We start from the raw sequence: 57,434 nt of genomic DNA on the forward strand, positions 1-57,434 counted from the left end.
CGCATGGCATTGCCGGCGACGCTGTTTTCCACCGCCGCGATCAGCACCCGCAGGCGCACGGGCAGGCCAGCCGCCATGACCATCCGGGCGAGACCGAGAACGATGGCCGCACCGCCCATGTCTTTTTTCATCAGCTTCATGGCGCCGGACGGTTTCAGATCGAGGCCGCCGGTATCGAAACAGACGCCCTTGCCGACCAGGGTGACCTTCGGGTGGTCGGCCTCTCCCCAGGTCAGGTCGATGAGCCGTGGCTGCCGGTTGCTGGCACGGCCGACGGCATGGATGGCGGGATAGTTTTCTCGCAGCAGGTCATTGCCGACGGTGATGCGGTGGTGCGCGCCGAAACCGCGGGCAAGCGACCGGGCTGCCTCGGCCAGTTCCTCCGGGCCCATGTCGGAGGCGGGGGTGTTGATCAGATCGCGGACAAAGGCGACCGCCTCGATTGTCCGTTCCAACTGGGCGCGCGGCGCCGCCGACGGCCAGAGCAGGCGAACCGAACGGCTGGCACGATCACGGTAGCGATGGAAGCCATAGCTGCCGAGTGCCCAGCCAAGCACGGCATCGGCGGCGTCTTGGCCATGGATGTCGTCGGTTAGGCGATAAACACCTTCGGGCAGCTGGCGTGGAAGGCTCGCCCATTGCCAACGCGGCTCGTCACCAAGACCGAGGAGAATGCCGGCCAGTCCGCCGTCGACTGCGGGGAGCAGGCAGACATCGCCCGGGGTGGCGGTAAAACCGCACGCCTGCAGCCATGTGCGATCATCCGCATGGCGGGCGAGCCAAGCATCCAGATCACCCTTGCGAACGCCTTCGATGACACAGGCGTTGTTCGCGTCGTCAGTCAGACAGTCTGTGGCCGCCATTCATCGCTCACCGGAGGGCTTCATGCCGCTCTGCCAATAGTACCGGAAGGCACCGACATGCAGCGGGATGATGAGACCTTCGAGCGCGCGCGCCAAGCGGATTTCCCGACCAAGCGCTGATCCACCGTCGAGCACCGGCCGATTGCGTGGGTCCCATAATGCGGTGGTAATGGCGAACGCGAGATCATCATCCATCGCCGATGTCGTCAGCAGTTGGGCGCGTGGGCCCAGCGTTGCGATAGCGCCGATCCCGGGGTAGGTCCCCTCGGGGATGGTGAGCGGGCGCAGCGTCGATGAGGAGGCGGTGATGCTGGCAGCCCGTTCGCCGGCGATCGGAACGAGGGCGAGCGGCAGCGTATCGGTTAGATGGGTGACCGCGTCCAGCGGATAGCCGCCGACCATGAAGAACGCATCGATACTGCCGTTGGCGAGGGCGCCGGCGGCGCGCACCAGAGAATCATAGGAGGCAATCAGCGCCGATTCCTTCAGGTTATAGGCGTGTAGCACCACCCGGACGGTAGCCAGCGTCCCTGAGTTCCGTTCGCCCAGCGATACACGCCGACGCGCCAGATCGGCTACCGAGGCAATGCCGTTGTCACGGCGGGTGACCAGATGCAATGCCTCGCCAAACAGGCTGGCGATGGCGCGCAGTTGCACCAGAGGCGGCTTGCTGGCGAATGGCCCGGCGGCGGTATAGGCGTCGCGAGCGACGTCGGCCTGTGAAATCGCCAGATCGACGGTTCGGCTGGCAAGATCGAGTAAATTCGCCACCGAGCCAGGCGAGGCGACCGCGGCGGCAATCACCCCCGGCACCCCACAGCCGCCGCGAGGACCGCAGGTCATGGAGCCGGGTGGGCTGCTGATCACATTGGCAATGAGACCACCAATGGGAAAATAGCTGCCACCGATGGGACCTGTGCCGATGCGAAGAAATCGTTCGCCTGCCGCTTGCGCCAACGGCAGTCGCGACAGCGCGGCAAGCGCCGGTGCAAGAGCGAGGATGGACAGAAGACGACGGCGGCGAAGCGACATCGGCGGATGTTTCCCAGGCTCACTTGCCAGGCTCACTTGATAGCGAGTTAGGTACGCAAGTCCTCGGCCAGCGCCAAGCCAAACATTCGACTAGGCGGCGGTTTGTGACGGATTGTCGACCAGTTGTGACCCATCTGAGGGGGTAGAGGCCGCCTCGGCCCGCAGTCGTCGCTGATAAAGCCGGGCGCTGATGGGGATCGACGCCAAATAGGCAATTTCCGTCAGCAGCAACACCAGCCAAGGGTTGCTCAACAGGCCGGCGAGATAGAGGCCAATCAGCACCATGGCCGGAAGAACCCAGCGCTGATTGATACGAACGCGCTTGAAGGTAAAGGTGCGAATGCGGCTGACGAGGAGGTAGGAGGTGGCGACAACGAACACGGCGACAAACGCCGGATGGCGCAGCAGCGGCAAGTCCAGTTGGAACCACATCACCATCGGCAGCAGGGTCAGTCCGGCGCCGGCGGNGGAGGGAACGCCGATAAAGAAGGCGCGGTTCCACGCCGGCTGCGTCTCGTCGTCGACCGTGGTGTTGAACCGGGCAAGACGGAGTGCACAACACATGCACAGGAGAAGCACCAGCCACCAACCGATTCGTCCACTCTCCTGCAGCGACCAGAGATAGAGGATGAGCGCTGGCGCGACACCGAAGCAGAGGAAGTCCGATAGCGAATCCAATTCGGCGCCAAACTTGCTCGCCCCCTTGAGAATGCGGGCGATGCGGCCGTCGAGGCCATCGAGGATACCAGCGACGACGATCGCCATCACCGCCGGCTCCCAGCGCTCCTGCAGGGCGAAGCGGAGCGCGGTAAGCCCCGCGGCCAACGCCATCAGCGTCAGCACGTTCGGGATCATCCGGTTGATATGCAGGCCGCGCAGCCGATCGCGCCGAGAGTTCATCACTGCTGTCCTACCGCTGTTCTGCTTCGCGGGCCGGCTCCGGCGTCGAGCGGTCGGCAAGCACCGTCTCCCCTCCCACCGATCGCTGCCCGACCGCCACCAATGGTGCCGTTCCCTCCGGCAGGTAGACGTCGGTGCGGCTGCCGAAGCGGATAAGCCCAAAGCGTTGGCCGGTTTGCAGGGTAGCACCTTCGGTAACAAAGCCGACGATGCGACGCGCCACCAACCCCGCGATCTGCACCACCACAACGTTGGTGCCGTCAGGTGTTTCGATCAGCCAGGAGCGTCGCTCATTGATCGCGCCGGCAGTGGGGTCGCCGGCATGACGAAAGGCGCCTCGCGTATGGATCGACCGGATCACGCGACCGCCGATCGGCATACGGTTGATATGCACATCGAAAATGCTGAGGAAGACGACGATCCGTGTGCACGGGACCGCCGGCAGCGCCAGTTCTGGTGGCGGAATGGCCTCGTCAATGGCGACAATCCGCCCGTCGGCGGCGGCGACGATCAGGCCGTCGCAGATCGGCGTCATCCGCTCGGGGTCGCGGAAGAACAGGGCGCAGGCAACAGCGAGCACCGCAAAAAGGATGCCGACATAGACCGACAGGAAGAGGGCGAGCAGCGCCAGGACGGCGAAGGCGAGGATAAAGGGCCGGCCTTCAGGGTGAATGCGCAGTGGCGCACTGCCCTGGAACGGGTTTAGGGACAACAAGGTGCGTGCCACCGTTAATCAGAGTTCGGCAATTTGAAGGTTTGCCCTGGGAAAATAACGTTCGGATCGTTGATGCGACTGCGATTGGCCTGGAAGATGATCGTATAGGCAACCCCCTGACCGTACGCGTTACGGGCGATCCGCCAGAGATTATCGCCCCGCTGGACGACGATCGTTCCTTTCGGCTGTTCTCCGGCGGCCTTGGCTGGGATCAGCCGCAGACGACTGACGAACGAGCCGATGATCCGGTCGCTGCGATCGAGTTCTTCCACACGCAGAGTGTGGTCGTTGGCAGCGGAGAGCGGGCGCGGCGTCAGTGTCCAGCGGCCGTTGCCATCGGCGTTGGTCTGACCGAGGAGCCGATCATCGACGATAACCCGGACCGTAGAACCCGGAACGCTGGCATGGCCGCTGGCCGCCAGTCGTCCGCTGGCGTCAATATCGACGACGTCGACCGTCAGCTTGCCGCTGCTGATCGCCTCGCCGGGCGCTTGCAGCACCGTCGGTGCGGCGTCGCCGGACCGCGGCATCAGGATAGCGATCGGTCGCGAACCGCCGGTTGCCGACGTGCCGGCGATATCCTTGTTCGGCTCGGGAATAATGATCAGCACCTCACCCTCGCTGGCGACGGCGCTCCCGTCCGCGGTCGGGACTTCGAGGGTCAATCGGTGCGCTCCCGCAGGCAGTGGCGCATCTGGGACAAACACCCACTCGCCGCGGCGATCGGTGGTCGCCTCGCCGATCGGCTGCCCGTCGCTCTTGATGATGACCGTTACGTCCGAAGACGCCCGGCCGGCCAGAACGGCATCCCCGGTCGTACCGATCCGGGCGATGTCGAATGTGGGCTTGATCGGATTAGCAGTGGCGGCGTCGACCGGTACCGGCGCGACGGCCGTCACGGCCTGGCCGGGGACAGTTGCCGGCGACGCTAAATCGTCGACGCCGCGATGATAGTTGAGCGCGATCGCCACGGCAACGGCGAGGACACCAGCGCCGGCGATCAGCAATGGGCGGTAGGATGAGTGCGGAGTGTCGCTGTCTAGGGTGCGCATGATGGTACTCAGTAGAAGCTAGTACGCGAGTGCCTTCGGTGCAAACGCAACGCCAAGGTCATGAATACATTTCCTGAGGATAATCATTGTCCGCCCGTTCATGTTCGCAGGCAATCGAGATAGCTGTCCATCATCTCGGCGCGGGCGGCGATGCGGCCAGCCCGCCGGGCAACCAGGGCGCTTGGTCGCGCCGGCGATCGCTCGCGCGGGTTGGGGAGTACCGCCGCAATCAGCGCTGCTTCACGTGGCGTGACTTGTGCCGCAGACTTGCCGAAGAAGCGTTGCGCTGCCGCTTCGACGCCATAAATGCCTGGGCCGATTTCGATCACGTTAAGGTACACTTCCAAGATCCGTCGCTTGTTCCAGACCAGTTCGATTTGCGGCGTCAGCCAAGCTTCAATGGCCTTGCGGACCAGATCACGCCCCGGCCAAAGCACGATGTTCTTCGCCGTCTGCTGGGTGACGGTTGATGCGCCGCGCGGTCGTTCGCCTTGCATCCAGTCGTCGAGTTCATCCGAGATCGCGTCGACGTCGAAGCCGTGATGCGAACAGAACCGACTGTCCTCGGCGGCGAGCACGGCGCGCTCGAGATGCGGCGATACCTGCTTCAGTGGCGTCCAGCGGTAGTCCCAACCTTCTCCCTGGACCAATCGGATCACCATTAACGGGGTGATCGGCGGGGCGATGAACCTGTAGACGACGATGACGAGCAGCGGCAAGACCAACACCGCAATCACAATCTTCAGCATCGATCGGCGCAATCCTGATTTCATCATTGCTGCTGGCTATCCATCCTCCGCCGCTTGAACCACAGGGACGGCAACCTTGGGATCGATTGATGTTCGCACATGCGCAAGCTAATGCCACCGTTTTATATGCTTTATAACGCACATGCACAAAATGGTCGCAAAAGCTCACAAAGTTCGCGATTGAAGTCTGGTAACTGCCTCATTTCTGCTACATAATCGGAACATAATCAGACTGAGAGATGGTGGAAGGACCTAAGCACCTTGTTTCGCCAAATCTCTGAGTCAAAGACCGTCGCGAATCGCAATCGGGATAGCCGCCGGTTGCCAACGTTAGCGGAGAGATAAAGGAACAATGGGAGTATGACGTTGGTTCATGTTCGCGGTCTGATGGCTAAGCTCGAAGAACAGGTAAACAAATCAACAGCGACACAATAACGCAGATAACGATAATGAGTGCCATTCAGCAAAAAAATGTGCCGGAATCCAAGGCTTCGATTGGCGTTACGGAGGCGTACCTGAACAACACCTTCAACTGCAACCCTCTTGCCTGCAATTATCGTCCGCCCCGGCGTGACCGTTCATCACGCAACGGCCGGGGCAGGGATCTGCGTCGGATCGGTTTGGCCTTATGCGTTGCCTCTTCGGCGATGACGCTGGCTTCAGCAGTGACGTTGGCAGTCTATCTTCTATGAACGGCAGAAGCTAAAGGCGAGAGCGCCCGGCGTCAGAGCAGCCAACGTCCGCGCGTGGCCGGCTGCTCATTGGCCGAGGAAGCGAGCCGGGCGCTTCTCCTTGAACGCGGTGAGGCCTTCTTCGTAGTCGTGACTGTCGTAGACAACACGGCGAAGACCCTGCAGCCGTTCGAACATGCCGGGTGTCATGGCGTGCGCACTGGCGAGGAGGCGCATTTCCTCCTTCATTGCAGCGATGCTCAACGGCGCATTACGGCTGATCTGTGTCGCCAGCGTCTGGACGAAGGCTTCGATTTCTTCCGCCGGCTTCACGTGGTTGACAATACCCAGGCTTTGCGCCCGCTCGGCGGTTATGGGTTGTGCCGTGAACAGCATTTCCTTCGCCGTCGACAGCGGGATGGTGTTCATCAGCGTCAGCAGGCCGCTGAGATTGTAGGGAATGCCAAGTTTTGCCGGCGTGACCGCGAAGGTCGTATTCGGGGTGGCGACGACAATATCGCAGGCCATGGCGACCTCACAGGCTCNCCNCCAAACCCCGCCTTCGATCAGCGCCAGCACCGGAGCCGGGAATTCCTGGATGGCGCGGACGATAACCCGCAGCGCGTCTCCCCAGCCAAGAGGATCGCGTCCGGAGTTCGGTAGTTCTGAAATGTCGTGCCCAGCCGACCAGACGCGCGCGCCAGCCGGTGCGCGCAGAATGACAGCACGAATACTGTCGGCGCGAAAGCGATCAAGCGCCGCACGCACCCCGCTGATCAAGGCCTCGGACAGCGCGTTTCGCCGCTCCTGATTGTTCAAGACGATGGTGCCGATGCCATCGCGCTGATCGTCGAGGACGATCCCCATCTTGCGGTCTCCTCTGCTGCTGTCACCTTGGGCGGGCATCTTGCCGCGTGCGAGGCGTAAGAACCCTGCGCCGACGGTAGAAGCGGTGCCACGACGTCGGCGGGCGGTTAACCATCCGCAGGGTCGCGTATTCGTCGCACCTGCGGCAGGCAAACGCAACTGCCGACCATTGCCGCCCGCGTTTCGTGTTCCGTGCAGGCGCTCGGCTTAACCGAGCCAAGCCACTCTCCTCCTGGCGATCTCCCGCTTTACCAAAGCTTAAGGGCAGTTGATCACACTGCGCAGGCAGAGATCACGTTTGGCCTGGCGAGGCGCCCGATGATCGAGTCGACCCGCACGTCGCTATTCGCGCAGATGCAAGCACGCTTGGACTGGCTCGATCGCCGCCAGGGCGTTCTCGCGCAGAACATTGCTAACGCGGACACGCCCGGCTATCGGCCGCAGGACCTCAAGGCTTTCGATAGCAACGCGTTAAACAGCGGCGGCCATGCGTGTTCAGGGGACACGACTGCATATTACGGCGGAGAATCTCGCCAACGCCGAGATCGACAGCGCTTCCGCCAGACGGCCAGCCTTACCGGCGCAAGACGCTGACCCTCAAGAACACCCGCGACCGGACCCTCGATGCCGCACCAACCTTGCCTTGGGTCTGCTCGGGCGACTGATGCCACAGCTGAACGTATTCTTTTTCGGCATGCCGCGGCAAATTTCTTTACAGCTGTTCCTGGTAATGATTACCCTTTCGGGTGTAATGATCCTGTTCCTCAACGACTTTGCCAACGTGCTTAGCATTTTTGGGCGCGGCTGATAGAGCGGATCGCCGATGGCTGACCAAGACGACGCGTCGCGCACGGAAGAGCTGACCAGTAAAAGGCTGGCCTATACCAAAGAGTCAGGACAGGTTGCGGTCTCGCAGGATGTCAAACTGTGGGCGGCTCTCACAGCAAGTGCCATTCTCTCCAGCTATTGTCTCTCTGGTGCGGCTCGCCATCTCTATCATATTGTTTTACCGTTTCTGGTGCTACCGGAGAGATTTGCTTTATGGAGCACTGAAGTACAAGCCGGATTTGTCCAAGCAATGATCGGGATTGGCGCAATCGTGGCACCGGTGATGCTGGCCTTGGCCGCCGTCGCCGTCGGCAGCAGCTTAACCCAATCAGGGCTTATCTGGGCACCCGGGCGGATCAAACCCGACGTCAGCAAGATTTCCCCGCTGAAGGGATTGCAGCGACTGTGCTCGCCGCAGTCCCTGGTCGATTTCATCAAGGGACTGGTCAAGGTCGCGATCGTCGCCGCTGTCGCCGGCGCGCTCGGCCTGCCGCTTCTCCATCATGCCGAAGCGTCGCTCGCCCGTTCGCTTATGCCGCCGTCGACCTCGACGAAGAGGTTCCGGCCGAACATTACCAGGCGGTGGCACTGATCATTGGTCATGTGATGCGGCTCGATCAGCGGCGTCAGTCGGGCGAGCACGGCCAACAGCGCTCAAACGCACCGCGCAGGAGAGTGCAGTGATCAGATTCAGGTGTTGCAATCGACCGCCGCTGCCGCTGCGGCGAAGCGGACGTCAATGAGACGCCGACGCAGCACGGCGACGGTCGCCGCAACCGCTTCAGCCGCCGCAACGGCAATGGCGCCGCTCAAATCGCTCAGATCACTCAAGTCGCCCAAATCGGTGGAAGCCGAGAGCCTCTGGGCGTTACCGCTGGTCGAAGCCTTGCCCGTCGGTATCGCCAGCGTCGATCTGAGCGGGTTCATTCTCCACTGCAACGAGGCATTTGCCCGCATCGCCGGCAGCGATGACACCGACGCGTTGCGCGGCCGGCCCCTGGCCGGGCTGTTCGTCCGCGCTGACCGCGATGACCTGACCCGGCAGCTGTCGAAGCTGGTGATGGGAGCGGCAAAATGCGTGCGGCTCGATGGCCTAGGGGCGGACCGGAGCGGCTTGCCTTCGATCGTCAGTGGGACTGGGCCACTTGCGCTCGTGGCCTTTCCGCTTATCGAACGCGGGGACGTCAACAGCATCGGTGTCTGCGTCGTCGCTGAGATCGAACGGGTGGTGGATGGCGCCGCTTTGGCGCAGCGGCAGAAGATGCAGGCCGTTGGCCAACTGGCCGGCGGCATTGCCCACGACTTCAATAACCTGCTGACAGCCATGCTTGGCTTCTGCGACCTGCTGCTCACCCGCCATCAGGCGGGTGATCCGTCGCACGATGAGATTCAGCAAGTGCGCGATAACGCCATTCGTGCCGCCGGACTGGTTCGGCAGTTGCTGGCCTTTTCGCGCAAACAGACGCTGAGCCCGGTCCACCTCAGCGTCGAGACGGCTCTGGCCAACTTATCGGCCATGCTGCCGCGACTGCTTGGGCCGGCGATCGAGTTCCGCCTCAATGTGGCCGCCGATGTGGGCGATATCGAGGTTGATCCGAACCAGTTCGACCAGATCATTATCAACCTTGCGGTCAATGCCAAGGATGCGATGCCGGGCGGCGGCACGCTGACGATCCGCACCCGCCAGTCGCGTCGGTCGGATCACACGGACTGTGCCGGTGAGGTCATTCCTGCTGCCGATTACGTGTGCATCGATGTTTCGGATACCGGCGTTGGCATCCCGAAGGAGATCATCGGCCACATCTTCGAGCCGTTTTTACCACCAAGGACGTCGGCGCGGGGACCGGCCTCGGCCTCGCCACCGTCTTCGGCATCGTCCGCCAGATGGGCGGCTTCATTCTCGTCGACAGTGCACTCGGCGAAGGCACGACATTTACGGTAATGCTGCCGGTGTGTGCGGTGGGGAGGGCGGAGGGCCCCTCCGATCCGGCTGCTATTGCCAAAACCGACGAGGCTTCGGCAGCGCGGCCGCTGGCCATGGGCGAGACACCGACGGTGTTGATCGTCGATGACGAAGACCCAATCCGGGTGTTCGCCGCCCGCGCGCTACGCAAGGCCGGCCTGCGGGTGCTGGAAGCGGTCAGTGGCGAACAGGCGCTGGAAGTGATCGCGACCCGTAGCGAGCCGATCGATGTTCTTTTGACCGACGTGATCATGCCGGGGATGGACGGTTACACCCTGGCGCAGATCGTTCGTCGCGATCATGCGAACCTGCGGGTGATCGCCATGTCAGGCTTTCAAGAGGATGCAATCCTCGCTGGTCGCAACAACGAAGTGGAGGTGAGCTTTCTCGCCAAACCGTTCACCCTGGCCGAGCTGAACGGCAAGGTTCGAGCACTGCTGCAGCCGGCTGGCCGGCGCTGAGGCCGGCCGATGCGTCCGGTGGATGCGGCAAAACGAGCGGATATCCGCCACGTTTTGCCGGCAGCGGGGTTGCAATCAGAAGCGCAGTCCGGACGGGCCCAGGGCCAGCGTGCGCACCAGTTCGGCCTGGCGATCGGTAAGCGTCTTGCCGAAGATTTGCTTCAGATGTTTGCGCACCGTCTCATAGGTCAGACCAAGTGACTCCGCCACCTGCTCCAGCCGCAGCCCCTTGGCGAGCTGGACCGCGACACGCGCCTCCGCCCGACTGAGGCCATAGAGACGGATCAACCGTTTCGGGTCAATTTCGCTCGGGCGCTCGGGATCGCCGATGAAGACGATCGCCGCGGGGTCGTCGTAGTCGCGGGAAATCGGATCGCTATCGGTGGCGAGGGCGAGCAGGGTCATCGGCCGGCGGTCACCGTCGCGCGGAACGCTGATCGCCTGGATTTCGCCGGTCATGTCCGCGGTGGGGCGGAGAGTTGTGGAGGAGAGCACGTCGCGGAACAGGACGCGTCCCGCCGCCAGCTTGAGCCCCAGGCCGCTGTTGCCGGNTGTAAAGGCAGGTTCGGTGGCCAGCACGTCGCGCGCCAGACGATTGGCAAACAACGCNNGGCGGCCGATGGCCGAGACGACGATGACGCCGATGGGCAGGACGTCGAGGGCATGGGCGTGAACCCGCCCCATTTCCTGCGCCCGACGAAGGACGACGCCGGCGCGCAAGCCCTGACGAAGGTGAGGCAGCAGGCGTCCCATCAGAACGGCGTCGTCGTCCCAGAAAGCGCCCTTGTCCTTGGAGCGGGCCATCATCAGCAGCGTGACCACGTTGCCATCGATGTCGACGATGCCGAACAGATGGTGGAAAAGGTCCTGCGGCTGCGCCCACTCGGTATAGAAGGGGCTGCCGACCACCTCCGCATCATCGGCGAGCATTTGCCCGGTGCGGACGCCACCCCGNNGACCTGGCAGCCGCTCGGGGATCAGCAGCCAAGGATTGAACCGTCCATAGTTTTCGCCGTAGCTGTCGACGAAGGACTGCTCAATGCCGGTCGACTCTTCAATCCGACCACTGCCGCTGGCGAGATCGTGCACGGCAATTGCGCAGGCGTCGGCATGGGCCGCATCACACATCTTGCGCAGAATGTCCGGCCAGGCCTTGCGGTCGAGGCAGGCGGTGTAAAATCCGGCGACCAGGTCGGCGAGGAGGATTCCCCAGCGGCCGAAATTATCCATCGCCACCAGGGGCTGCGCTGGCAGGGTGGTATCCGCAGCGAGCCGCGGCAAGCCGCCGTCGGACTGTCGCCGGTCATAAGCCGCGACGCCGCTGCGCCGGTCGGTGCCGCCGCGACGCTCGTTACCCTGGCGACGATCCACGAAGCACCGCCGGTCGTTGCCCGACCGACGATCGGTATTCGATCCGCTCGACATCACCAATGTCAACCCTTCCCGATCCTTGTCACAACAACAGTTATTCGCCCCACATGGGCCGATCTGCGCGCCAGATTCTGACCTGCGTTGTGACCTTTCGACGCATAGTAAAGATATTGCCGCGGCGGTTGCAAATGTCAGTCCTGCATAGCGGCTCGGCGTAAAATTTCTAACCCAACTGGGACTTCGGTCAAAGCCCAACACGGTTACCCCTTATGGGTTCATTAAGCTTGCAGCGAATTCAACGTCTTAGAAAAAGTGCGTTTATGTATACCCTTTTTAGGGTAAATATCTTGCGTTGTAACCGTCATCGCACCTGTGGAATAAGGAAGCCGTTTGGATGTTCAATGGCAGATTTCGCCTCGTGGACGGGGATACAGTGGACAAGACGCGCGCCATCGATGCTGCCGTGGGTCAGATCGAACGAGCCTTCGGCAAGGGCGCCATCATGCGCCTGGGTCAACGCGAGACGGTGGAAACCGAAGTCGTCCCCACCGGGTCGATCGGACTCGATATCGCACTCGGGATCGGCGGCCTGCCGCGAGGGCGANNGATCGTCGAGATCTACGGACCGGAGAGCTCGGGAAAGACGACGCTCGCGCTGCACGTCATCGCCGAAGCACAGAAGCGCAGCGGCATCTGTGCCTTTATCGATGCCGAACATGCGCTTGATCCCGTCTACGCCCGCAAGCTCGGCGTCGATGTGGATAACCTGCTGATTTCGCAGCCGGATGCCGGCGAACAGGCGCTTGAGATCGCCGACACGCTGGTGCGTTCCGGCGCCATCGACGTCCTCGTCGTCGATTCGGTGGCGGCACTGGTCCCGCGCAGCGAACTCGAAGGCGAGATGGGTGACCAGCAGCCCGGTCTGCAGGCGCGGCTGATGAGCCAGGCGATGCGCAAGCTCACCGGCAGCGTGTCGAAGTCGCGGACGATGATCATCTTCATCAACCAGCTGCGGATGAAGATCGGCGTCATGTTCGGCAATCCGGAGACCACCACCGGCGGCAACGCGCTGAAGTTCTACGCCTCCATTCGCCTGGAAATCCGCCGCATCGGCGCGATCAAGGACCGCGACGAAGTGGTCGGCAACCAGACTCGGGTCAAGGTGGTCAAGAACAAGATGGCGCCGCCGTTCAAGATGGTCGAATTCGACATCATGTACGGCGAGGGCGTATCCAAGGTCGGCGAGCTGCTCGATCTCGGCGTCAAGGCCGGCGTGGTGGAGAAGTCTGGGTCCTGGTTTTCCTCCGGCTCCGAGCAGATCGGCCAGGGGCGCGAGAACGCCAAACAGTACCTGCGCGAGCATACCGCGCTCGCCGCCGAAATCGAGGGCAAGATCCGTCAGAACGCCGGCCTCGTCGCCGAGGCCTTGCTGACCGGTGGCGAAAGCAGCGAGGAAGAGGGGACGGCGGGCGAATAGCCGCGGCCACGGCGCCCGGCGCCGCATGCTCCGGCCTGCCGGGCTTGCCATGGATCTGGCGTTTCCAGCTTGCCTGTGAAAAAATAGCGGCTTGAAACCCAGAGGGGGCGGAGCATTCGGGGGTGGACAGCGCGGCGACGACGGATCGGCCACTCAGCCTGTTCTATTCATACTCGCATAAGGACGAGGACTTTCGGAGCGAACTCGGCAGCCATCTGTCGTTCCTGCGGCGGATGAACCTGGCCGCCGAGTGGCATGACCGGATGATCGGCGCCGGCGACGACTGGAAGCGCGCGATCGACCTCAATCTTGCTTCGGCCGACATCATTCTGCTTCTGGTGAGTGCCGACTTCATCGCCTCCGATTACTGCTGGGGCGAGGAGATGGCGAAAGCGCTTGCTAAGCACAGGGCTGGAAAAGCGCGCGTCATCCCAGTCATTCTACGCCCCTGCCACTGGACCAGCACACCGATCGGCCGGTTGCAGGCGGTGCCGAAGGACGGCAGTCCGGTCAGCGAGTGGACGAACCGCGACGCGGCCTTCTACGATATCGCCGTGGCGGTGGAGGGGACGATCCAGGAACTGCACGAACAGCGTCGTCGGGCGGCGGAAGAGGCGCAGCGCGAGGCGGCGGAAGCGCGCCAGCAGGCGGAGGCGACTGCTGCGCCGGCGGATGCACCCAAACCTAAACCTCCAAGTCAACCAAGACGCCGAGGCGACGTCTACATAGGCGTGAATCCGCGGGATCTTCCCGACGTCGCTGTGTTCAAGGACTTCGATGAACCCTGGTGTCCGGAAATGGTGCTCATCCCGAAGGGTTCATTCGTTATGGGTTCGGCCGACGATGAGGAAGGGCGGGAGAAGAATGAAGGGCCGCAGCATCGCGTGACTTTCGATTGCCGCTTTGCCCTCGGCCGCTACTCCGTCACCTTTGAGCAGTACGATCATTTCTGCGTCGATACGGGCCGTGAGAAACCTAGTGACGACGGTGCAGGCCGCGGCCGCCACCCGGTTATTAACGTGAGCTGGCAGGACGCCGCGGCGTATTGCGTTTGGTTTGCCAAGGCGAGCGGGAAGTCCTACCGCCTGCCGAGCGAGGCGGAATGGGAGTACGCGTGCCGCGCGGGAACAACGACACGCTATTCGTTCGGCGACAAGATTTCCCGAGATCAGGCAAACTTCGTATATGGCGTTTGGAGGAACTTCGGGACACTACTGGGCAGCGCGAAGACGGCAGACGTTGGCAGCTACCTGTCAAACCCTTGGGGCCTCTATGAGATGCATGGCAACGTCTGGGAGTGGGTAGAGGATTGCTGGCACCACAACTACCAGGATGCGCCGCAAGACGGTTCGGCCCGGGGTCCGATAACCCCGCCGTTNCGGGTGGCCCGCGGCGGGTCTTGGGACGACTTTGCGAGGTTGCTCCGCTCGGCCGCTCGGAACAGGTGCTTTCCCGTCAGCCGGAACATCAGGGTCGGGTTTCGTCTGGCCATGACGCTTACCCCTTGACACTTTATTTCTCTACCGAAGAGCGTATCGGGTATCCATGAAGAGGCGGGCCATCTAGCAGCCTGTCGGACTTGCGTCTCGGGCGTCGCCGGACCTGCGTAGGGATCGGTGCGTCGGCGCCTCTGTCAGCGCCATTTTGGGCGGTGCGGTCGCGCTGGCGCGCCTGCGGAACTGGCCGCGCAGGCTAGACGGCGCGGCTGAGGGCGAACATCCGCTTCAGGTTCCATGCCATGGTTACAAGCCTCCACTCGCCACGGGCGGCATTGAGCCCGCGCAGCAGGAACTGCCGGAACCCCAGCACGGACTTGATGATGCCAAACACTGGCTCGGGCGTCTGCTTGCGCAGGGCGTAGAGCGCGCGGCCCTGCGGCGTGCGCAGCCGATACGCCATCGCCTGAACCGGGGTGGGGTCTTCGGGCGCCGGTGGCGCCGCAGCGAAGCGCTCTTGCAGGCTGAGATGATGCGCCTCGCGACCAAGTGCGATCAGCGGTTCGATCCCGCCGGCCACACAGGCCTGCACATTCGCCTCGCTGAAGTAGCCATTGTCCGCCAACAGCATGTCCGGCCTGCCGAGCACGTCCGGCAGAGTGCCGATCTTGTCCAGCATGGGTGTAAGCTGCTGCTTGTCGTTGGGCGCCTGCACCACGTCGGCGACCACCACCAGCAGACTGCCCGCCGCCACCGCCGCCTGCGCATTGTAGCACTGCTCAAAACCGCCGCCCGCCACCGCCATGATGCGGCTTTCCTCGTCGGTCAGATTGATCTGATCCGTGGGCAGCGGCGTCGCCACCGGCGGCTTCGGCTCACGGCCCGTGGGCTTCTTGCCGGTGGCCGCTGCCTTGGCGTCCCGTGCTGCGAGTTTCGCCTGATGGTCTGCCTGCTCCCGTTCGAAGCGTTCCTTCGCGCGGGCCTCGATCTTCGCCCGGGCCTCGGCGAGCCTGGACAACCGTTCCTCACGTCGCGCCAGTTCGTCGGGGATCGACATGCCGTCAGCGATGTCCACCTGGTCCGCCGCTTCTGCCTTGGCCATGAGATCGGCCACTTCGGCCTGCAGTTGGGCCTCCAGCTTGCCCGCATGGTCATAGGACAGCGCGCTGTGCCGGCTGGCATTGGCGTGGACCTTGGTCCCGTCGAGCCCGACCGTTCCCAGCTTCAGCACGCCCATCTCGCGCGCGAGCACCAGCACCTGGACGAACAGCTTCTCGATCTGCGGCAGAAAGCGTCGGCGGAACGCGGCGATGGTGTCATGGTCCGGATGATCGTTCGCCGCGATGAAGCGGAACGCCACGCTGTCATAGGTCGCCCGCTCCAGCTTGCGGCTGGAGAACACCCCGGTGGCGTAGCCGTAGATCAGAATGCCCAGCAGAAGGCTGGGGTGGTAGGACGCTTCCCCAGAGCCACGGTAGCTGCCGGTCATCGGCCGCAGATCCAGCCCCGCGATCACCTCCACCACGAACCGCGCCAAGTGCCGCTGCGGAAGCCACTCGTCCACCGACGGCGGCATCAGAAATCCGCTGTCGCGGTCGATCGGGCGGAAGTTGCTCATGCCGAAGAGGTCCGGGCCGGGGGCGTGAATCCATGCCCGGATTCTATAACCCACAGCTCCGCCTCGCGTTAAGTCCGACAGGCTGCTAGGTCGATTTTTGTTCAAATCGAGTGGTTGAAGGCGCCGAACGATCCTTCTGCGGTGGGTCCTGGGTGCTTAGCCAGCCACACAGTGTGTAGCCGTGCCGGCGGTAACGGGACGTGGAGTGCTCGGACACGCCGCGCCACGTGACGCACGTCCAAGCCGCCGCCCGACGCTGGCATCGATCTTGCTCCTTCAGCGCCAAAACCGAAGAGGCGCTGATGACTGACGACACCGGCAATCCGGAAGGCCCGGCTCCCGACCGCTACGTTTCATTCGCGGGAATCGACTGCGACGCGCTGAGCCATCGCCTGGTTCAGGCGATCCTCCGCCATATCGACAAGCCGGAGAACAGCAACAAGCTGTGGGACGCCTTCAAGGCGCAGCTCACCGACGCCGACAAGGGCATCGCCGGCAAGCCGGACTCGCTCTACCTCGTCTGTTCACGCGTCTACATGATCGAGGATCTGTTCGAGCGCTGCGGCGACGAAGAGGGCATGGCCCTGCTGCGCCACGTCGAAGAAACCTGCTGCTGAGCGACCGCGCCGCATCGGCCTCCGCTGGCGCTGACGATGGACAGTCTCGCAACACGGCGTTACAAGCCGGTGCCGCGTTGCCTTTTTCTTTGCCGCGCCCGAAGCCCATATAGGTTGGCATGCAAACCGTTAACGATATCCGCAAGGCATTTCTCGACTTCTTCGCCAGGCATGGCCATCGGGTGGTGCCGTCGAGCCCCTTAGTGCCGCGCAACGACCCGACGCTGATGTTTACGAACGCCGGGATGGTGCAGTTCAAGAACGTCTTCACCGGCATCGAGACGCGCGATTACGTCCGCGCCGCCACATCGCAGAAGTGCGTCCGCGCCGGTGGTAAGCATAACGACTTGGAAAACGTCGGCTATACAGCGCGGCATCATACCTTTTTCGAGATGCTGGGCAATTTTTCTTTCGGTGACTATTTCAAGGACGTGGCGATTGAACTTGCCTGGCAACTTGTAACCAGGGAATTTGCCCTGCCACGTGAGCGGCTGTTGGTCACCGTCTACGCCGAGGACGACGTCGCCTTCGACCTCTGGAAGAAGATCGCCGGCCTGCCGGAGGAACGGATCATTCGCATCCCGACCTCGGACAACTTCTGGGCAATGGGCGAGACCGGACCCTGCGGCCCCTGCTCGGAGATTTTTTACGATCACGGCGAGCATATCCCTGGCGGCCCTCCCGGTAGTGCTGACGCCGACGGCGACCGCTTCATCGAGATCTGGAACTTGGTCTTCATGCAGTTCGAGCAGGTCACGGCGGACCAGCGGATCAACCTGCCGAAGCCCTCGATCGACACCGGGATGGGCCTCGAGCGCGTCGCTGCGGTGATGCAGGGTACGCACGACAACTACGACATCGACCTGATGCAGGCGCTGATTCACGCCTCCGCCGATGCCAGCGGCACCCCGCCGGCCGGCCAGCACGGCGTTTCACACCGGATCATCGCCGATCACCTGCGCGCCTCCGGCTTCCTCATTGCCGACGGCGTGCTGCCGGCGAATGAGGGGCGCGGCTATGTGTTGCGGCGGATCATGCGCCGGGCGATGCGGCACGCGCAAATCCTCGGCTGTGGTGCGCCGCTGATGCACCGNTTGGTGGTGCCGGCACTCATCGCCAAGATGGGGCAGGCGTATCCGGAACTGGTGCGGGCGGAGGCGTTGATTGCCGAGACGCTGAAACTGGAAGAGACCCGCTTCCGTCGCACCCTCGATCGTGGTTTGCGCCTGCTCGAAGACGAGACCGATAAGCTGCCGGCGGGTGGCGTCCTTCCCGGCGAAACGGCATTCAAGCTCTACGATACCTATGGGTTTCCGCTCGACCTGACGCAGGATGCGCTGAAGGGCAAGGGACTGACCGTGGACGTGGGCGGCTTCAACGCCGCAATGGCCCGCCAGCGCGACGAGGCACGCCGTGCCTGGGCCGGGTCGGGCGAAGCGGCAACGGAGACGATCTGGTTCCAGTTGCGCGAAGAGCTGGGGGCCACCGAATTTCTCGGCTACGACACCGAGAAGGCGGAGGCGAAGGTGCTGGCGATCGTCGTCGACGGTGCGCGTGCGGAGGTGGCGAAGCCGGGACAGCAGGCGGCCATTCTCTGCAACCAGACGCCGTTTTACGGCGAATCCGGTGGTCAGGTGGGTGATACCGGCAGCATCGTCGCTGCCGACGGGACCCGTGTCGCCGTGCTCGATAGTCAGAAGCGGGTGGGCGATTTGCAGGTTCACCTGGGCGTCGTCGAGACCGGCGCGCTCCGCGTTGGTGCCGACGTCATGCTGGAGGTCGACCACCGGCGGCGGTCGGCAATCCGCGCCAATCACTCGGCGACCCACCTGCTGCACGCCGCACTCCGCCGTAGCCTGGGCGCGCACGTAACGCAGAAAGGTTCGCTGGTGGCGGCAGACCGGCTGCGCTTCGATGTCAGCCATCCGAAGCCGATCGCTGCCGACGAACTCATGGCGGTGGAAAGCGAAGTGAACGGTCTGGTCCGTCGCAACGGCACCGTGACCACCACCTTGATGGAGCCGATCGCCGCGGTTGAAGCAGGCGCGATGGCGCTGTTCGGCGAGAAATACGGCGACGAAGTCCGTGTCATCGCCATGAAGGACAGTGATGACGAACATGCCGAAGTGTTTTCGACTGAACTCTGCGGCGGCACCCACGTCCAACGGACCGGCGATATCGGCTTCTTCAAGATCATCTCCGAAAGCGCCTTGGCGTCTGGGGTAAGGCGGATCGAGGCGGTGACAGGTGCGGCGGCGCTGACGCATGTGGCGGCGGAGGAACGGGCGTTGAAGGAAGCAGCGCAACTCCTCAACACTGCACCCGGCGATGTGCCGCTGCGGGTGGCACAGCTGATGGAAGAGCGGCGGCGGCTGGAACGCGACCTGAGCGAGACGCGCCGCCAACTTGCCACCGGCGGCGGGGCGGCGTCGGCAGTAAAGGACATTGCCGGCATTCGCTTCTCACCGCAGCTGCTCACCGGTGTGCCGCCGCGAGAGCTCAAGAGCATGGCCGACGAGATGAAGAAGCAACTTGGCTCGGGCGTGGTTGCACTGGTTGCCGCCACCGACGGCAAAGCCTCGGTGGTAGTCGGCGTCACCGACGATCTCACCGACCGACTGAGCGCAGTCGAACTGGTGAAGGTCGGCTCGGCGGCACTGGGTGGTTCCGGAGGCGGCGGCCGAGCCAACATGGCACAGGCGGGAGGGCCGGATGCAACGCAGGCTCAGGCGGCACTTGATGCGATCGAACATGCGCTGTCCAACGGCAGCTCGCCGACCTGACCGCACTGGTTGCCGCCCGGCTCTGGCAGGGCGTTGACGGCCGAGTTGGACGATGGGCGAGACGATGAACGCGCGGCGGCAGGCGGCGCGACCGTAGAGGTGATGGCGCCGGCTTCGCCATGGCGGCCATTCAAGGTGCGCGCCTTTGCAGTGATCTGGGCGGCGGCCCTGGTTTCCAACACCGGCACCTGGCTGCAGCAGGTGGGTGCCGGCTGGCTGATGACATCGTTGTCACCGTCACCGCTGATGGTTTCGCTGGTACAGGCGGCCTCGCTGCTCCCGGTGTTTCTGTTCGCGCTCGCCGCAGGCGCGTTGGCGGATATCGTCGATCGCCGCCGCCTATTGCTGGTGATGCAGCTATCGATGGCAATCATCGGGCTCCTGCTTGGCGTTCTCGTAGCGACTGAGCAGATGATTCCGTGGCTGTTGATTGCCTTCACCTTTGCCCTCGGCGTCGGTGCCACGGTCAGTTGGCCGGTGTGGCAGGCGGTGGTCCCGCACCTGGTGCCAAAGGCCGATCTGCATGCCGCTGTTGCGCTCAACAGTGTTGGCCTGAATCTCAGTCGCGCCCTCGGTCCGGCGCTTGCCGGCGTCCTGATCGGCGCTGGCGGCATCGCCCTGCCATTCCTGCTCAACGGCGTCAGCTTTCTTGCTGTGGTTGCCGCTTTCTTCTGGTGGAAGGGATCGCACCAGCCACCCTCTCGCCTGCCGTCCGAGCGGCTGATTGCGGCGATGCGTGCCGGCCTGCGTTATGCCGGCGAAAGCGCGCCCTTGCGCGCGGTGTTGATCCGCACTGTCGCTTTCTTTGTGTCGGCCACCGCCTACTGGGCGCTGATGCCGTTGGTGGTGCGGATGGAACTCGGCGGCGGGCCGGAACAGTTCGGCATCGTTTTATCCTGCATTGGCGCCGGGGCGGTGGCCGGGGCCGGGATTCTGGCACCCTTGCGCAAGCGCTTCGGCACCGATGGGACGGTTGCGCTCGGCACCGTCGCCACTGCCCTGGCTATGCTTGTCTTCGCTCTGGTGCCGTCTTTCATGGCGGTGCTCGCTGCCGCCGTCCTGGCCGGTGTCGCCTGGATCAATGTCGTCGCCAGCGTCAACGTCTCGGCGCAGCTGGCGTTGCCCGACTGGATACGCGGCCGCGGTCTGGCTCTCTATCAGATGGCGGTGTTCGGCGGTATGGGTGTTGGCAGCGTGATCTGGGGACAGGTGGCGCAATCCATTGGGACCCCGCATGCGCTGATGATCGCCGCCGGCAGCATCATCGTGGCGATGGGTCTCACTTGGCGATGGAGGTTGCAGACCGGCAACAGCCTCGATTTTTCTCCCGGAACCCCTTGGCCGGAACCGATGATCGCCTGTCCGATAGCACACGATCGCGGCCCGGTGCTGGTGACGGTGGAGTATCAAATCGATCTCGACGATGCGGTGGCTTTTCTTGCCGCGATGCGCGATCTGCGCGGCAGCCGCCGGCGCAGCGGCGCGTATGCCTGNGGGGTGTTTGAAGATGCGGCTGCTGCCGGCCGTTATCTGGAATACTTCATGGTCGAGTCATGGCTCGAACACTTGCGCCAGCACGAGCGGATCACCGCCGATGATCGTCGGCTGCAGGACGCGGTAATTCGCTACCACGCGGGGAGCACGCGTCCACGCGTCCACCATTATCTCGCCCCGCGAATGGATGGATATGCCNNAGTGCCACCACCGCCGCAGCGGTGCATCCATCCGTCTACTGAAGGGAGACAAGGTGACGCCCCGATGGCTAAGCCCGCTTCTGGGCGAGCAGGCGTTCGACGACGTCGCCCGGGTCAGTGTGCTCGCTTCGTTGTGCCGCTGACACGGTTTCGGGACTGGCAATCTGTTCGATCTTTGCCAAGACGCGTTCCATGAAATCCTCGATCGCCTCGTCGGTCATGGCGGCCACCAGATCCGACGTGGCGGGATCGAGGCCATTGCCGCTAGGCGGCGCCAGGGTCGGCGAGCGGGCAAAGGTTTCTTGCAGCTCACGCGCCGCCGCGACCGGATCGGACTCGTCCATGAAGCCGCAGGCGTAAGCGTTGATCAGCAGCCGCCGTTGCGCGCTGACGTGGGCGAGAAGGGATAGCAGGAGTGGGTGCATCGACGACTTCCCTTTTCCGGCGCGGTTTGCTCGCACGCCAACGGATCCATCAAACGAGATCGTATTCCCTTGGCCTTGCGGAGACGTTAACGGCAGACACACTAAGGATAGCGACAGGTGTTACATCGCAGGCTGCGTCTTGCCGCGGCGACGGCAATGGCGGCGAATGACCCACTTGAAGCTTGACCGCTGCCACCCAGTTCCACACCTTGCCCAAGCCCGAAACATCAACAGCAGCGATGCAGACGCGGGAGCCTTTTTTATGACAACGCGATTCTCCGGCACCGAGACGTATGTTGCCACCGAGGACCTCTCCGTGGCGGTCAACGCCGCGGTGGCGCTGCAACGTCCACTTTTGATCAAGGGCGAGCCTGGAACCGGCAAGACCATTCTCGCCCACGAGATTGCCGCTGCATTGGGCGCGCCGCTCATTCAGTGGCACATCAAATCGACGACCAAAGCGCAGCAGGGTCTTTACGAATACGACGCTGTGGCGCGCCTGCGCGATTCCCAGTTGGGCGATGCCCGGGTGCACGCCATCGCCAACTACATCATCAAGGGCAAGCTCTGGGAGGCGTTCACCGCCGAGACCCGGCCGGTGCTGCTCATCGATGAGATCGACAAGGCCGACATCGAGTTTCCCAACGATCTGTTGCTCGAACTCGACCGGATGGAATTCCACGTTTACGAGACGAAAGAAACCATCGTCGCCAAGCAACGGCCGATCGTGGTCATTACGTCTAATAATGAAAAAGAACTACCAGACGCATTTCTTCGCCGCTGCTTCTTCCACTACATTCGCTTTCCGGATCGGGAAACGATGCTGCAGATCGTCGATGTCCACTATCCCGGATTGCAGAAGCGACTGGTTAACGAGGCGCTGACGGTATTCTTCGAGGTGCGCGAGGTGCCGGGATTGCGGAAGAAGCCGTCCACCTCGGAACTTCTCGACTGGATCAAGTTGTTGATGATCGAGGACGTGCCGCTGGACGCGCTGCGCAGCAACGACAGCCGCAAACTCATCCCACCTTTACACGGCGCTCTGTTGAAGAATGAACAGGATATCCACTTGTTCGAGCGACTGGCATTCCTCAGCCGCAGGGAGGGGCACTGAGGGTTGAAGATGTGGCATATTTGACCTCATCCGGCGGCGTAGCTAAGTATCCGTCATGGTTATCCGCTTCCGGGTGACCTGCTCCACGATTACCCGCTCCCCGGCAGGCGCAGTGTAGGGCAAGGCCGGGGCGGGTGCGGCGATGAGGCAGCGTGATGCGTACGTTCACAGGACTACTGGCAATTGCCGCCACGGTATTGATGATCGGCGCCTGCACTTCCACTTGGCAGGGCGTCAAGCAAGACACGCGGGAAAACACCCGTGCGGTGGGGCAAGGTGTGCAGGACGTCGGCAAGAAGATCGAGAAGCAGACGGAATGATTGATGCCGCCGGCAATTATTGCGCTGGCTCGACTATAAAGTCGAGCCGCACGGTGGCACGCAGCAACGGCAGTACGGCATGTGAGACAAACCGTTATAGGTTGACATGTTTATCAATTTCTTTCTTGAGCTGAAACAGGCAAGGTTGCCGGTGTCGCTCCGAGAATACCTGTCTCTGCTTGAAGGTATGCAGCTGGGGCTTGCCGACTATTCGATTGATGATTTTTATTATCTGTCCCGCACATGCCTAGTGAAGGACGAGGGTAACCTCGATCGGTTCGACGTCGTTTTTGCCAAAGTGTTCAAGGGGCTCGAGCCGCCGGCTGAGGGGGAAGTTGTCGACCTTCCTGCCGAATGGTTGCGCAAGATGGCCGAGCGGGTGCTTACCGAGGAGGAGAAAGCGTTGGTCCAATCGCTGGGCGGCTGGGACAAGTTGATGGAGACGCTGCAGAAACGGCTGGCCGAACAGAAAGGCAGGCATCAGGGAGGGTCGAAATGGATCGGCACCGCCGGAACTTCGCCCTTCGGCGCCTATGGTTACAATCCGGAGGGGGTGCGGATCGGCCAGGATGGTAACCGCAACAACCGTGCGGTCAAGGTGTGGGACAAGCGTGAGTTCCGCAATCTCGATGCCACCGCCGAACTTGGTACCCGCAACATCAAGGTGGCGCTGCGGCGGCTGCGGCGGTTCGCCCGCGACGGTGCGGCGACGGAACTTGATCTGCCGGCCACAATCCGTTCCACGGCCAAGAAGGGCTACCTTGACGTTGCGATGGTCCCGGAGCGGCACAATGCGGTCAAGGTTCTGCTTTTCCTCGACGTTGGCGGCTCGATGGACCCGTTTATCCAGGTTTGCGCCGAATTGTTCTCTGCCGCCCGGGCAGAGTTCAAGCACCTGGAATATTTCTACTTTCACAATTGTATTTATGAACAAGTCTGGCGGGACAATCGCCGCCGTTACGCCGAGGTAACCTCCACCTGGGATCTGCTGCACACTTACCCCCATGATTACAAAGCGATTTTCGTTGGTGATGCGGCGATGAGCGCCTACGAGCTGACGCAACCGGGCGGTTCCGTCGAACACTGGAACGACGAGGCGGGCATCATCTGGCTGGAGCGCATCATCGGCGTTTACGGTAAGGCGTGCTGGCTCAATCCCACGCCGGAGGAGTGGTGGCAGCACACCTATTCGACGCGCCTGATCGGCCAGTTGTTCGGCGAGAGGATGTTCCCCTTGACACTGGATGGACTGGACCGGGCGACGCGGTGTCTCAGCCGCTAAGGACGAACTGGAATCAGCTGAGGTGGTAGGGGTTTGAAAATCGGCTCGGCGTTGCGCGCCATCGTCAAGCAATAGCCACAGAGGTGGCCTTGGTAGGGTGATTGCCTGCGGGGCGGACATCCGGATTGGCTGCAGAGGTGATTGGACCGGTGGGGGCAACGTGTTTATAGTTAACGCGTTACGGCTAGGGGGGGAATGACGCGGTGTTTTTTTACGTTAGGTTGACGAAGTGGCGACTGGATGCCCTTCCAGTTGTGTGGTATAGCTAACAGACGGTCTTGGCTTCCTGTGCTCGAATCAGCCCAGGTAGGCAATCAGAACCGATTTTTTGGCCCGGCTTGAGCCCCAAAAGAAGAGCGTCACGCCAGGGTAATGTTGAAGATTTTGTTTGCAGTGCAAGCAGTTACCGGCGATCTCAGTTGCAGTTGAGATCGAGGCTGAGCCGGAGGGGCGATTGCTTGCAAACGGAGGTCATCGCGCCATCTGCCGTTCAGGCAGGGCGCCAGGCAGGACATGTGAGCGGTGCGGCAATTAAGAGTCTTCGTGCATGCGCTTGGCGTTATGATGGCCTTCGCGCTTGCTGGTTGCGGTGAGCCTGAGTCGAAAGGTCGCGCGGCGCATCCGCCAGGCATTGGCGATGTCGCAGTCGTGGTGCGTCTCGTCCACGGTACGCTCGCCAGCCATGACGTTCGGCGCGTTCTCGCCGTAAGCGACGACGTTTATTGGCGTGAACTGATCGAAACCGAACAGGAAAGCGCGACAGAAGTCGAATTTGTCGACGGGACGCGTCTCACTGTCGGCCCTGATGCGCAAGTCAACCTTGACGAGTTTGTTTACGGCGGCCCGCCAGGGACCGATCGCATGGTCATGACGATGACCAAAGGCATGAGCCGTTTCGTCACCGGCAGCATGGACAAAGCAGCCTATGAAATTCGCGCTCCTGGCGCGATCATTGGTGTACGCGGCACCGAATTCACCCTCATGGTCGACCCCAAAGCGGGCACGACGCTGTGTCTGGTTCACCAGGGCGAGGTTGAGATCAGGCGTCCGGATGGCCGCGAGCGGGTGATTGTGCAGCCTGGCCAAGCAAGCCTAGCATCCTCGCGTGAAGACTTAGGCATATCTCCGGCGAAACCAACGCCTCCCGACCTCATGCGCAGCACCGAGCAACTGCGAACCGTGGTCAACGAGGCGAAAGCCGCTCAACAGGCGGCAAGTGCTGTGCACTTGAAGGAAGCCGCTAACGGGAACTCGGTGACAAAGTTTGCCTCTCTTCAGTCCAGCCCGTTCGGCCGCGACCGGCTGCAGGAGTTGGCCGAACGGCTGCGATCGACTGGTTCGGATCGCGCGTCGACCGCCGGCACCCCGGTCGGCGAAGGACACAGCGGCGCCACGCCGGCGGTCTTGCCGGGTAACTTGGCTGCCTCAATTGCCACTCACGCCGCAGCAGCACAGTCAGATCCCGGCAGTGTTGTTTTGAATACCGCCACCAACGGCAGCGAGCAGCCTACATTGGCGAGCAATCCGCACACCTTAGGGTCGGCTGATGTGGGCGTGAATGGCGGCACTTCTACAGCGGTCCCGATCCAGGATGTCAAACCGACCGCCGGTTGCGGATCCGCCGACTGTGCGGCGGTGCCGTTGCAGAGCAATCCGACCATTCAGATCGTCAGCCAGACTCACCTGGGTGGGCAATGAGTGCAGGCTCAATACCATAGCGCGGCCGTGATCGGCCACGGTCGGCGTTGTCCGGGGTCGTTTGCGCACGAGTCAATTCGGCAGGCGCAGAAAAACACCCCCTCTGCCACCTGATAGACGGCAGAGGGGCTGTTGTTCATCTCAAGACCGCAATAAACCCCATCGCAGCCGCGTCGCGCGGCCCGCGAACGTCTGCGCCTTGTCTCAAACGAGATAGGGGTTGGATTGGCGTTCGACTCCGAAGGTCGATGTGGGACCATGGCCCGGAATGAAGCGCACATCGTCGCCAAGCGGCAGCAGTTGCTCGCGGATCGACGCAATCAGCGTCTCGTGGCTGCCGCCAGGAAAATCCGTCCGACCGATGGAGCCGGCGAACAGCACGTCGCCCACCAGGGCGACCCGCGTCGGTGCATGGTAGAAGACCACGTGACCGGGAGTGTGTCCGGGGCAATGACGAACATCAAACGTCAGCGGTCCAACCGTCACCTGATCCTGCCCCTTCAGCCAGCGATCGGGGGTAAAGGGGCGGGCGCCACGGATACCGAAGGCGCGCGATTGCTCAGCCATGCCGTCGATCCAGAAGCGATCGCCCTCGTGGGGGCCTTCGATGGGGAGACCAAGCCGTTCCGCCAGATCGGCGGTGGCACCGGCATGATCCAGATGCCCGTGGGTGATCAGGATCTTTGCCAGTTTCACTTTGCGTTCGGCGGCGGCATTAAGGATGCGATCCAGGTCGCCGCCGGGATCGACCACGGCGCCGGCCCCGGTGTTCTCATCCCAGACGATGGAACAGTTTTGCTGAAAGGGAGTGACGGGAACGATCGCGAGCTTGAGCACGGTGGCCGACCAACTTACAGCGACAAGATGATTGGTTCAGAGCTATTTCTTGGCGTCGGCGGCGACACGCATACTGACGATCTTGTCCGGCGGCGGGGCGACAACGCCGTTCATCGCCGAATCGCCGCGCTTGATCTTGTCGACGAATTCCATGCCTGAAACGACTTTGCCCCAGACGGTATACTTGCCGTCGAGGAAGGAGCCGGGCGCAAACATGATGAAGAACTGCGAGTCGCCGCTGTTCGGATCGGCGGCGCGCGCCATGCCGACGGTGCCGCGGACAAAGGGTTCCTTGGAAAATTCTGCCGGCAGCTTCTTGCCCGAGCCGCCGGTGCCATCACCGCGCGGATCCCCTGTCTGCGCCATGAAGCCTTCGATCACCCGATGGAACGGCAGGCCGTCATAAAAGCCCTGGCGGGTTAGCTCCTTGATTCGCGCGACATGCAGCGGCGCCACCTGGGGCAGCATCTCGATCACCACCGTGCCGTCCTTCAGTTGCAGGAGGATCGTATTTTCGGGATCGCCGGCATTGGCTGTGGTCGACAGCATCATGCCAATCAGACAAGCCGCGGCAAACTTCCAGTCCATGGATTTTCCTCTCGTCTTTTCGTGCCCGGGCTGGTTTCGGCAGTAACATCCGAACCGTAGGCGCGCGCAACCTACAGCACCCGTCGGAGTGGCGCACGCGAATTCGCGTCACCCCGGCTTGCTGCGGCCGCCATCGCCACCAGGCAGCACCGGGGAAATCGCCACCAGGTAGCGTCACGAAAGTTGAATGTCGGCGCTGTCGTATTCTGCTGGTGTCGTCTGGCGCGCCTCCGTATTTTAGCCGCCATGCATCATATGACCCGTACCAAGATCGTTGCTACGCTTGGCCCCGGCAGCTCGACGAAGGAGCTGATCGGCCAGTTGTTCGAAGCGGGCGTGGATGTCTTTCGCTTTAATTTCAGTCATGGCACCCATGCCGATCACGGCGAGAGATTTCGCATCATCCGCGAACTCGAGCAGGCCTATCGCCGACCGATCGGTATTCTTGCCGACTTGCAGGGCCCGAAACTGCGCGTTGGTCATTTCGGCGCCGGGCCGGTCCGCCTTAACAACGGCGATCCTTTCCGCCTCGACCTGTTGAACGATCCTGGTGACAACCGGCGGGTTTGTCTGCCGCATCCGGAAATTTTTGCGGCGCTGGTTCCGGGCGCGATGCTTCTGCTCGACGATGGCAAGCTCCGCCTTCAGGTGGAAACCTGTGGGGCCGACTACGCCGATACCAAGGTGATCGTCGGTGGCATGCTCTCCGACCACAAGGGCGTCAATCTGCCGAACGTCCGGCTGGCGATTTCGCCGATTACAGCGAAGGATCGTGCCGATCTCGATTTTGCCCTCGATCTGGGCATCACCATGGTGGCGTTGTCTTTCGTCCAGCGACCGGAGGATATCCTTGAGGCGCGTGCTGCCGTCGGCAACCGGGCGCACCTGATCGCGAAGTTGGAAAAACCATCGGCGGTGCAGCACCTGGACAAGATCGTCAATCTGGCCGACGGGATCATGGTGGCGCGCGGCGATCTGGGGGTGGAGTTGCCGCCGGAGGAGGTGCCGATCTGGCAGCGGCGGATTATCCGGGCCTGTCGACACGCCGGCAGACCGGTCATCGTGGCGACGCAGATGCTGGAATCGATGATCCAGGCGCCGACGCCGACCCGCGCCGAAGCCTCAGACGTGGCGACGGCGGTTTACGAAGGCGTTGATGCGGTCATGCTATCGGGTGAGACGGCCGCGGGCGCCTACCCCTTGGAGGCGGTGACGATCATGCAGCGGATCATCAACCGCGTCGAAAAGGACCCGAGCTACCTGCAGACGATCAACGCGGGCGTTCTCGGCCATGAAGCCGCCTGTCCGGTCGCCGTAACCGCAGCCGCCCGCGGGGTAGCTGAAACCATCGGTGCCGATGTTATCATCACGTTTACCACCAGTGGCGATACGGCGCGGCGAGGAGCCAGGGAACGACCTTCGGCGCCGATCATGGCGATGACGCCGTCGCAGACGGTCGCCCATCAGCTCACCCTGGCGTGNGGAGTCTCCCCGGTTCTCTGCGGAGAATTGGGTGATTTTCGCGAGTTCGTCACCGAGTCGACGCAGCGCGCGATCGCTGAAGGGTTCGCCGACCACAGCAGCACCATCGTCATCGTTGCCGGCTTGCCGCCGGGAACAGAAACCAACACGGTGCATATCGTGCAGTTGGGCGAAGACCCGGCCAAGGCGCCGATTCCGTAGCGGCATCCTCGTCGCTCCTGCCTGCCTTTCTCCTCTGGACCACTCGCCAAGTGACTACCGCTCGTCCGGTTCGCCGGCGTCACGGGGCTGTTTGCGCTCGTTCACGTCGGCTTGCGGCAAGCTGTCACACTGAGGGGTTGATTGCATCTGGGTCTTGTCGCCAACAGGGTGGTCACCCGCGTGGGAATCGCCAGCATGGGGGCCCCAGCATGGGGATCGATAGCGACCACCGTCCCCGCGGCATCCTTCTCCGGCCTTGGCTTGCCGGTCGGATTGGGGGCGTCCACTGCTGGTAACCGCCGCCGACGGATCGGCAGCAACGCCGCCGCGGGTTCGCTGGCTGGTGGATTCAACTCACGCCGCTGCTGCTTGACGCGCTTGGTTCGGGCATCGGCAAGAGTGACCAGATTGGTCGGTGCTGGCATCGTCGGCGTGGCGTCGCCGATGTTGGCGCGCTTGGCCCGGCGCCGGTCGCTGCCCGTGCGGCGATCGAACTCTGTTTCGGTTACGTAGCTGAGCAGTGAACTTGTGCGTGGCGCACTGCGGCGACGCTCACGGCCGCGGCGCCGTTCGACGCGCTTCTCCGGCGGTGGCGGCGGCGGTATGGTGACGGTTGACCGCCAGCGGGCGACGATCAGCTGCAGCGCCGCACTGATGCGTGCCGGATTGGCGATATCGGCGCGAGACAGCAGACCATCGTGGATCATCGCCCGCAGATCCGTCTCATTGATCTCAAGCAGGACCAGGGCGCCTGGGCGCTCGGCGCCGACGCTTCCCAAGGCGGGGACTTTGTCCGTTTGCGGCTGGCCGCTGCCGGCTGTGGGTAAGGGGGATACGGCTGGCATCGGTACCGCCGGGGCAGCCTTGGACGTTGCCTGATCGATGGCAGGTGGACGCGGGCTGGCGCCGCGTCGGTCGTCAACTGGTGGCAACGACGGCGGCGAAGGGGAGGGGGTGTCGTCTGCGCCGGATCGACGGTGTCGGCACCTCTCGCAAGTGCCTGGTTCAGCCGCCTGACTTGCGCGCGCAGTAGCGCCAGTTGCGCCTGCAAGCGCTCACGCAGGCTTGCCTCGCGGATCGTTCCATCGCGCGCATCTTCAGCATTTGCCTTGTCCGGAGACCCGGCCCTGGTGTCACCGCCGCGGCGAATGTCATCATCCTCCGACATCATCGCTCCATCGTCGCGCCTGAAGTAGCGGGCGGCAACGTGACGAGGCAGTGGCACTCGTCGGATATCCACACGCCGCTATTGTTGCGAGTATAGGTTGCTTCTGTCACATGTCTGCGCGCCTCGTCACAGTCAATGACGATGGGCAGAGGAATGCGCGCTTGCCGGCGCGCGGCGGCGTTGACGGCCTTGGATCTGCAGGAAAAGGAGCCCGGATGGCAATTCTGGTGACGGGGGCTGCCGGATTTATCGGCTTTCACCTCGCGTATCGGCTGCTGGCGCAGGGCGAGCGGGTGATCGGCATCGACAATCTCAACGACTATTACGACGTCTCCTTGAAGGAAGCGCGCCTGGCGCGGCTGAGCGCCGCCGGCAGCTTTGTCTTCCATCATATTGACGTGGCGGATCAGATTCAGGTGGATGCGGTGGTGGACGCGGCCGCACCGCTCGATGCTGTTGTCCACTTGGCCGGCCAGGCGGGTGTCCGCTACTCGCTGGTCAATCCGCTGGCGTACATTCGCAGCAACGTCCAGGGGCACGTGGTCGTTCTCGAGGCTTGTCGTCGTCTCGCTTCGCCGCCGCATATCGTTTATGCGTCCTCATCGTCGGTCTACGGCAGCAATGCCAAGCTGCCTTTTTCGGTCAACGATCGCACCGATCAACCGTTGTCGCTCTACGGCGCGACGAAGAAATCCATGGAAGCGATCAGCCAGAGTTATGCGACGACATTCGGCATCCAATTGACGGGTTTGCGCTTTTTCACCGTTTACGGGCCGTGGGGGCGTCCGGACATGGCGGCATTCCTGTTTGCACGCAAGATCATCGCCGGGGAGCCGATCCCGGTGTTCAACGGTGGCGACATGCGGCGCGACTTCACCTACATCGATGATATCGTCGATGGGATTCTGGCGGCGATCGCCCTGCCGCCAGCCGCCGGCACGGCTCGCCATCGCCTGTACAATCTCGGCAATCACAAACCCGAGCGTCTGCTCGATTTCGTCGCCACCCTCGAAGCCTCGCTCGGCCGCACCGCCGTCATCGATCCGCAACCGTTGCAGCTGGGTGACGTCAAGGAGACCTGCGCCGACATCGAAGAAAGTCGGCGCGATCTTGGTTTCGCGCCAAGCGTATCGATCGCCGAGGGCATTCCTCGCTTCGTCGCCTGGTTTCGCGCCTACTATGGTATCGATTAGTCGGCGGTACCGGTCTTCGGCCGTACAGTTGCGGTCGGCCCGCCGGCTGGGTCGTAGAGTTGATCGAGGATGGTGCCATAGACCGCGCGGATGGCATGGCGGCGCAGTTTCAACGTCGGCGTCAGCTGGGCGTTCTCAATGCTGAAGGGGTCCGGCGTGATGGTGAAACGGCGGATACGTTCAACGACGGAGAGGTGGCCGTTGACCTCCTTCACCACCGCGGCAATGGCGGCGATGAATCGGGCATCGTTGGCGAGATCGGCCGGTTCCGGCGAGGCGCCGTTGGCCTCAGCCCAGACCTTTGCCCACGCCGNCACATCGGCAACGATCAGTGCCACCACGTGCGGTCGCCGGTCGCCGTAGATCATTGCTTGGCCGATTTCCGGCCGCAGCGTCAACATGCCCTCAATTCGCGCCGGAGACAGATTATCGCCACCGGAGTTGACGATGATGTCCTTCTTGCGATCGGTGATCCGGATATCGCCGTCGGCGTCGATTTCGCCCACGTCACCGGTATGCAGCCAGCCGTCGCGCAAAACCTCTCGCGTCGCCTCCTCGTTACCCCAGTACCCCTTCATCAGCATGTCGCCGCGGACCAGGATCTCACCGTCTTCGGCGATGCGGACCTCAGCACCACGGATCGGCGTCCCCACCGTGCGCAGCTTCACCCGCGACGGATCATTGACGCTGATCAAGGGCGCGGCCTCGGTCTGCCCATAGCCCTGAACGACCGGCAGGCCGACCGAGCGCAGGAACAGCCCAATCTCGAAACTGAGCGGTGCACCGCCGGAGACCATCACTTGCAGCCGCCCGCCGAAACGCTCACGCACCGGCGTACGGACGAGACGATCCAGCAGTGCGTCGGCGAGGCGGTGGGCGAAGGTAAAGCTTTGCGGTGCCTCATGGCGACGGCGACCCAGCTCTACGGCCGCAGCGAACAGCTTCGCCTTGATCCCCGTCGTCTTGCGTGCGGTCTGGTTGATGCGCTGGTAGACGATCTCAAAAAAGCGTGGCACCGCTGAAATGATCGTCGGTCGCACCTCTTGCATGGCGGCAAGGACGCGCTCGACGCTTTCGGCGTAATAAACCTGCGCCCCCATGGTCATCGGCAGATAGAGGCCGACCGTATGCTCATAGGCATGCGATAGCGGCAGGAAGGACAGGAAGACGTGCGCCGCCAGATCGGTGCCCAGGCAGGCGATGAGATACGCTGCGCCAGCGCAATTGTGGAGAATAGCGCCGTGATGCAGCATGACGCCCTTCGGCGCTCCACCGGTGCCGGAGGTGTAGATCAGGCAGGCGAGATCGTCCGTGGCAATGTTGCGAGCATCCTCGCGGATCGTCGTGTGGTTGGCTGGAGCCAGCGCCATGACGTCGTCCCAGAAAACGAGACGAGGCACTGACAGATGGTCGGTGGCGGGCGGCTCGATGCTGACCACCAACTGCAGGTCGGCGGCGCGCGTCGCCGCTGCCAGCAGCGGCCGCGACAGCTTGGGCGAGGAAACGATGGCGGCACGGGCACCCGAATTGCCGAGCAGGTAGAGATGGTCGGCTTCGGTATTGGTGGTGTAGGCTGGAACGGTAACGCCGCCAATCGCCATGATCGCCAGATCGGCAACAACCCATTCGGGACGGTTTTCGGCAACGATCAGAACACGGTCGCCACGCCTGAGGCCAAGCTGCTGCAGGCCCAGCGCCAGGCGGCAAACTCTGTCGCTGACGTCCAGCCAGCTTAAGGGATGATAGGTGCCCTGATGCTTCGCCCAGAGCAGGGGCTTGGTCCCATACCGCTCAGCCTGATCGAAGAACATGGCAACAAGGTTAGGCCACTGAGGGAGCACGGAGAATGAACTTCCATGATAATAAGGACAACAATAACGCGCTTTTCTACTCTTCACTGCACGCGCCGATTTTGTTGCGGCGTGGCAGACGCAAGGGTGAAAGTGGCGCCGGCGGCTTTCACACCATAGTGGGGGATAACATCAATGGCAATTGATGCTGCAGCAAAAACAGAGTCAGCGGGCAGCGATAGTGCCCTGCCGCTTTGGGATCTGAGCGACCTTTATTCGGGGCCGGCGTCGCCGCAGATTGATGTCGATTTCGACCAGGCGCACGAGGATGCGGAACGGTTCCACACCGCTTACGCCGGCCGGCTCGCCGCCTTGGATGGCGCCGAACTTGGGACGGCGATTGCGACCTACGAGGCCATTCTCGAGCGCCTGCATAAGGTGATGAGCTACGCGCAATTGTACTTTGCCGAAGACATGGGTGATTCGGCGCGCGGCCGCTTTTTGCAGACGATGCAGGAGCGCTATAACGCGATCTCGACCAGGACCCTATTTTTTATCCTTGAGCTGAATCGTCTCGACGACGCGACGGTGGCGCGGCAGATGGAGGATGCAGCGGCTGCGCACTATGCGTCCTGGGTGCGTGATGTGGGGGCGTTCTCGTCGCATCAGCTTTCCGACGAAATGGAAAAGCTGCTGCATGAGAAGGCGCTGACCGGAGCAACTGCGTGGGGGCGACTCTTCGATCGCACACTTGCCGCCTTGCGCTTCAACGTCGACGGCAAGCCGCTGACGCTCGCCGATACGATGAATTTTTTCGACAATCCGGACACCTCGGTGCGTCGCACCGCCGCCAAGGCGCTTGGCACCGGCCTCGCAGACAACATTGAACTCTTCTCGCTGATTGCCAATACCCTCGCCAAGGACAAGGAGATCGAGGACAAATGGCGCGGTTATCCGAAGCCGGTCTCCTATCGTAACCTGAGCAACCGCGTCGAGGACGAGGTGGTGGACGCCCTCGTTCTGGCGGTCAAAGGNGCGTACAGCGAACTGGCGCACCGCTATTATGCGATGAAGGCGCGTTGGTTCGGTCAGGATGTTCTTGATTATTGGGACCGCAATGCGCCGTTGCCGGGCGCGGTTCAGCAACGCTATACGTGGGAAGAAGCGCAGAAACTCGTCCTTGATGCATTCGGGCGTTTCGATCCGCGCATGGCAACCATCGCCAGTCAGTTCTTTGATCGCCACTGGATCGATGCGGCGCCGCGCCCCGGCAAGGATTCAGGAGCCTTTGCCCACCCGGTGGTGCCGTCGGCGCATCCGTATATTCTCTTGAACTTCTACGGTCGTGCGCGCGACGTCACGACGCTGGCACACGAACTTGGCCACGGCATTCATCAACTGCTGGCGGCGGAGCAGGGGCCATTGATGTCGGAGACGCCGCTGACGCTGGCGGAGGGCGCTTCCGTGTTTGGCGAAATGCTCGTCTTCCGGGCGGTTCTCGATGCGCAGCAAGATCCCCGACAACGCTTCCACCTCCTCGCCAGCAAGGTGGAAAATATGCTGAACACGGTGGTGCGGCAGATTGCATTTCACGAGTTTGAACGCCGTCTGCATGAAAGCCGAAGCAATAGCGAACTTTCAGCAGAAAGTATCAACGCCATCTGGATGGATGTTCAGGCAGAAAGTCTCGGCCCAGCGTTTCACTTCGACGATGAATATAAATATTATTGGTCTTATATTCCGCATTTTATTCACTCACCGTTCTACGTCTACGCCTATGCCTTTGGGGATTGCCTGGTTAACTCGCTGTATCAGGTCTACAGCGAGGGCCATCCTGGCTTTCAGGATAAATATCTGCACATGCTTGGTGCCGGCGGTACGCTGCACCATAGCGATCTGCTGCAGCCCTTCGGCCTTGATGCGCGAGACCCGGAATTCTGGCGGCGTGGACTGAGTGTGGTCATCGATTTCATCGACGAACTTGAGGCGCTGCAGGAGGCCTGAACCCTCGGTGGAGATCCCTGCCAGCGGGGCGACCGTTGGCGTGGGGCTCCGGCACCCCTAAATATGCTTGCAATAGCAACGGAAGGAGCATGGGTGCGTGGCCGAAGCAGGAGGGCCGACAGAGGAAGATGCGGCAGCGCTTGGTAACAACGCTGCCGCCGATGCGGCGTTCAGCGACGAGGATCGCCTCGCAAGCCGATTGAAGCGTTACGCCCGCGTCGGCTCCACCGTTGGCGGCTTGGCCGTCCGGTTTGCCGGCAATCAGCTTTTCGGCATGAAGATCGATCGGCCCGAGCATGCGCTCGAACTGAAGACGGCACTGGGCGGGCTGAAGGGGCCGCTGATGAAGGTGGCACAGATCCTCGCCACCGTTCCCGACATGTTGCCAGCCGAATACACGGAGGAATTGGCGCAGCTACAGCAGAACGCGCCGCCGATGGGCTGGAGCTTCGTCAAACGGCGGATGGCGGCGGAGCTTGGCCCGGAGTGGCAGAACCGCTTTCAAAGCTTCGAGCATACGGCCACCGCAGCCGCCTCGCTCGGCCAGGTGCATCGGGCAACGGCGCATGATGGGCGACGCCTCGCCTGCAAGCTGCAGTATCCCGACATGGCTTCGGCAGTCGAAGCCGACCTGTCGCAGTTGAAGGTCATCTTCTCCATTTATCGCCGCTACGACCGGGCGATCGATCCCTCGAACATTCATGCCGAATTGACGGCACGGCTACGTGAAGAGCTCGATTACCGGCGAGAAGCCAAGCACATGGCGCTCTACCGCTGGATGCTCGAGCGCGAAGCGCAGGTGCATGTGCCGGAGCCCTTGCTAGATCTCTCCAGCGACCGTCTGCTGACGATGACCTGGCTCGACGGCGAATCGATTCTGTCTTTCGTCGATCAGCATGCCGAGCTGCGCAATGCGGTCGCCGTCAACATGTTTCGCGCTTGGTACGTACCCTTCTACGAGTTCGGCGTCCTCCACGGCGATCCGCATCTTGGCAACTATTCGGTGCGCGCTGACGGGTCGATCAATCTTCTCGACTTCGGCTGCATCCGCGTCTTTCCACCGTCCTTCATCGGTGCCGTCATCGACCTCTACTGGGCACTGCGCAACGACGACCGCGATCTTGCCGTCCATGCCTATGAAACCTGGGGATTCTCCAACCTCAGCCGCGAGATCATCGATATTCTCAATCAGTGGGCCAGTTTCCTCTATCGGCCGCTGATGGAGGATCGGGTGCAGACGATTCAGCGCGATAACAGCGTCGCCTACGGGGCGAAGGTCGCCGGCCGGGTGCAGCAGCAACTGCGCGAAGCCGGTGGGGTTGCCCCACCGCGCGAGTTCGTATTGATGGATCGTGCCGCCATCGGCCTTGGTAGCGTCTTCACCCGCCTGCGGGCGGAAATCAACTGGCACCGCCTGTTCCACGAATTGATCGAAGGCCACGATCCCCGCTCCATCGCCGAACGGCAACAGGCGGCGCTCAACGCTGTGGCGCTGCCACCACCGGCTTGAATGTGGGTGCCGGGGCTGAAGCGCCGGGGGCTGAAGCGCGCGAAACCGCTCGACGCGCAGACGCTGCGCTGCCAGCAGATGCGTCATTTCATCGGACGCTAGAAATGCGAGCTCATCTTCCCGCGCCGCTATGGGATGCTGCGTGGGCAGGACCTCACCGTCATCCAGTCCGGGATGGCACATGATCAGCGTTCCGGAACGGACACCGCGGCAAAACCGTCGGAAGAGCTGGCGGTAGGGCGGGTCGCCGAAGAAGCGACGGACACCACGAAAATGGGTGTTGCCGCATACGCCGTGACGCATGCCCAGGCGATGGTGACCACAACCGAGCAGTGCCAGGAACGCAGCTGCCGGGACAGCGAGCCGATAATGGGTGAGGATGTCGGCGGATGAAAGCGTCAGGAAGCGTAACCACGGTCTGCCAATGGGAAAGTCCTCGATGAGGACGCGGAGGACCGCTTCGCGCACCCCTGGGAGCAGATGACAATGATAGTGGCTGTCGATAAAGTCCGGCATCCGACCGAAGGCAACAGCGAACAGTGCCAGCTGCGCTCGCAGTTCCGCCATGACTTCGCTGACGTCGACTTGGCCGCTGAACGCACGGCTGAACAGTTGCAATGGCGACGGCAACCTGTGCGCGGGTGCCAGCGTCGGCAGCACCACCGCCGGTGTGGTGTGGGTGAGCGTGAAGTGTAGGCCCACATCCAGCGTCGCGGCGACGGGCTTGAGGCGTGCTGCCTCCGCCATCCAGTGTGGCGAGACCACAACGCAACTCACCGCCGAAATCCGCCTGCTGGCGGCGAGCAGGCGAATAGCCTCGCTGATCCCGGCCGTCATCGCGTAGTCGTCGGCACACAACAGGATCGGGATATCTCCGTCAGGCGCGATGTCAGCAACATCACTCGCTTGCGCCGGCGGTTCGAAGGAGGCGGGCGACCGAACGAAACCCATGCGTTAGATGCGAATTGCCAGAGGATTGAAGCAGGAGACGTGGATACTAAACCGAGAATGTAAACGGGATATTATCCAGAATGGCGCGCAACGTGCCCCGATTTTGAACCGGACGTCAACCGATGGTAGCAGTGTAGGCACGAAAAACGTCGAACTCCTGATCGCAATGCGGCTGGGCGAAGCCGGCGTCGGAGAGGGCGGCAAGGATGCGCTCGGGCGGAACACACTGGTCGATGGTGTCCCAATAGTAGCGCATTAGCGTCTCAGCTTCGGCCATGCCGCTCGACCATCGGCCAAGCCGGGGAATGACCGTGCCGAGATAGACGCGAAGAATCGCTGCCCATAGCCGCGTCGACGGCTTGCCGAGTTCCAGCAAGAGGAGGAAGCCGCCGGGGCGGAGCACGCGGCAGAATTCGCCAAAGGCGGTATGCAGGTCGCTGACGTGACGCAGCGCGTAGCCCATCGTGAGGAAATCGAAGCTGGCGTCGGCGAAGGGCAATGCCTCCATCGCTCCTTGCACCAGCGGTGCTGCGAGCCGTCGTCTGGCTTCGATCAGCATGCCCTGGCTGAGATCGATGCCGACGATGAAGCTGGCCTGGCCGCCGATGGCGACCGCTTCCCGGGCGACGGCGCCGGTACCGATGGCCACGTCGAGCCCACGCATTCCCGGTCGCAGGCCGGCCCGGCGCAGTGCCCGGCGGCGGTACCAGCTGCCGCAACCCAAGGAGAGCATGGTACCGATGCGGTCGTAGTGCGGCGCCGTGCGATCGAACATGCCCTGCAGGAAGGCCAACCGCTGGCTCGGATCGCCATAGTACTGCGGCAGTGGCGGATGCGGTGGGATCGCTGGCGGCAATTCCGCTTGGTCGTGTTTTCGGCTGACGTTTTCGTCCATACCGGCTCGTTGGGGTGAATGCGATACGGGAGGCGAAAGGCAGGATGCCCAGTTCTGAAAGCGACTGCAATGGCGCCACACCCAAGGAGCGTCTGGCGCCGCTGTTGGCGGACTTTCCCGCCGACCTGTGGGATGACCGCCTCTATCGCAGCATTCTGTGGGTCGACTCCTATGTGGACGCCCTGTCGCTCGCGGTGTTGGCGGCGCTGGGCGCGGACAGTGCGCTGACTACGCCCGCATCCGCGGCGACCCTCTGTCGCGCACTGGATCTTGCCGGCGACTTCGCGCCACACCTGACGTGGCTGTTGGAACGAGCCGCCATCGGCGGGGCCGTGGGTGTGGAAGATACCTCCGGCACGCGCCGTTACTACCGCACCGATCGATGGCGGCTGGCGGATGCGCCGCAACTCGCCGCTAAGGGACTTGCCATTGATGCCGGCAATCGGCCAACGATCGCGCTGCTGCAGGCGGCGGCGGCGGCATGGCCGCGGATCGCCCGCGGCGAAGTGAGCGGCGAGGACGCGCTGCTCAATCCCGAGGCCATCGGTCTCTGGCTCGACTACTTCGACAATGCCAACCTGCTTTACGCCGCCAACAATCGCGTTGCTGCCGTCATCGCCACGGCGTCGCTGGCGGAGAAGCAGCACTTTTCCATTCTTGAACTCGGCGCTGGCGCCGGCAGCGCCACCGAGGCATTGCTCGACGAACTGGTTCGCCGCGGACTGAAGGGCAGGCTGCAGCGATACCTGGTCACCGAGCCGAGTGCCTTGTTTCGTCGTCGCGGTGAACGCCGGCTGAAGGCGCGCCGGCGCAACCTGCCACTGCAGTTCGCCGCCCTCGACATCGACCAGCCGTGGGCGGACCAACTGCCGGACGATGGCCGTTTCGATCTGATCTGTGGTGTCAACGTCCTGCACGTGGCGCGGGACTTGGCGTTCAGCCTCGGCGAGGCGCGCGCCCGGCTGGCGCCCGGCGGCTCCCTGGTGGCCGGCGAGTGTCTGCGGCCGTTCCCAGATCAGTCGGTCTATGTCGAGTTCGTCTTCCAGCTCCTCGACAGCTTCAAGGCGGTGATCACCCATCCGGACCGGCGGCCGCGGCCTGGATTCCTGACGCCGGAGGAATGGCAGCGGTCGCTGACCGACGCCGGCTTCACCAACGTGAGCTTTCGCCCTGATCACCGCCGAACACGCAGCATTTTTCCGCACCTGTATATTGCTGCCATCTGCGCGCAGTAGGCGCGTTGCCGCTCCGTCTTTGACGTCGATGGCTGGGACAGAGTTGAACGGCCAGTGTTGAGCGTGTCGTCGGATGCAGCTATCCTCTTCTTCGCCTGTTGCTGCGCTGTGGCGCCGACGGCGGTTGCCGAAGCAGGGGAATGCAGCGAGAACTGACCACCTCAACTCCGATCCTTATCTTTCGGCAAAACGCATGCGAGACTCTTGCGGGATCGCCTCTCTTGACGAATACGCGGCAAGCGATGTCTTGCCGTTGCTGGATGCGATCGACAGCGGGACACCCATCGCTTGGCGCCAGCAGAAGCCGATCAGCCGTGACGCCTTCCTCAACCATGTGCTGCGTGTTGCCGAGTGCCTGCCGCGTCGCCGCTATGCGCTTAACCTGTGCCAGGATCGCTATCTTTTCCTCCTCGCCTTCGCTGCCGCCGGCGTCTGCGGCCAGACGAGCCTGCTGCCGGCGAGCCGGGCCAGGGCAGCGATTGCCGAGACGAGTGGCAGCTACCCCGATAGCCATATTGTCGACGACGAGGGCATCGGCGCCTGGGTCGATTTCAACGTCGTTACACAATCGAAGTCGGCGGTGCCGTGGCTTCCCGCCGGGCACGCCATGGCCGTTGCCTTCACCTCCGGCAGCACCGGTCGCGCTCAGCCGCACGTCAAACGCTGGGGCGAACTCGTCGCCGGTGCCCGGCTGGCGGAGCGTCGGTTCGCATTTGCGCTCGCTCCTGGCGCCAGCATCGTCGCCACCGTGCCACCACAGCACATGTACGGTCTTGAGACCTCGATCATGCTGCCGCTGACGCTGCCGGTGGCGCTGGACGCGGGGCGGCCGCTGCTGCCGGAGGACGTGCTGACGACGCTGGCCGCGCTACCGGAACCGCGGGTGCTGGTGACCACCCCGGCGCATCTGCGAGTGCTCACCGCCACGCCGGCCGCGTGGCCCGCATTGCGGCTGGTGATTTCGGCGACGGCACCGCTCTCGCCTTCACTGGCGCGGGCGGCCGAGGCGGTGTTCGCGGCACCGGTGATGGAGATCTATGGCTGTACCGAGGCCGGCTCGATTGCCAGCCGCCGCACCATCGACGAGGATGCCTGGAAACCCTACGACGGCTTCACCATCGACGACGGCTGGGCGCGCGCCGCCCACCTTGCGGCGGCGGTTCGTCTCAACGATCAGGTGGAGGTGTTCGCGGACGGGCGGTTCGCGCTCGGCGGCCGCGAGCAGGACCTTGTCAACGTCGCCGGCAAGCGCACCTCGCTGAGCTTCCTCAATCGCATTCTGAACGAGATCGACGGTGTCGACGACGGCGTGTTCGTCGTCCCGGAGGAGGGGCAGGATCGGCCACGCCGGCTGGCGGCGCTGGTGGCCAGCACCACCCGCAGCAAGCGCGAAATTCTGGCGGCGCTAGCGGAGCGGATCGACCCCATCTTCCTGCCGCGGCCGCTGCGGCTCATCAAGCAGCTGCCGCGCAACGAGGTCGGCAAGTTGCGGCGGCAGGCGCTCCTCGACCTCCTTGCGCAGACCACGACGGCTCGCCGGCCGCGATGACGATCGAAGTTGGTCCGCGGCGGATTGCCGCCGGGCATCCGGCGCTCGCCGGGCATTTCCCGGGTGATCCGCTCGTCCCCGGTGTTCTCATCCTTGAGGAGGTCTTTGCGGCCGTGGTCACCTCGTTTGGGCCGGGGCAGCTGATCGCGGTGCATTGGGTCAAGTTCCTGGCACCGCTTCGCCCGGACCAGGACTTTCGCGTCGCGGTAACATCGATGGGAGGAGGGCGTATCGGCTTCGTCTGCCGTAGTGACGGCGGCGTCCTGGCACAAGGCCAGCTGCAGCTGGCGGACGAGGCAGTGCCGACGTGATGCCATTCAGCCGTCGGTGCGGGGCGGGCTGAGCGATCGCCACAAGCCGCGCAGGTAGAAGCCGCGCGCCAGCAGCTTGCCCGCCACCATGCGGATGATCAGCAGCGTATCCATCAGCGGGCGATAGTGGCTTGCCCGCGCTTCGGGATGATAGATCGCATCAATTGGCACCGCCAGCGGTGCGGCGCCGGCGCGTGCCGCCTCAATCAACACCTCGCTTTCGAAAACAAACCCCGGCGCGCGTCGATTAGCCTTTTCGAGGTGGCGGATCACCGAAGCAGGATAGAGCCGGAAGCCTGACTGGGTGTCGGTGATCGGCCATCCTGCCGCCCAGGAAATCCAGAAATCGGCCATGGCGTTGCCGAAGCGGCGCAATCGCGGCATTTGGTGTCGCTGCCGGAGCCGGGCGGCGATGATGAGTCGCTCCGGGTGGTTACGCGCCGCAGCAATGAGCAGCGGCAGGTCATCGGCGTTGTGCTGCCCGTCGCCATCCATGCTGATCACTGCCCGGGCACCGTCGGCGATGGCGCGCTGCATCCCGTCCCACAGGCTGGCGCCCTTGCCTTGATTGATCGGGTGGCGGAGCACGGTCACCGGCAGATCACGCAGCCGTTCAGCCGTCCCGTCGATGGAGCCGTCATCGACGACGATCACCGGCAACCCGGTGGCACAGGCAGCCGCCGCGACGTGGACGATCGTCCTTGCCTCATTGAACGCCGGGATGACCACGGCCAAGTGCATCGACGATCTCGGTTCGGTTCAAGGTTGGCGAGCCGGCGGTCAGATCATCAAGCCGTTAATGTTGATGATCTGACCGGAAATATAGCCCGCTCGGTCGGAGGCGAGAAAGCTTACCAGGTCGGCCACTTCCGCGGCGGTGCCGGTGCGTTGCATCGGCACCAGGCGTTTGATCGTCGCATCGTCGAAGGTGACATCGGTGATCCGCCCGGCGATCAGGCCGGGGGCGATGGCGTTGACGGTGATGCCGCGCGAGGCCAGTTCCAGCGCCAGCGACTTGGTGGCGCCATGCAGCCCCGCCTTAGCCGCAGCGTAGTTGGTCTGGCCGCGATTGCCGAGGACGGCGCTCACCGAAGTGATGGTGATGATTCGGCCCCAACGGCTGCGGCGCATGGGCAGGATCAGCGGTTGAGTGACGCTGAAAAAACCGTGCAGGCAGACATCGATCACCTCGCGCCACTGCGCGAACGACATGCCGGCGAGCGGCGCGTCGGCATAAATGCCGGCGTTGTTGACCAGCACCTGAATCGGACCGGCTTGCAGACATCCTTCTAGCACCGCGCGGGTGTGATCGATATCGGTCACATCGAATTGCACCGTCTCGGCGCTGCCGCCCGCCAACCGGATCGCGTCGGCCACCGCTTCGGCGCGCTCGGGATGGCGATGCGCGTGGACGATCACATGCAGGCTGTCGGCAGCCAAGGTCCGGCAGATGGCGGCACCGATATCGCCGCTGCCGCCGGTGACAAGGGCACGCTTCATCGGCATATCTTCACCTGCAGTCCCTGCGGCCAGCCGCCGGGAAGCACGACGGTGCCGGGAACATCACGGGCGATCACCCGCAGCAATGTCAAGCTGCGTGCCGCCGGGTTGCCACGGCGCAGGCTGTCTAGTTCGCTATCGGCGGCCAGTTCACTATCCGCGGCTTCGCTGCCTGCAGCATCCGAGGCCGGCCCGAGCTCAAGCCTGGCGATGCCGCGTTCGCGCGTAACCGGCCCGCAAAGCAGGGCGGCGGCAAAAGGTAGCGTGATGGGACGCTTCGCTGCCAGTGGCTGCGGTGCCGCTGCATCGTAAGCGACGAGCAGCACCGATGCGTCCTGGCTGGCAACCAGGCAGGCTGTTTCCAGTAGACCGGCGGCAAAGCTGCCGTCAAAGGCGGCAAGGCTTGTGGATGCGCACATGCTTCGTGAGGCGATCGCCCAATAGCCTGCCGGGGCATTGTGCACCGAATTATGAAAGTGGGTGGGCGATAGGGACCGATCGGCTTCCTGCAGTGCCCGGCAGATCCGATCGATGATCTCCATGTCGCCGCTCGATGAGGCAAACACCGACATGAGTCCGCTGGCAACACCTGGGTGCGCACCGCCCGGGAGCGCGGCCAGCACCTCTTCCACCGCTGCCAGGGCGAAGCGGCTAACCATGGTTGCGCGACGCCGCTCGCTCGCCGGCAGCCAAGCCGGTTTCAGCGGCGGCAGCTCAGCGGCACGATACGGTTGTTCGCCGCGCAGGACAGGCAGGCTAGCCGTCCAGCCAGCGAGCCCCGGAGCAAGCAGGCCGATTGCCTGGACGTTGAGCGCAATCATCCNCAGTTGTCCAAACAGCAGACTGCAGTTGGTACCGCCGAAGCCGAAGGAATTGCTGAGGACGCGCTGCAAGCAGCGATGCTCGGTTGCGAGCATGAGATGGGCGGAGAGCGCGGGGTCGATCCGCCGGGTGTTCAGGGTCGCGGGCATGAAGCCATGCTCAAGACAGAGCAAGGCGATGACGGCTTCGATGATGCCGGCGGCACCAAGCGTATGCCCGGTCCATCCCTTGGTCGAACTGCATGGCGTGCTGGAGCCGAACACCTGGATGATCGCCTTGTCTTCCGCACTATCGTTCGATGGCGTGGCGGTGCCGTGCAGGTTGATGTAGTCCACTGCTTCTGCAGCGACGCCGGCGCGAGCGAGCGCGGCCTGCATCGCCAGCACGGCGCCGGCGCCTTCGGGATGGGCAGCGGTCATGTGGTAGGCGTCGCTGCTTTCGCCGTAGCCAAGCAGCGCGATCCCGACCTCGCCCGGTTCCGGCCGTTCGAGCAGGGCGAAGCCGGCGCCTTCACCCAGGCTCAGCCCCTTGCGGTCCACATCCCATGGCCGGCAGGGCTCGCTGGCGGTGAGTTCGAGGGCGCGGAACCCGTACAGCGTCGTCAGGCACAGGCTGTCAACGCCGCCGACCACCACCGCATCGCAGGTTCCGACCTGCAAATGGCGGGCGGCGGCGGCGAACACCTTGGCGCTTGAGGAGCAGGCGGTGGAGATCGAGAAGGCCGGCCCTGCAAGCTTGAGCAGCCGGCGGGTGAAGTCAGCCACCGAAAACACATTATGGGTGCAGCGATAGTTGAAGTCCGCTGGCAGCGTGCCACTCACTGGATCGCGGCGGCGGTAGGCCTCTTCGGTTTGCTGAATGCCGGACGTACTGGTACCGATAAAAACGCCGATCCGTTCGGCACCGTATCGCCGTCGGGCATTGCTAACGGCGTTCTCGAAGCCGTCCGCCACAAGCCCCATACGCGCCAGGCGATTGTTGCGACAGTCGTAGTCAGCAAGCGGTCCGACGATGGCTTCGTCTTCGAGCCCTTCCACCCGACCGATCCAGGTGTCGATGTCGGCATTGGGGAAATCGCAGCGCCGAAGGCCACTGCGTCCGTCCAGCAGTGCCGTCAGCGATGCGGCGATGCCACGACCAAGCGCGTTGACGGTGGTGAAGGCGCGGATGGCGATCGGTCGTATGGGTTTGACGTCAGTGTACGCAGACAACACAGCTAGTGAGAACCACCCCTGGCGGGCAATTGCGAAACCGCCCACGGCCGGGCGATGATCGCGGCGAACACATAGGCGGCAATAACGCCGACAGTGACCGTCTGACCAATCGCTTTCAGCACCGGCAACGATGAAAAGCAGAGCATGCCAAACCCCGCTGCGGTGGAGCTACTACAGAGCAGGAGAGCATGCAAGGTGCGACTTTGCTCCTCGATGTCGTCGGCGGTAGAGCTGAAGAAGAGGCCGTAATCGATACCTAAGCCGACCACCAGCAGTAACGAAACCAGATGGAAGAGCGTGAGCGGTTCCGCTCGCAGGGCCAGCACGCAGAGGTCGAGCAACACCGCCAGCGTGAGCGGCAACAAGACAACCAGTGTTCGCTGCCAGGAGCGAACCCCGACGATGAGCAGGGCCACCAACAGCAGGGCCCCCAGGTAAAGGCGGCTGACCGCTTGGTCGCGAAAGTCGGTCATCAACCGCGTCGTCGTCGCTCGAAAGTCCAAATAGGTCACATTGGCATAGCCCAATGCGTCGATGCTGGTGGCGAGTTGCTGTGGATTGCGAACGCCGGAAAGGGTGATCATGCCCGTCCAGCCCCNCTCGCTCGGATAGAGGAGTGACTCGATGCGCAAGCCGAGTGGTGTATGGCGCAAGTCTTCGAGACCAAGGAAGCGTGCACTACGCGCCGCTTCCACGGCGCGAAGAAAAGGTTCGAAGGCATCGGCCCGGAACGGCAGTCCCGCTGCCGCCTGGGCGAGGTTGGCGCGCAGCGTCGACGCATCCGGCAGCGCAACCCGACGCGCGCGCTGGACTGCCTGGCTCGGCAGGTAAAGGGACGGGGCGTCAAAGCCGGTCAAGCTCCCGGCGGCGACCATCTGCTGCAGCTTGCCGGTCAGTTCCTCGCTGCGGAGAATGACGGCATCCGGGGTGATGGCGCGGATGAACAGAACCTGACCGACCTCCGGCGCGTGCAAATCGGCTCTGAGCTTCGCATCCTGCGCCAGAATATCGGCGGGGATCGGGCTGAGCGCCGTCAGATCGGTTTGCCATCCGGGCGGTCTGAGCGCAACGACCGTGGCCATGACCGCCAGCAGGCCAACGCCCACGGCGAATATCGGCCAGCACGGAAGGCGTCGATGCTGCATCAAACGCCGGATCAAGGGGAGCCCCGCCAGTATCGGTGGTGCCCACCGCTCCGGCAGGACGGCGGGCAGCACCCAGCGGGTGACCGCCGCGGCGGTCACGAGGCCGACCATGGAGAAGATGCCCAGTTCGGCAAGACCGGTCAGACTGGTGCTGATCATCGCCACGTAACCGATGGCGGTACTGACGACGCACAGGCGCAGCGTCGGCCAGAGCCGGCGAATGGTGTCTTCGACCCGCTCCTGGCGCCGCAAATGGCTGAACAGGTGGACCGGATAATCGACGGTGACGCCCATCAGAGTCGCGCCAAATCCGAGCACGATGCCCTGGATGCCGCCGTAAAGGACGCCAACAACGGCGACGGCGACAACGAGCGCGGACAGCAAAGGCAGCGGACTGAGCAGGATCACCCGCCACGATCGATAAGCACACACGAGCAAAGCGATGATAGCGGCGAGGGAGCCGAGACTGAGCAGGGTCGCTTCGGTGCGGATCGTCTGTTCGCTGAGGCCGGCTAGGACACCCGGGCCGCTCAGGAGCAATGTGACCTGGCGCTCGCCCTTGGCACTGGCAAAGGCCTGGCGGATGGAGTCGACCACCGGCTGCTGCGCCTTGGCGTCGAAACCTGAGACCTGCGTTTCGGCGATCAGCAGCGCTCGCTTGCCGTCGGGTGACGTCCAGACGCCGAAGCGGGTCTCCGGCTGCTGAATCCCACCTTGAAAAACGCCGAGGACGGAGCGCAGCTCACCCGTCGGGTCCCCCGGTAGGTATTGTTTACTGATCGGCGACAGGGNGGAGCTGAGTTCGGTCAATCGTTGCTGTAGGCCACTTCGCAGGCCGTCGACGGTGAACCGCTCAGAGCTAACGCTCGGACTGAGGAGATAGCGATACGCGTAGAGCTGACGCATGTCGTCGGGGGAGAGTGACGAAGGGCCGTTGAGCACGCGGACGAAACTGTCGCGGGCCTTCAGAGCATCCCTGAGGCGATTGCTTACCGCAGCTCGCGCTTCCTCGCTATCGCCCTCGATTGCAATCAGCACCATCCTCGCGGCAACGCTGGAGTAGAGATCATCCAGCAGGTCGGCGTCGATATCGGTGCGCGGAATGAAATGCGAGATCTGGGTCAAGATGGGCGTCGCCAGGAAGGCGAAGACGCCGCAGCCCACGGTCACACACAACCAGATCGCAATAACCGCCAAGCGGGCGAATCTCGCCAGCTTATCCGCGCCGACGTTCATTCCGTCACCGGAGTGATGGTCATGACCGTCCGGTCACCACCGCTTTCGAGCGTTTCCACCCGCCGGGCGCTATTGCCGGTGCCATCGATGATAATGGCGACGACCTGACGGGCGATCGTCTGGTCAAGCGGTTCCAGACGGAGCTGCCAGCCGCTTACATCGGTGAGAAAAGCGACGCGAAAATAACGTTCAAGCGTTGGCTCATCGCCGGCAAGGGTCGCCCGAACCGACTCGACGAGGGTGCGCACCCCGGGGTACTGGTCGATGGAAAAGTCGCGACGGCTGACATCCGGCCCCTCCACCGTTATCCGGTCACCATCGATGCGATAGAGCGCCGGCTGCGGCTGCAGAACCTCTTTTTCCAGCACGCTTGGCGCCCGGTAACGGAGAAAACCACGGCTGACCAGCGGCGCTTCCAGCGCCGTCATCTCTTTGCGCTCTTCGAAGATGGCGTCCATCTGCTCGACCTTCGCCAGTGCAGCCATCAATGCAGGCAGATCCGTGGGCGGCTCTAAACCGCCACTGTCCGCAGCAGCGGCAGCCGAAAGGCAAGCTGTTCGCAGCAAGAGACAGGCGAAAACGCCAGCAAGGAGCAGGATTAGTCGTCGCCGCATGGCTCGATGGCTGGCCTTTCAACTATGGTGATCCGCGCCTCGGCGACGACGCTACCGGCGGCGGCCACCTGACACGCATAGATGGCATTGCCGCGGTCGCCGATGAGCAGCCGTGCGTTGACGTCAAGCGGGCCGGCGATCGTATCCAGACGTCTGATCGCGAGGTTGGCGTGGCGCAGTGCCCCAAGATAGCCCGCCCGTGCCGCCACGGCATTTACCCGGGCGAGCAACGCACCATGAATGGCCGCTGCCTGCGCGGCGTACTCGAAGGCGTGCAGTGCGCTCAGTTGGCCGTCGCGACGAAGGGGGTGGTCCGAATTCTGGTGTGAGGTGCTGCGACAGTGGATGCTCTCGTGGTCCCATTGGAGGACGATGTCAATGAGACACATTCCGCCCGCGTGCGGAACAAGCCGGCGAATCTCCTCGCTGCCGATCAGCATGGCGCATACCCAACGCGCAATCGCAGGGTGTCATGATAAGGCAGGAGCACCTGTCCGCTTTCTTTGCAAGCGATCAGACGCAGCAAAGGCAACGCCCGGGCAGCCGGATTGTGCAACCGCAATGCCTCTAGNCGCCGGGTTGTTCATCCGGCTTTCACCGTCGCCCGGCGTGAGGCGCAGTCGCAACTGTCCTCCCGCGGACGAACTGTGGTCGGAAGCGAGAAGCAACGCCACGGCAAAGGCCGATGTGACGGCGCGTGCGGCACGGAAGGCCGGCGGCGGCGGCACGTCGTGGGCGACAAAGAGGATCGGCTGCTGCTCCGCCCGCGCCTGGCAGTCGGCTTCCAGCAAGCCGGCGGCGAAAGAACCATCCCAGGCGCCGAGACTGCTAGTGGGGGCGAGGGAGCCGTTGACGATCGACCAACTGCCGGCCGCGGCATGGTGACCCATCTGGGCGAATTGGTTGGGTGATGCAGCGTTCTCGACCAGCGCCTGTAGCACCTTGTGCAGGCTTTCGGCGTTGCCGCCGGAGCAGGCGAACACCCCGGCGAGGTTGCTGCGTGGCGTGGTCGCTCGGGCCAGGGCCTCCTCCGCCACCTCGAGCGCGATGCGCATCGACAAGGAAAACCGCCGCGCAGCGTTCGGAGAAAGTCGCAGCCGTTCAAAGGGCGGCATGCCTCGATCACGATAGGGGCTCATGCCAGTCAGGATGCTCGTCGCCTCCGTCCAGCTGGCGAAGCCCGGAGCAAGCAGGCCGATCCCTGCCAGTTGCAGCGGCGGCGTTTCTGGCCACGGTCGACGCGCCGGCGACGCCGAGAGAATCAGGTGATGCGTGCCAGACTCTTGCGATTGCCTGTCCATCGCGACCAAGTTCTGCCAACATAATACCAATGCAGAAAATACGCCTCTCTGGCCAGCTTCCATAGCGTCAGCGGATTGTACGCCAGTCGCGCCTCGGCAGCGCAGGGGAGCGGCCGCAAACTCAATCCCGAGGCCAGTGCTAGGCTGCGCGCCAGATGATAGCGGCTGGTGATCAGGACAAAAGCCGCGTCATTGTCCAGCCGCAACCTCGCCCGCGCATGCCGCAGATTTTCCAGCGTATGACGCGAACTCTCTTCCAGCAGGATCGCGCTTTCCGCTATGCCGCGCGCGACGAGGAACTGTTTGCCGACCGCCGCTTCGCTGGCAGCGCTGCGGCCGGTTCGCCCACCAACGATAACCACACGTTGCACACTTCTGCTGTGGAGCAGGGCGCGGGCGCGATCGAGGCGCTGGGCGTACTCAGGACACACGTTATTATGCCTTAAGCGAAAACCGAGCACCATTGCCAGTTCTGACGCCGACGCCGTGTCAGGTGCGGTGCGCGCAACCCGGTGGACACAGCCAAGTTGCCACAGCCAGCTGATGCCAGCCGTCGCCAGAATGAGAATGTTGGACAGGATAAGCGTGACCAAGCCATCGATGCCGATGATCTCCCGCAGGTCTTGCCTCATGGCTGGCGGCTCGTGGTGGCAGAGAGCGGGCGCGCGAGTGCCGACGCCTGGGTATCATCCTTGTTGTCGGCCCAGAAGTCATAGAAGTTGAACCAGTTGTACGGAGCCGAGCGGGCGTGGGCCTCCAGGCGATCGGCGTAGTGTTGCGCCCAGCGGCCGAGGGCGTCAGGCCGGCGCCGGTCGGCGGCTGGGATGCTGTCGGCAAGGCGTTCGAAGTGCACGTCATAGCGATTGCCGCCGCGGTAGAGCGCAAAGGCCAGGATCACCGGACAGCGGACCATCGCCGCCACCTGGAACGGCCCCAGGGGAAACCCGGCCTCTTCGCCGAAGAAGCGGCAGCGGGTTGCCCGTTCTTCGGCGACAACCCGATCGCCAAGCGTTCCAATCAGGTAGCCCTGGTCAAGCCATTCCTTCACCGCGATCAATGTGCCGGGGCCGCGAATGGGAATGATAGTGGCAGCAATCTCCGGATTAAGGGCATTGAGGAAGCGGGTGATCGCCGGATTGTGATCAACGTTCATCAGCACTTTCAATGGGAAGTGACGCTCTGTGATCCCGAGAACTCTGAGCGCCTCGAAGCTTCCGAGGTGCGAACCCAGCAGGATGCAGCCATCGCCACTGCGCACCTGATCGCCGATCAACTGGCCGTTATGAATTCGGATATCGAACTTCTCGACCTGGCCGTGGAGGAGGAAGGTCCGGTCGAGGATGGTCGCGGCGAAGCAGTGGAAGTGGCGAAATAGATCAAGCACGCTTGGCTCGCGCTGCAGGGCACGCCGCAGAAACGCGCGTGACGCCCGCCGCGGCCGCTGTGCGGTCAGGAGAAAGTACAAGGCGATGGGATACAGCAGCAGCCGGCCAGCGGGTCGCCCGATGACGCGTCCCACCCAGTGAATCGCTTCCAGGGCGCGGGCTGATCCGCGTTCCGGCAGATGGACCCAGGCCAGGCTCATGCTACGATCGTTCTCACAACGGCGGTTGCGCGGATCTCGCTGCCCGAAGCTGCACAAATAACCGTCACCCCTTGGTGCGGTTCTCTCCGATATGTGCGCTTAGCGACCGCAACGATGCAAAGATCCGGGTATTATCGGCATCGTCGGAGCGCAACTGAAAGCCGTAGGTCTTGGAGACCGCCAGGGCTATTTCCAGGGCATCGAGGGAATCCAATCCAAGGCCTTCGCCAAATAGAGGAGCGTCAGGATCAATATCCTCCGGAGCCACGTCCTCCAACTCCAGCGCCTGGACAATCAACCTCGCAACTTCCAATTCAAACGGCGTTAGACCTGACATTTGTTTTCCTCTATGGACGGCTGGCGGCGGTGCCGTTCTTGCTGTGGCAGAAACAGCAGCGGACGCCTCGGCGACGATCCCGTGACGCCGTCGCTCGAAGTCCGCGCATGACTGGTTCGCCTGTCCGAATTTCAGGTGGTTTATGAACTCAGAGACGCAATTCCCTTCATCCCCAGATGACTGCAGCGACGCTTTGGTGATCGGAGGTGGTCCCGCTGGTACCACCATCGCCACGCTGCTGAAAGAAAAAGGTTGGCGGATCACGCTGCTTGAGCAGGACCATCACCCCCGTTTCCATATTGGCGAGTCGCTGTTGCCGATGAATCTGCCCATTCTGCAGCGACTGGGCGTACTCGAAGCCGTCCGCAATATCGGTATGATCAAGTATGCGGCCGAATTTACCCCCGGACACTCCGATCAACCTTGTCAGCCCTTTTATTTCAGCAACGCCTTCGACCGCACCCACCCCTATGCGTTTCAGGTGCGCCGGTCCGAATTCGACGAAATCCTGTTCCGCAACTGTGTGAGCAAAGGCGTCGATGCACACGAAGGGGTCCGCGTCCGCGATGTGACCTTCAGACCCGGGCAGACGCATCTGGTGGCGGCGGTCGATGACAAGGGCGTAGCCCGCAACTGGGAAACCCGTTTCATCATCGATGCCTCGGGCCGCGATACGGTCCTGGCGCGCAAGCTGCGCTTGAAACGGAAAAACAACGAGCACCAGAGCGCCGCCTTGTTCGGCCACTTCGCCAAGGTGCTGCGGCGGCCTGGTCGCGACGAAGGCAACATCAGCATCTATTGGTTCGAGCACGGCTGGTTCTGGATGATTCCGCTGCGCGACGGGGTCATGAGCGTCGGCGCGGTGTGCTGGCCTGAATACCTGAAGACGCGTACCACCAGCCCGGAGGATTTTCTGTGGCAGACGATCCGCCTCTGCCCGCGTGTCGCCGAGAGGATGCAGACGGCGCAGCTGGTGGATAAGGTGCGCGCGACCGGAAATTATTCTTATACCTCTGAGCGAATGTACGGCGATGACTTCATTCTTGTTGGCGATGCCTTTGCCTTTATCGACCCGGTGTTTTCCACCGGCGTGATGCTGGCGATGACCGGCGCCCTGATCGGCGCGGACGCGGTGGACGCGCATCTCCGCGACCCGGCATCGTCGCGGCAGCTGTTCGAGCAGTATCAGCAGCGGATGCGGCGAGGGATTCGTACCGTGTCCTGGTTCATCTATCGCTTTACGTCCCCGGCGATGCAGAGCCTGTTCATGGCGCCGCGGCCGATTTTTGGCCTGCAGCAGGCGGTCACCTCGATCCTTGCCGGTGACCTGTTCGGCAGCAACCGTTTCGGCGTGCCGCTGGCACTCTTCCGGGCCATCTTTTACCTGACCTTTGCACGCAATGGGTCGCGTGCCTGGCAATCATACCGTCGCCGCAAGCGCAACGTCGGCATCGAGTTCCGCGGCGGGACGTTGCCGGAGGACCAACGCGCGTTGAACGACTAGCCGGAGCATGGCCCCTTGAGCGAGCCCTGCCGATCATCACTGCCCGGTCCAGGCGACGCGGCGTCACCGCCCTTTCGCGTTGCCTACCTGCGGCCGGCGGAGGCGGCGCAGTTGGCCCCGGAGCGGCTGCTGGCATGCGTGCACTTCGGGCCAACGGCCGTACCAGGGGTCGGGCCGGAGGCGAGGGCGGCGAGGCCATGGGAGATCGTCGTGCCGCTTCCCGTCCTGGGTGACGGTGACGTGGTCGAGGTCTGGCGCAGTGCGCGTCCGGTTGAACGGATGATGGTCGGCGACGTGCAACTCGCCTGTGGCGACGACGTGGCGTTTGCCTCGCTCTGCGTCGACGACAGTTGTGGCGGTCTGGGACTGGAGACGGCGACCAGCGCCGCCTATCGCGCCCTTGGCGCCGCGGCCAGCGCCAGCGGTTTTCCTATCCTCGCGCGGTTATGGAACTTCTTTCCGGCGATCCACCGGATGGAGTCTGGCCTGGAGCGCTATCGTGCATTCTGTCGCGGGCGGCACCTGGCCTTCACCGAACACTTTGCGGCGGTCGAGACCAACCTGCCGGCGGCATCGGCCATCGGTTCGCGCAATTCGGGGCTGCAGGTCTTTGGCTTGCTGCTGCGGCAGCAGGGGCGGCAGATCGAAAACCCGCGACAGTTGAGCGCATTTCACTATCCGCCTGTGTACGGGCCACGCAGCCCGTCCTTCTCGCGCTCGATTTTCAAGGATTGGGGAGCCGCCGGGGCGCACCTTTACGTATCCGGTACCGCCAGCATCGTCGGCCATTCCAGCCGCCATCACCGCGACTACACCCGCCAGTTGGAAGAGACACTGGTCAATCTGCAGGCGCTGCTTGCCAACGCCGACGCGCGGACGGGGAGGGCGTTTCGCTTTGCGGTGTTGCGGGTGTACTCCCGGGTGGTGGCGCCGCTGGAGCTGATCCGTGCGCGCATCGCAGCTAAATTTGGCCCGGAGACGCCGGTTCTGGTGTTACAGGGCGACATCTGCCGCACCGAGCTGCTGCTGGAGATCGAAGGCCTCGCCATCAGCGATTGAGGGCACGTCTATGCCAGGGGTGACGCGGTGGCATGTAAAGCGGCATCGCCCGGTGGGGGAGAGTACACCGGCACCAGTTCCGATCACCGGGCGAACTGGGTATAGCGCCCGCACATGCTGGTTACCGTTCGTCGCCGGCGAGGGCGTTGCGGATCAGATAGAGGCCGATCTCGGCCGGGGTCAGTCGCTTGGCCTTGCGTTGGCGACCGGCCAGCGCACTCTCGATGATAAAGTGGTTCTCGGCGTTGGCAGGCTTCAGCTTGAAAATGCCGCCGGCGCCTTTCAGCTGCGGGTAATAGAGCGGATCGACCCGCGTCTCCTTGCGGCCAAGGCGGCTCAGCGCATCTTCTTCGTCAAGGTCGGCGACGTCCTGCGCCTTGACGAGAGTCCAGTCCGTCCGCCCGGCGTGCCGGGCGGCGTTCAGCGTGACCACTGCCGCCGCCGCCGCTTCGTCGCTCACGCCCACTTTGTAGATATGTTTGGTCAGCCCGACGTCGCTCGCCCAGGTCTGTAAGGACGCACTCTTGGCTACGTAAATCACTGTCATCAGGAACGTGCGCTCGGTTCTGGTTGTGCTGACCGCCCGTTTCACTGGCGGGCTTGGAAGCAGGCCCCGATGTGCCGGCTAAAGCGACGGTATCGTAAGCATATCCCGCCGCCAAGCAGCATACCGGGCTGCAAACAGCCAATCACCATACATTTACGGTCGGCACAGCACTTGCCCAGGAGCAACTGAAGCCGAACGACCGCCTGCGATCTACAGGAGCTTCCGGCGCTCGCTGCGGACCACGCCCGCGTGCACCTCGCTCGAACCCGGCGCCGCCAGCTTGCGCTGGGCGTCGCGAATGGCCATCCATATCTCTTCGGCCGTCAACCCGTCGCGTCGCATGACCGCCTGAGTCAGCGGATCATCCATCAACTCGCGCAGGGACGGCTCCGACCCTCGCTCAATCCATTTGCCACGCATGTTTTTATTATTTTGCCTCCCAGTGTCACTTCGTTAGCCCATTTACCCTGTCACGCCGTGTAGATCAGCGCCTGACCAGCCTTCTTGACTCTTGCGTGCTGGCAACACCTATTGTTACAAGGAAATTATGGGTATGGCAATGATATTGCGCATTGCACGTGCCTCCGAGGGGGCGCGGAGCTGGTGCGCGTGCGATCTGCCGATCGATTTGCGCCAACTCTATCAGTCGGTTGTTGCGTTCCTCGCTTCCTCGCTGTCGCTTGTTCCCGTCGGCAGGGTAAACAGGAAAGTCGTCCCCGACTGCGGCTCGCATTCGCACCAAAGCTCGCCGCCGTGCTCGCGGATGATCGTTCGACAGATAGCAAGACCGAGGCCAACCCCGTCTGGCTTGCTACTGGCGAAGGGCTCGAACAGGTGCGCCGCCACCTGTTGGGCAATGCCGGGGCCGGTGTCACTGATGGCGATCTCGATCATGCTTTCCTCAATGCGCCTGGCCGTCAGCCGGATTTCGTGCGGCGCCCCGCCGGCGGCGTTGATCAAGGCTTCGACACTGTTGTGCAGGAGGCTAAGGACCACCTGCTCGATGGCGATCGGCTCGGCGTTGACCGCAGGAAGGTCGGCCGCCAGGGCGAGCGAAAATGCGATATCACGTGCCTCGGACGCTGCCCGCATCCGCTGTGCCGTCTCCGCCAGCAGCAACTGCAGGTACACCGGACGCCGGGCTGGCTTGTCGCCGCGGGCGAAACGGCGGATATAACCGACGAGATCCGCCGCGCGGCGCGCTTCCGCCGCCGCCCGCTCCAGGCTGGCGACCAGTTGGGCCGGCGCCGCCGACGCATCACGCAGCTGCCGCAGTGATCCCTGGATATAGGCCAGCGTGGCGGAGAGGGGTTGGCTCAGTTCATGCGCCAGTGCGATCGTCATGTCACCCAGCGCCCGCATCCGCAGCAGTTGCGCCGTCGTCGGGTCTGCCGTCGCTGCCACCGTTGTCGGCGGTGCCGGCTGAGGGTGCGGCTCCAACAGCATAACCACGCCAGAGACCTCGTCGGTGGCGAGACGATACGGAATGAAGTTGACCCGCACCCGACGCTCGTTTGTGCTGCGATCGACGAGGGNAACCGCTGAAAATGCTCTGTTCCCCGCCAGCGCCTGCCGAAGCGGCGCAACGATGGCCGCGTAGGCAGCGTCGCCCAAGACCTCGCAGAGCGGTTGCCCCTGTATCGTCGCCGCCTGGCAGTCAAACCAGGTGACGAATGCCGCGTTGATCGACTGCAATCGTCCCGCAGGATCGAGGCAGGCGATCGGCAGGGGGATGGCGTCAAGCAGATCGAAGTGCGGGTTCCGCTGCACCGAATGGTCCGCCTGTGGCTGGAGCAGNNAGTGTCGAGCTTCGATCTTTCCTTCTGGCGTAGCGACTTGCAAGCGGTGCCGCAGCCGGCAACCAGCGCCGGAGGGCTACGTCAGGATGGAGTGTATCCGTGCCACCACTGCCGGCAACTCGTTCAGCGCCGAATCCGATCGCCTGGGGAAAGGATTGCCCAGCATCGTTGCCAAGCCGCGTTCGGTGAGAACCCGATAGAGGACTTCGAATTCGCGCGAGGACAGGACCACACCACGATCAAAAAGCCAGCCGCCGATCGTCGCGAGTACTTTCGAGCGCGGTTGCCGGTCGGCGGGTGGCTGCAGGAGCTCAGAAAGGCGGCGACGCCAAGCGAGCGAGAAGGATGAGCGCTCCGGCAGTGGGAAAATCGCCAGCGGTTTGCTCAGGCGGGCGACCTCCACCAGCATCGAGGCGCTATCCCCGGTGACGACGAACTGATCCGCCAGCCCGAGCAGTGCCTTGTAGGGATTGTCGGTATCGCCTTCGCACCAATGGTAGAGCACAGCCGTGCTCGGCAGGTGCTGTTCCAGGGCGGCGATCACGTCAGCGGGCGTCCGGCGACTGGTGGTGACGAACAGCGTGCCGGCGCCTCCGGTGGTTCGCTCGATCGCGGTGAGAAAATCACGGGTGACAGCGGCATCGAAGAGGAACGGTCCGGTGGGGCCACCAACCAGGACCGCGGTCAGCGGGCGCGGCAGCGGCGCCAGTCGCTCGGTCCAGGCGGCGGCGGCGCTGGCGATGGCTGCCTCGTCCACCTGCAGCAGCGGCAGCGACAGGCGCAGCAGATTCGGCCGATCCGGTACCCGATACTGGCTCGACGCCACCACCAGGTCGAAGCGTTCCCAAAGCCGGCGCGGCCGGCCGATGAGGACGATTTTCACCCGGCCCTGCGCCTGTTCCTTGATCCACAAGGCGGCCATTGATGGCCGCCGGCCGATGGTCAGGATCAGCTCTGGCCACGGCGGCTGCAGCGGATCGGATGCTGACAGGTTCAGGTGGTGCAGCGACGCGCGAAAGGTGGGCTTGCCCTTAACGTATTGCGGCCGAAAGACGAGACGCCGCGTCTCGCAGGGCCAGCCGAGCGCCGCAGCCAACGCCTGAACCTGTGCGTTATCACCG

52 protein-coding genes and 3 pseudogenes (2 of these 55 running past the window's edge) are annotated in these 57,434 nt (G+C 63.3%); 25 read left to right on the top strand and 30 right to left on the bottom strand.

Annotated elements, in window-relative coordinates; translation table 11 throughout:
- The 6 genes from HQ394_RS00490 to mtgA all read right to left on the bottom strand — a co-directional run.
- A protein-coding gene (locus tag HQ394_RS00490) for a leucyl aminopeptidase family protein (protein WP_190261555.1) crosses the window boundary here: on the bottom strand, window positions 1-863 show its 5' portion. It extends 514 nt beyond the left edge of the window; only the first 863 of its 1,377 coding nucleotides appear in the window; the start codon lies at window positions 861-863; the stop codon falls past the left edge of the window.
- Window positions 864-1,895 carry a TAXI family TRAP transporter solute-binding subunit gene (locus HQ394_RS00495; protein ID WP_190261556.1) on the bottom strand — a complete coding sequence of 344 codons (1,032 nt, stop codon included), beginning with the start codon at window positions 1,893-1,895 and terminating at the stop codon, window positions 864-866.
- Window positions 1,896-1,985: 90 nt separating this feature from the next.
- Window positions 1,986-2,795 (bottom strand): CDP-alcohol phosphatidyltransferase family protein, encoded by an 810-nt coding sequence (locus HQ394_RS00500; protein WP_190261557.1) that lies wholly within the window; start codon window positions 2,793-2,795, stop codon window positions 1,986-1,988.
- A 10-nt stretch (window positions 2,796-2,805) separates the two neighbouring features.
- Complete coding sequence (locus HQ394_RS00505; RefSeq protein ID WP_317628974.1) at window positions 2,806-3,510, bottom strand: phosphatidylserine decarboxylase; 705 nt, start codon at window positions 3,508-3,510, stop codon at window positions 2,806-2,808.
- A 14-nt stretch (window positions 3,511-3,524) separates the two neighbouring features.
- Window positions 3,525-4,562 (bottom strand): LysM peptidoglycan-binding domain-containing protein, encoded by a 1,038-nt coding sequence (locus HQ394_RS00510; RefSeq protein ID WP_190261558.1) that lies wholly within the window; start codon window positions 4,560-4,562, stop codon window positions 3,525-3,527.
- A 98-nt stretch (window positions 4,563-4,660) separates the two neighbouring features.
- Complete coding sequence (mtgA, locus tag HQ394_RS00515; protein WP_263053753.1) at window positions 4,661-5,311, bottom strand: monofunctional biosynthetic peptidoglycan transglycosylase; 651 nt, start codon at window positions 5,309-5,311, stop codon at window positions 4,661-4,663.
- Between the two features lie 449 nt (window positions 5,312-5,760).
- Here mtgA and HQ394_RS00520 point away from each other — a divergent pair, with 449 nt between their 5' ends.
- Window positions 5,761-6,003: a hypothetical protein gene (locus HQ394_RS00520; protein ID WP_190261559.1), complete on the top strand. Its 243-nt coding sequence runs from the start codon at window positions 5,761-5,763 to the stop codon at window positions 6,001-6,003.
- A 66-nt stretch (window positions 6,004-6,069) separates the two neighbouring features.
- Here the strand turns inward: HQ394_RS00520 and scpB are convergent, their stop codons facing one another.
- Entirely contained in the window at window positions 6,070-6,888 is an 819-nt protein-coding gene (gene scpB / locus HQ394_RS00525; RefSeq protein WP_456151463.1) for a methylmalonyl-CoA decarboxylase, read from the bottom strand.
- Window positions 6,889-7,167: 279 nt separating this feature from the next.
- Between scpB and HQ394_RS20615 the strand changes: the two genes are divergently transcribed.
- The 3 genes from HQ394_RS20615 to HQ394_RS00540 are packed head-to-tail and all read left to right on the top strand — an operon-like array spanning window position 7,168 to window position 8,269.
- Entirely contained in the window at window positions 7,168-7,443 is a 276-nt protein-coding gene (locus HQ394_RS20615; RefSeq protein ID WP_190261561.1) for a flagellar basal body rod protein FlgB, read from the top strand.
- Entirely contained in the window at window positions 7,337-7,657 is a 321-nt protein-coding gene (locus HQ394_RS19305; protein ID WP_223291749.1) for a flagellar biosynthetic protein FliR, read from the top strand. The genes HQ394_RS20615 and HQ394_RS19305 overlap by 107 nt, the downstream gene beginning before the upstream one ends.
- A 15-nt stretch (window positions 7,658-7,672) precedes the next feature.
- Window positions 7,673-8,269 (top strand): EscU/YscU/HrcU family type III secretion system export apparatus switch protein, encoded by a 597-nt coding sequence (locus tag HQ394_RS00540; RefSeq protein ID WP_190261563.1) that lies wholly within the window; start codon window positions 7,673-7,675, stop codon window positions 8,267-8,269.
- Between the two features lie 98 nt (window positions 8,270-8,367).
- Here HQ394_RS00540 and HQ394_RS00545 read toward each other — a convergent pair whose 3' ends face one another.
- Complete coding sequence (locus HQ394_RS00545; protein ID WP_190261564.1) at window positions 8,368-8,508, bottom strand: hypothetical protein; 141 nt, start codon at window positions 8,506-8,508, stop codon at window positions 8,368-8,370.
- Between HQ394_RS00545 and HQ394_RS00550 the strand changes: the two are divergent.
- The 4 genes and pseudogenes from HQ394_RS00550 to HQ394_RS00570 all read left to right on the top strand — a co-directional run.
- Window positions 8,477-9,460: pseudogene (locus HQ394_RS00550) on the top strand (two-component system sensor histidine kinase NtrB); the annotation flags it as partial. The gene HQ394_RS00545 and the pseudogene HQ394_RS00550 sit on opposite strands and share 32 nt — an antisense overlap.
- On the top strand, window positions 9,424-10,101 hold the full coding sequence (locus HQ394_RS00555) for a response regulator (protein WP_407644708.1): 678 nt from the start codon (window positions 9,424-9,426) through the stop codon (window positions 10,099-10,101). The pseudogene HQ394_RS00550 and the gene HQ394_RS00555, both read left to right, overlap by 37 nt.
- 1,765 nt (window positions 10,102-11,866) lie before the next feature.
- A complete protein-coding gene (gene recA, locus HQ394_RS00565) occupies window positions 11,867-12,949 on the top strand; it encodes a recombinase RecA (RefSeq protein ID WP_190261568.1) in 1,083 nt (360 codons plus the stop codon).
- A 122-nt stretch (window positions 12,950-13,071) separates the two neighbouring features.
- Window positions 13,072-14,457, top strand: a complete 1,386-nt coding sequence (locus tag HQ394_RS00570; protein ID WP_190261569.1) for an SUMF1/EgtB/PvdO family nonheme iron enzyme — start codon at window positions 13,072-13,074, stop codon at window positions 14,455-14,457.
- A 184-nt stretch (window positions 14,458-14,641) separates the two neighbouring features.
- On the opposite strand, the gene HQ394_RS00575 is transcribed toward HQ394_RS00570, so the two are convergent.
- A complete protein-coding gene (locus HQ394_RS00575) occupies window positions 14,642-16,003 on the bottom strand; it encodes an IS1182 family transposase (RefSeq protein WP_190260069.1) in 1,362 nt (453 codons plus the stop codon).
- Between the two features lie 302 nt (window positions 16,004-16,305).
- Here HQ394_RS00575 and cowN point away from each other — a divergent pair, with 302 nt between their 5' ends.
- From cowN to HQ394_RS00590, 3 genes and pseudogenes are all read left to right on the top strand, one after another.
- The gene (gene cowN, locus HQ394_RS00580; protein WP_190261570.1) at window positions 16,306-16,620 is read left to right on the top strand and encodes a N(2)-fixation sustaining protein CowN; all 315 of its coding nucleotides are present in this window, start codon (window positions 16,306-16,308) and stop codon (window positions 16,618-16,620) included.
- Window positions 16,621-16,739: 119 nt separating this feature from the next.
- Complete coding sequence (gene alaS, locus HQ394_RS00585; RefSeq protein WP_190261571.1) at window positions 16,740-19,403, top strand: alanine--tRNA ligase; 2,664 nt, start codon at window positions 16,740-16,742, stop codon at window positions 19,401-19,403.
- A 102-nt stretch (window positions 19,404-19,505) separates the two neighbouring features.
- Window positions 19,506-21,062: pseudogene (locus tag HQ394_RS00590) on the top strand (MFS transporter); the annotation flags it as partial.
- Between the two features lie 103 nt (window positions 21,063-21,165).
- Here HQ394_RS00590 and HQ394_RS21415 read toward each other — a convergent pair.
- On the bottom strand, window positions 21,166-21,558 hold the full coding sequence (locus tag HQ394_RS21415) for a hypothetical protein (protein ID WP_456151464.1): 393 nt from the start codon (window positions 21,556-21,558) through the stop codon (window positions 21,166-21,168).
- A gap of 226 nt (window positions 21,559-21,784) precedes the next feature.
- Here HQ394_RS21415 and HQ394_RS00595 point away from each other — a divergent pair, with 226 nt between their 5' ends.
- The 4 genes from HQ394_RS00595 to HQ394_RS00610 all read left to right on the top strand — a co-directional run bounded on the left by HQ394_RS00595 (window position 21,785) and on the right by HQ394_RS00610 (window position 25,936).
- Window positions 21,785-22,636, top strand: coding sequence for an AAA family ATPase (locus tag HQ394_RS00595; RefSeq protein WP_190261572.1), 852 nt, complete (start codon window positions 21,785-21,787; stop codon window positions 22,634-22,636).
- Between the two features lie 155 nt (window positions 22,637-22,791).
- The gene (locus tag HQ394_RS00600) at window positions 22,792-22,956 is read left to right on the top strand and encodes a hypothetical protein (protein ID WP_190261573.1); all 165 of its coding nucleotides are present in this window, start codon (window positions 22,792-22,794) and stop codon (window positions 22,954-22,956) included.
- Between the two features lie 106 nt (window positions 22,957-23,062).
- Window positions 23,063-24,238 carry a vWA domain-containing protein gene (locus HQ394_RS00605; protein ID WP_190261574.1) on the top strand — a complete coding sequence of 392 codons (1,176 nt, stop codon included), beginning with the start codon at window positions 23,063-23,065 and terminating at the stop codon, window positions 24,236-24,238.
- A gap of 561 nt (window positions 24,239-24,799) precedes the next feature.
- Window positions 24,800-25,936: a FecR family protein gene (locus tag HQ394_RS00610; protein WP_190261575.1), complete on the top strand. Its 1,137-nt coding sequence runs from the start codon at window positions 24,800-24,802 to the stop codon at window positions 25,934-25,936.
- A gap of 204 nt (window positions 25,937-26,140) precedes the next feature.
- Here the strand turns inward: HQ394_RS00610 and HQ394_RS00615 are convergent, their stop codons facing one another.
- Window positions 26,141-26,773 carry an MBL fold metallo-hydrolase gene (locus tag HQ394_RS00615; protein ID WP_190261576.1) on the bottom strand — a complete coding sequence of 211 codons (633 nt, stop codon included), beginning with the start codon at window positions 26,771-26,773 and terminating at the stop codon, window positions 26,141-26,143.
- A gap of 42 nt (window positions 26,774-26,815) precedes the next feature.
- On the bottom strand, window positions 26,816-27,361 hold the full coding sequence (locus HQ394_RS00620) for a peptidylprolyl isomerase (RefSeq protein ID WP_190261577.1): 546 nt from the start codon (window positions 27,359-27,361) through the stop codon (window positions 26,816-26,818).
- Window positions 27,362-27,616: 255 nt separating this feature from the next.
- Between HQ394_RS00620 and pyk the strand changes: the two genes are divergently transcribed.
- Window positions 27,617-29,044 carry a pyruvate kinase gene (pyk, locus tag HQ394_RS00625; RefSeq protein WP_223291751.1) on the top strand — a complete coding sequence of 476 codons (1,428 nt, stop codon included), beginning with the start codon at window positions 27,617-27,619 and terminating at the stop codon, window positions 29,042-29,044.
- Between the two features lie 101 nt (window positions 29,045-29,145).
- Here the strand turns inward: pyk and HQ394_RS00630 are convergent, their stop codons facing one another.
- Window positions 29,146-29,889: a hypothetical protein gene (locus tag HQ394_RS00630; protein ID WP_223291752.1), complete on the bottom strand. Its 744-nt coding sequence runs from the start codon at window positions 29,887-29,889 to the stop codon at window positions 29,146-29,148.
- Between the two features lie 538 nt (window positions 29,890-30,427).
- Here HQ394_RS00630 and HQ394_RS00635 point away from each other — a divergent pair.
- Window positions 30,428-31,405: an SDR family NAD(P)-dependent oxidoreductase gene (locus HQ394_RS00635; RefSeq protein ID WP_190261580.1), complete on the top strand. Its 978-nt coding sequence runs from the start codon at window positions 30,428-30,430 to the stop codon at window positions 31,403-31,405.
- Here HQ394_RS00635 and HQ394_RS00640 read toward each other — a convergent pair.
- Entirely contained in the window at window positions 31,402-33,216 is a 1,815-nt protein-coding gene (locus tag HQ394_RS00640) for an AMP-dependent synthetase/ligase (protein WP_190261581.1), read from the bottom strand. The two genes, HQ394_RS00635 and HQ394_RS00640, sit on opposite strands and share 4 nt — an antisense overlap.
- Before the next feature lie 35 nt (window positions 33,217-33,251).
- On the opposite strand from HQ394_RS00640, the gene HQ394_RS00645 reads away from it, so the two are divergent.
- The 3 genes from HQ394_RS00645 to HQ394_RS00655 all read left to right on the top strand — a co-directional run bounded on the left by HQ394_RS00645 (window position 33,252) and on the right by HQ394_RS00655 (window position 36,709).
- On the top strand, window positions 33,252-33,401 hold the full coding sequence (locus HQ394_RS00645; protein ID WP_190261582.1) for a hypothetical protein: 150 nt from the start codon (window positions 33,252-33,254) through the stop codon (window positions 33,399-33,401).
- Entirely contained in the window at window positions 33,391-35,199 is a 1,809-nt protein-coding gene (locus HQ394_RS00650) for a M3 family oligoendopeptidase (RefSeq protein ID WP_190261583.1), read from the top strand. The genes HQ394_RS00645 and HQ394_RS00650 overlap by 11 nt, the downstream gene beginning before the upstream one ends.
- Window positions 35,200-35,398: 199 nt before the next feature.
- Window positions 35,399-36,709, top strand: a complete 1,311-nt coding sequence (locus tag HQ394_RS00655; protein WP_223291992.1) for an ABC1 kinase family protein — start codon at window positions 35,399-35,401, stop codon at window positions 36,707-36,709.
- Window positions 36,710-36,838: 129 nt separating this feature from the next.
- Here the strand turns inward: HQ394_RS00655 and HQ394_RS20925 are convergent.
- Both HQ394_RS20925 and HQ394_RS00665 read right to left on the bottom strand, forming a co-directional pair.
- Window positions 36,839-37,660, bottom strand: a pseudogene (locus HQ394_RS20925) (ChbG/HpnK family deacetylase); the annotation flags it as partial.
- A gap of 115 nt (window positions 37,661-37,775) precedes the next feature.
- A complete protein-coding gene (locus tag HQ394_RS00665; RefSeq protein WP_190261585.1) occupies window positions 37,776-38,555 on the bottom strand; it encodes a class I SAM-dependent methyltransferase in 780 nt (259 codons plus the stop codon).
- A gap of 44 nt (window positions 38,556-38,599) precedes the next feature.
- Here HQ394_RS00665 and HQ394_RS00670 point away from each other — a divergent pair, with 44 nt between their 5' ends.
- From HQ394_RS00670 to HQ394_RS00680, 3 genes are all read left to right on the top strand, one after another.
- Window positions 38,600-39,790 (top strand): class I SAM-dependent methyltransferase, encoded by a 1,191-nt coding sequence (locus HQ394_RS00670; protein WP_190261586.1) that lies wholly within the window; start codon window positions 38,600-38,602, stop codon window positions 39,788-39,790.
- 193 nt (window positions 39,791-39,983) lie between these two features.
- Window positions 39,984-41,339, top strand: a complete 1,356-nt coding sequence (locus tag HQ394_RS00675; protein ID WP_190261587.1) for an AMP-binding protein — start codon at window positions 39,984-39,986, stop codon at window positions 41,337-41,339.
- A complete protein-coding gene (locus HQ394_RS00680) occupies window positions 41,336-41,650 on the top strand; it encodes a hotdog family protein (protein ID WP_190261588.1) in 315 nt (104 codons plus the stop codon). Before HQ394_RS00675 ends, HQ394_RS00680 begins: the two co-directional genes overlap by 4 nt.
- Window positions 41,651-41,656: 6 nt before the next feature.
- On the opposite strand, the gene HQ394_RS00685 is transcribed toward HQ394_RS00680, so the two are convergent.
- The 10 genes from HQ394_RS00685 to HQ394_RS00730 form a co-directional block, all read right to left on the bottom strand.
- Window positions 41,657-42,391, bottom strand: a complete 735-nt coding sequence (locus HQ394_RS00685) for a glycosyltransferase family 2 protein (RefSeq protein WP_190261589.1) — start codon at window positions 42,389-42,391, stop codon at window positions 41,657-41,659.
- Window positions 42,392-42,430: 39 nt separating this feature from the next.
- Entirely contained in the window at window positions 42,431-43,150 is a 720-nt protein-coding gene (gene fabG, locus HQ394_RS00690; protein WP_190261590.1) for a 3-oxoacyl-ACP reductase FabG, read from the bottom strand.
- The gene (locus tag HQ394_RS00695; protein ID WP_456151465.1) at window positions 43,147-45,231 is read right to left on the bottom strand and encodes a beta-ketoacyl-ACP synthase; all 2,085 of its coding nucleotides are present in this window, start codon (window positions 45,229-45,231) and stop codon (window positions 43,147-43,149) included. The genes fabG and HQ394_RS00695 overlap by 4 nt, the downstream gene beginning before the upstream one ends.
- Entirely contained in the window at window positions 45,189-47,567 is a 2,379-nt protein-coding gene (locus HQ394_RS00700; RefSeq protein WP_223291753.1) for an MMPL family transporter, read from the bottom strand. Before HQ394_RS00700 ends, HQ394_RS00695 begins: the two co-directional genes overlap by 43 nt.
- Entirely contained in the window at window positions 47,564-48,052 is a 489-nt protein-coding gene (locus HQ394_RS00705; protein WP_190261593.1) for a LolA-related protein, read from the bottom strand. The genes HQ394_RS00700 and HQ394_RS00705 overlap by 4 nt, the downstream gene beginning before the upstream one ends.
- A gap of 113 nt (window positions 48,053-48,165) precedes the next feature.
- A complete protein-coding gene (locus tag HQ394_RS00710) occupies window positions 48,166-48,621 on the bottom strand; it encodes a hypothetical protein (protein ID WP_190261594.1) in 456 nt (151 codons plus the stop codon).
- Between the two features lie 30 nt (window positions 48,622-48,651).
- Window positions 48,652-49,545 carry a beta-ketoacyl synthase chain length factor gene (locus tag HQ394_RS00715; RefSeq protein ID WP_456151466.1) on the bottom strand — a complete coding sequence of 298 codons (894 nt, stop codon included), beginning with the start codon at window positions 49,543-49,545 and terminating at the stop codon, window positions 48,652-48,654.
- Window positions 49,443-50,114 (bottom strand): YdcF family protein, encoded by a 672-nt coding sequence (locus tag HQ394_RS00720; RefSeq protein WP_190261596.1) that lies wholly within the window; start codon window positions 50,112-50,114, stop codon window positions 49,443-49,445. The genes HQ394_RS00715 and HQ394_RS00720 overlap by 103 nt, the downstream gene beginning before the upstream one ends.
- Window positions 50,111-51,067 carry an LpxL/LpxP family acyltransferase gene (locus HQ394_RS00725; RefSeq protein ID WP_190261597.1) on the bottom strand — a complete coding sequence of 319 codons (957 nt, stop codon included), beginning with the start codon at window positions 51,065-51,067 and terminating at the stop codon, window positions 50,111-50,113. Before HQ394_RS00725 ends, HQ394_RS00720 begins: the two co-directional genes overlap by 4 nt.
- Window positions 51,068-51,131: 64 nt before the next feature.
- Entirely contained in the window at window positions 51,132-51,404 is a 273-nt protein-coding gene (locus tag HQ394_RS00730) for a phosphopantetheine-binding protein (protein WP_190261598.1), read from the bottom strand.
- A 196-nt stretch (window positions 51,405-51,600) separates the two neighbouring features.
- Between HQ394_RS00730 and HQ394_RS00735 the strand changes: the two genes are divergently transcribed.
- Entirely contained in the window at window positions 51,601-52,908 is a 1,308-nt protein-coding gene (locus HQ394_RS00735) for an NAD(P)/FAD-dependent oxidoreductase (RefSeq protein ID WP_263053756.1), read from the top strand.
- 15 nt (window positions 52,909-52,923) lie between these two features.
- Complete coding sequence (locus HQ394_RS00740; protein WP_190261600.1) at window positions 52,924-53,967, top strand: chorismate transformation enzyme, FkbO/Hyg5 family; 1,044 nt, start codon at window positions 52,924-52,926, stop codon at window positions 53,965-53,967.
- A 121-nt stretch (window positions 53,968-54,088) separates the two neighbouring features.
- Here HQ394_RS00740 and HQ394_RS00745 read toward each other — a convergent pair whose 3' ends face one another.
- From HQ394_RS00745 to HQ394_RS00760, 4 genes are all read right to left on the bottom strand, one after another.
- Window positions 54,089-54,514 carry a hypothetical protein gene (locus tag HQ394_RS00745; RefSeq protein ID WP_190261601.1) on the bottom strand — a complete coding sequence of 142 codons (426 nt, stop codon included), beginning with the start codon at window positions 54,512-54,514 and terminating at the stop codon, window positions 54,089-54,091.
- Between the two features lie 210 nt (window positions 54,515-54,724).
- Entirely contained in the window at window positions 54,725-54,934 is a 210-nt protein-coding gene (locus HQ394_RS00750; RefSeq protein ID WP_190261602.1) for a hypothetical protein, read from the bottom strand.
- A 222-nt stretch (window positions 54,935-55,156) separates the two neighbouring features.
- Window positions 55,157-56,284 carry a two-component system sensor histidine kinase NtrB gene (locus HQ394_RS00755; RefSeq protein WP_190261603.1) on the bottom strand — a complete coding sequence of 376 codons (1,128 nt, stop codon included), beginning with the start codon at window positions 56,282-56,284 and terminating at the stop codon, window positions 55,157-55,159.
- Between the two features lie 105 nt (window positions 56,285-56,389).
- Window positions 56,390-57,434, bottom strand: the 3' portion of a protein-coding gene (locus tag HQ394_RS00760; protein WP_190261604.1) for an ELM1/GtrOC1 family putative glycosyltransferase. The gene runs 68 nt beyond the window's last position; 1,045 of the gene's 1,113 nt are visible here — the last part of the coding sequence; its start codon lies beyond the right edge, outside the window; its stop codon occupies window positions 56,390-56,392.

The organism is Defluviicoccus vanus (genome assembly GCF_014672695.1).
GTDB classification, from domain to species: domain Bacteria; phylum Pseudomonadota; class Alphaproteobacteria; order Rhodospirillales; family Defluviicoccaceae; genus Defluviicoccus; species Defluviicoccus vanus.

Excerpts from the sequence above, each read along its gene's own strand:
- HQ394_RS20615 (WP_190261561.1), top strand. The coding sequence starts at position 7,168 with ATGATCGAGTCGACCCGCACGTCGCTATTCGCGCAGATGCAAGCACGC.
- HQ394_RS00665 (WP_190261585.1), bottom strand. The coding sequence starts at position 38,555 with ATGGACGAAAACGTCAGCCGAAAACACGACCAAGCGGAATTGCCGCCA.
- HQ394_RS19305 (WP_223291749.1), top strand. The coding sequence starts at position 7,337 with ATGCGTGTTCAGGGGACACGACTGCATATTACGGCGGAGAATCTCGCC.
- HQ394_RS00635 (WP_190261580.1), top strand. The coding sequence starts at position 30,428 with ATGGCAATTCTGGTGACGGGGGCTGCCGGATTTATCGGCTTTCACCTC.
- HQ394_RS00575 (WP_190260069.1), bottom strand. The coding sequence starts at position 16,003 with ATGAGCAACTTCCGCCCGATCGACCGCGACAGCGGATTTCTGATGCCG.
- HQ394_RS00675 (WP_190261587.1), top strand. The coding sequence starts at position 39,984 with ATGCGAGACTCTTGCGGGATCGCCTCTCTTGACGAATACGCGGCAAGC.
- HQ394_RS00730 (WP_190261598.1), bottom strand. The coding sequence starts at position 51,404 with ATGTCAGGTCTAACGCCGTTTGAATTGGAAGTTGCGAGGTTGATTGTC.
- HQ394_RS00645 (WP_190261582.1), top strand. The coding sequence starts at position 33,252 with ATGAACTTCCATGATAATAAGGACAACAATAACGCGCTTTTCTACTCT.
- HQ394_RS00605 (WP_190261574.1), top strand. The coding sequence starts at position 23,063 with ATGTTTATCAATTTCTTTCTTGAGCTGAAACAGGCAAGGTTGCCGGTG.
- HQ394_RS00495 (WP_190261556.1), bottom strand. The coding sequence starts at position 1,895 with ATGTCGCTTCGCCGCCGTCGTCTTCTGTCCATCCTCGCTCTTGCACCG.
- HQ394_RS00685 (WP_190261589.1), bottom strand. The coding sequence starts at position 42,391 with ATGCACTTGGCCGTGGTCATCCCGGCGTTCAATGAGGCAAGGACGATC.
- HQ394_RS00750 (WP_190261602.1), bottom strand. The coding sequence starts at position 54,934 with ATGCGTGGCAAATGGATTGAGCGAGGGTCGGAGCCGTCCCTGCGCGAG.
- HQ394_RS00720 (WP_190261596.1), bottom strand. The coding sequence starts at position 50,114 with ATGAGGCAAGACCTGCGGGAGATCATCGGCATCGATGGCTTGGTCACG.
- cowN (WP_190261570.1), top strand. The coding sequence starts at position 16,306 with ATGACTGACGACACCGGCAATCCGGAAGGCCCGGCTCCCGACCGCTAC.
- HQ394_RS00725 (WP_190261597.1), bottom strand. The coding sequence starts at position 51,067 with ATGAGCCTGGCCTGGGTCCATCTGCCGGAACGCGGATCAGCCCGCGCC.
- HQ394_RS00520 (WP_190261559.1), top strand. The coding sequence starts at position 5,761 with ATGAGTGCCATTCAGCAAAAAAATGTGCCGGAATCCAAGGCTTCGATT.
- HQ394_RS00510 (WP_190261558.1), bottom strand. The coding sequence starts at position 4,562 with ATGCGCACCCTAGACAGCGACACTCCGCACTCATCCTACCGCCCATTG.
- HQ394_RS00710 (WP_190261594.1), bottom strand. The coding sequence starts at position 48,621 with ATGCTGATCGGCAGCGAGGAGATTCGCCGGCTTGTTCCGCACGCGGGC.
- HQ394_RS00595 (WP_190261572.1), top strand. The coding sequence starts at position 21,785 with ATGACAACGCGATTCTCCGGCACCGAGACGTATGTTGCCACCGAGGAC.
- HQ394_RS00680 (WP_190261588.1), top strand. The coding sequence starts at position 41,336 with ATGACGATCGAAGTTGGTCCGCGGCGGATTGCCGCCGGGCATCCGGCG.
- HQ394_RS00620 (WP_190261577.1), bottom strand. The coding sequence starts at position 27,361 with ATGGACTGGAAGTTTGCCGCGGCTTGTCTGATTGGCATGATGCTGTCG.
- HQ394_RS00540 (WP_190261563.1), top strand. The coding sequence starts at position 7,673 with ATGGCTGACCAAGACGACGCGTCGCGCACGGAAGAGCTGACCAGTAAA.
- HQ394_RS00630 (WP_223291752.1), bottom strand. The coding sequence starts at position 29,889 with ATGCCAGCCGTATCCCCCTTACCCACAGCCGGCAGCGGCCAGCCGCAA.
- HQ394_RS00745 (WP_190261601.1), bottom strand. The coding sequence starts at position 54,514 with ATGACAGTGATTTACGTAGCCAAGAGTGCGTCCTTACAGACCTGGGCG.
- HQ394_RS00610 (WP_190261575.1), top strand. The coding sequence starts at position 24,800 with ATGATGGCCTTCGCGCTTGCTGGTTGCGGTGAGCCTGAGTCGAAAGGT.
- fabG (WP_190261590.1), bottom strand. The coding sequence starts at position 43,150 with ATGAAGCGTGCCCTTGTCACCGGCGGCAGCGGCGATATCGGTGCCGCC.
- mtgA (WP_263053753.1), bottom strand. The coding sequence starts at position 5,311 with ATGCTGAAGATTGTGATTGCGGTGTTGGTCTTGCCGCTGCTCGTCATC.
- HQ394_RS00600 (WP_190261573.1), top strand. The coding sequence starts at position 22,792 with ATGCGTACGTTCACAGGACTACTGGCAATTGCCGCCACGGTATTGATG.
- HQ394_RS00705 (WP_190261593.1), bottom strand. The coding sequence starts at position 48,052 with ATGGCTGCACTGGCGAAGGTCGAGCAGATGGACGCCATCTTCGAAGAG.
- HQ394_RS00670 (WP_190261586.1), top strand. The coding sequence starts at position 38,600 with ATGCCCAGTTCTGAAAGCGACTGCAATGGCGCCACACCCAAGGAGCGT.